The organism is Pseudomonas sp. MWU12-3103b (assembly GCF_023100615.1).
In the GTDB taxonomy this organism is placed as follows: Bacteria; Pseudomonadota; Gammaproteobacteria; order Pseudomonadales; family Pseudomonadaceae; genus Aquipseudomonas; species Aquipseudomonas putida_A.
Genome location: NZ_JALMEY010000002.1, coordinates 57191 through 112474 on the forward strand (window position 1 = coordinate 57191; position 55284 = coordinate 112474).

62 protein-coding genes are annotated in these 55284 nt (G+C 60.0%); 52 read left to right on the plus strand and 10 right to left on the minus strand.

Annotated features, from left to right (window positions below):
- Window positions 1-19 precede the first annotated feature (19 nt).
- Both M0808_RS03955 and rpoS read left to right on the plus strand, forming a co-directional pair.
- Window positions 20-901, plus strand: a complete 882-nt coding sequence (locus M0808_RS03955; RefSeq protein WP_027611047.1) for a peptidoglycan DD-metalloendopeptidase family protein — start codon at window positions 20-22, stop codon at window positions 899-901.
- Between the two features lie 105 nt (window positions 902-1006).
- A complete protein-coding gene (gene rpoS / locus M0808_RS03960) occupies window positions 1007-2017 on the plus strand; it encodes an RNA polymerase sigma factor RpoS (protein WP_007964304.1) in 1011 nt (336 codons plus the stop codon).
- A gap of 611 nt (window positions 2018-2628) precedes the next feature.
- On the opposite strand, the gene fdxA is transcribed toward rpoS, so the two are convergent.
- Together fdxA and mutS are read right to left on the minus strand one after the other, a co-directional pair.
- Window positions 2629-2952, minus strand: coding sequence for a ferredoxin FdxA (gene fdxA, locus M0808_RS03965; protein ID WP_003222178.1), 324 nt, complete (start codon window positions 2950-2952; stop codon window positions 2629-2631).
- A 163-nt stretch (window positions 2953-3115) separates the two neighbouring features.
- Complete coding sequence (gene mutS, locus M0808_RS03970) at window positions 3116-5698, minus strand: DNA mismatch repair protein MutS (RefSeq protein ID WP_027611048.1); 2583 nt, start codon at window positions 5696-5698, stop codon at window positions 3116-3118.
- A gap of 209 nt (window positions 5699-5907) precedes the next feature.
- On the opposite strand from mutS, the gene M0808_RS03975 reads away from it, so the two are divergent.
- The 44 genes from M0808_RS03975 to recX all read left to right on the plus strand — a co-directional run bounded on the left by M0808_RS03975 (window position 5908) and on the right by recX (window position 42082).
- The gene (locus M0808_RS03975) at window positions 5908-6642 is read left to right on the plus strand and encodes an XRE family transcriptional regulator (protein WP_027611049.1); all 735 of its coding nucleotides are present in this window, start codon (window positions 5908-5910) and stop codon (window positions 6640-6642) included.
- Window positions 6643-7168: 526 nt separating this feature from the next.
- Window positions 7169-7510: a phage holin family protein gene (locus M0808_RS03980; protein ID WP_003222183.1), complete on the plus strand. Its 342-nt coding sequence runs from the start codon at window positions 7169-7171 to the stop codon at window positions 7508-7510.
- A 74-nt stretch (window positions 7511-7584) separates the two neighbouring features.
- On the plus strand, window positions 7585-8106 hold the full coding sequence (locus M0808_RS03985; protein WP_247839988.1) for a hypothetical protein: 522 nt from the start codon (window positions 7585-7587) through the stop codon (window positions 8104-8106).
- Window positions 8107-8109: 3 nt separating this feature from the next.
- A complete protein-coding gene (locus M0808_RS03990; RefSeq protein WP_247839990.1) occupies window positions 8110-8718 on the plus strand; it encodes a phage baseplate assembly protein V in 609 nt (202 codons plus the stop codon).
- 14 nt (window positions 8719-8732) lie between these two features.
- Entirely contained in the window at window positions 8733-9065 is a 333-nt protein-coding gene (locus tag M0808_RS03995) for a phage baseplate protein (protein ID WP_003222189.1), read from the plus strand.
- Window positions 9062-10057 carry a baseplate J/gp47 family protein gene (locus M0808_RS04000; RefSeq protein WP_247839992.1) on the plus strand — a complete coding sequence of 332 codons (996 nt, stop codon included), beginning with the start codon at window positions 9062-9064 and terminating at the stop codon, window positions 10055-10057. The genes M0808_RS03995 and M0808_RS04000 overlap by 4 nt, the downstream gene beginning before the upstream one ends.
- A complete protein-coding gene (locus tag M0808_RS04005; RefSeq protein ID WP_247839994.1) occupies window positions 10054-10689 on the plus strand; it encodes a phage tail protein I in 636 nt (211 codons plus the stop codon). Before M0808_RS04000 ends, M0808_RS04005 begins: the two co-directional genes overlap by 4 nt.
- Window positions 10690-13533 carry a phage tail protein gene (locus M0808_RS04010; protein WP_247839996.1) on the plus strand — a complete coding sequence of 948 codons (2844 nt, stop codon included), beginning with the start codon at window positions 10690-10692 and terminating at the stop codon, window positions 13531-13533.
- 10 nt (window positions 13534-13543) lie between these two features.
- Entirely contained in the window at window positions 13544-14053 is a 510-nt protein-coding gene (locus tag M0808_RS04015; RefSeq protein ID WP_247839998.1) for a DUF4376 domain-containing protein, read from the plus strand.
- A 103-nt stretch (window positions 14054-14156) separates the two neighbouring features.
- Window positions 14157-14342, plus strand: coding sequence for a hypothetical protein (locus tag M0808_RS04020; protein ID WP_007964321.1), 186 nt, complete (start codon window positions 14157-14159; stop codon window positions 14340-14342).
- A gap of 2 nt (window positions 14343-14344) precedes the next feature.
- Window positions 14345-15511 (plus strand): tail protein, encoded by a 1167-nt coding sequence (locus M0808_RS04025; protein WP_047291938.1) that lies wholly within the window; start codon window positions 14345-14347, stop codon window positions 15509-15511.
- Window positions 15511-16017 (plus strand): phage major tail tube protein, encoded by a 507-nt coding sequence (locus tag M0808_RS04030; protein WP_007908799.1) that lies wholly within the window; start codon window positions 15511-15513, stop codon window positions 16015-16017. The genes M0808_RS04025 and M0808_RS04030 overlap by 1 nt, the downstream gene beginning before the upstream one ends.
- Before the next feature lie 182 nt (window positions 16018-16199).
- A complete protein-coding gene (locus M0808_RS04035; RefSeq protein WP_247840000.1) occupies window positions 16200-16781 on the plus strand; it encodes a phage tail assembly protein in 582 nt (193 codons plus the stop codon).
- A 128-nt stretch (window positions 16782-16909) separates the two neighbouring features.
- Window positions 16910-19165, plus strand: coding sequence for a phage tail tape measure protein (locus tag M0808_RS04040; protein WP_247840002.1), 2256 nt, complete (start codon window positions 16910-16912; stop codon window positions 19163-19165).
- On the plus strand, window positions 19165-19548 hold the full coding sequence (locus M0808_RS04045; protein ID WP_047601251.1) for a phage tail protein: 384 nt from the start codon (window positions 19165-19167) through the stop codon (window positions 19546-19548). The genes M0808_RS04040 and M0808_RS04045 overlap by 1 nt, the downstream gene beginning before the upstream one ends.
- Complete coding sequence (locus tag M0808_RS04050; RefSeq protein WP_096795852.1) at window positions 19541-19753, plus strand: tail protein X; 213 nt, start codon at window positions 19541-19543, stop codon at window positions 19751-19753. Before M0808_RS04045 ends, M0808_RS04050 begins: the two co-directional genes overlap by 8 nt.
- A gap of 9 nt (window positions 19754-19762) precedes the next feature.
- Window positions 19763-20791, plus strand: a complete 1029-nt coding sequence (locus M0808_RS04055) for a phage late control D family protein (RefSeq protein ID WP_247840004.1) — start codon at window positions 19763-19765, stop codon at window positions 20789-20791.
- Between the two features lie 172 nt (window positions 20792-20963).
- The gene (locus M0808_RS04060) at window positions 20964-21548 is read left to right on the plus strand and encodes a hypothetical protein (protein WP_247840005.1); all 585 of its coding nucleotides are present in this window, start codon (window positions 20964-20966) and stop codon (window positions 21546-21548) included.
- On the plus strand, window positions 21545-21724 hold the full coding sequence (locus M0808_RS04065; protein WP_027611066.1) for a DUF2635 domain-containing protein: 180 nt from the start codon (window positions 21545-21547) through the stop codon (window positions 21722-21724). The genes M0808_RS04060 and M0808_RS04065 overlap by 4 nt, the downstream gene beginning before the upstream one ends.
- Window positions 21724-23220 carry a phage tail sheath subtilisin-like domain-containing protein gene (locus M0808_RS04070; protein WP_041072261.1) on the plus strand — a complete coding sequence of 499 codons (1497 nt, stop codon included), beginning with the start codon at window positions 21724-21726 and terminating at the stop codon, window positions 23218-23220. The genes M0808_RS04065 and M0808_RS04070 overlap by 1 nt, the downstream gene beginning before the upstream one ends.
- Window positions 23221-23287: 67 nt before the next feature.
- Entirely contained in the window at window positions 23288-23635 is a 348-nt protein-coding gene (locus M0808_RS04075) for a phage tail tube protein (RefSeq protein WP_007964335.1), read from the plus strand.
- The gene (locus tag M0808_RS04080; protein WP_003222226.1) at window positions 23632-23928 is read left to right on the plus strand and encodes a phage tail assembly protein; all 297 of its coding nucleotides are present in this window, start codon (window positions 23632-23634) and stop codon (window positions 23926-23928) included. Before M0808_RS04075 ends, M0808_RS04080 begins: the two co-directional genes overlap by 4 nt.
- Before the next feature lie 130 nt (window positions 23929-24058).
- Complete coding sequence (locus M0808_RS04085; RefSeq protein WP_247840006.1) at window positions 24059-26179, plus strand: hypothetical protein; 2121 nt, start codon at window positions 24059-24061, stop codon at window positions 26177-26179.
- Window positions 26166-27401 carry a DNA circularization N-terminal domain-containing protein gene (locus tag M0808_RS04090; RefSeq protein ID WP_247840008.1) on the plus strand — a complete coding sequence of 412 codons (1236 nt, stop codon included), beginning with the start codon at window positions 26166-26168 and terminating at the stop codon, window positions 27399-27401. The genes M0808_RS04085 and M0808_RS04090 overlap by 14 nt, the downstream gene beginning before the upstream one ends.
- Before the next feature lie 3 nt (window positions 27402-27404).
- A complete protein-coding gene (locus M0808_RS04095; RefSeq protein WP_247840010.1) occupies window positions 27405-28448 on the plus strand; it encodes a phage baseplate assembly protein in 1044 nt (347 codons plus the stop codon).
- A 143-nt stretch (window positions 28449-28591) separates the two neighbouring features.
- The gene (locus M0808_RS04100) at window positions 28592-29101 is read left to right on the plus strand and encodes a phage baseplate assembly protein V (RefSeq protein WP_027611071.1); all 510 of its coding nucleotides are present in this window, start codon (window positions 28592-28594) and stop codon (window positions 29099-29101) included.
- On the plus strand, window positions 29101-29499 hold the full coding sequence (locus tag M0808_RS04105; protein WP_007964342.1) for a phage GP46 family protein: 399 nt from the start codon (window positions 29101-29103) through the stop codon (window positions 29497-29499). Before M0808_RS04100 ends, M0808_RS04105 begins: the two co-directional genes overlap by 1 nt.
- Window positions 29489-30535, plus strand: a complete 1047-nt coding sequence (locus tag M0808_RS04110; protein WP_135295076.1) for a baseplate J/gp47 family protein — start codon at window positions 29489-29491, stop codon at window positions 30533-30535. Before M0808_RS04105 ends, M0808_RS04110 begins: the two co-directional genes overlap by 11 nt.
- Entirely contained in the window at window positions 30523-31122 is a 600-nt protein-coding gene (locus tag M0808_RS04115) for a putative phage tail protein (RefSeq protein WP_007964344.1), read from the plus strand. Before M0808_RS04110 ends, M0808_RS04115 begins: the two co-directional genes overlap by 13 nt.
- Before the next feature lie 14 nt (window positions 31123-31136).
- Window positions 31137-32288 carry a phage tail protein gene (locus M0808_RS04120; protein ID WP_247840012.1) on the plus strand — a complete coding sequence of 384 codons (1152 nt, stop codon included), beginning with the start codon at window positions 31137-31139 and terminating at the stop codon, window positions 32286-32288.
- Entirely contained in the window at window positions 32285-32800 is a 516-nt protein-coding gene (locus M0808_RS04125) for a phage tail protein (RefSeq protein ID WP_247840014.1), read from the plus strand. Before M0808_RS04120 ends, M0808_RS04125 begins: the two co-directional genes overlap by 4 nt.
- A 137-nt stretch (window positions 32801-32937) precedes the next feature.
- Window positions 32938-34035 carry a phage tail protein gene (locus M0808_RS04130; protein ID WP_247840016.1) on the plus strand — a complete coding sequence of 366 codons (1098 nt, stop codon included), beginning with the start codon at window positions 32938-32940 and terminating at the stop codon, window positions 34033-34035.
- A 7-nt stretch (window positions 34036-34042) separates the two neighbouring features.
- The gene (locus M0808_RS04135; RefSeq protein ID WP_247840017.1) at window positions 34043-34609 is read left to right on the plus strand and encodes a tail fiber assembly protein; all 567 of its coding nucleotides are present in this window, start codon (window positions 34043-34045) and stop codon (window positions 34607-34609) included.
- Between the two features lie 22 nt (window positions 34610-34631).
- On the plus strand, window positions 34632-35558 hold the full coding sequence (locus M0808_RS04140; RefSeq protein ID WP_247840019.1) for a hypothetical protein: 927 nt from the start codon (window positions 34632-34634) through the stop codon (window positions 35556-35558).
- A complete protein-coding gene (locus M0808_RS04145) occupies window positions 35558-36031 on the plus strand; it encodes a phage tail assembly chaperone (RefSeq protein ID WP_247840021.1) in 474 nt (157 codons plus the stop codon). Before M0808_RS04140 ends, M0808_RS04145 begins: the two co-directional genes overlap by 1 nt.
- Window positions 36031-36918: a phage tail protein gene (locus M0808_RS04150; RefSeq protein WP_247840023.1), complete on the plus strand. Its 888-nt coding sequence runs from the start codon at window positions 36031-36033 to the stop codon at window positions 36916-36918. Before M0808_RS04145 ends, M0808_RS04150 begins: the two co-directional genes overlap by 1 nt.
- Entirely contained in the window at window positions 36919-37365 is a 447-nt protein-coding gene (locus M0808_RS04155) for a phage tail assembly chaperone (protein ID WP_202369531.1), read from the plus strand.
- Between the two features lie 18 nt (window positions 37366-37383).
- On the plus strand, window positions 37384-38541 hold the full coding sequence (locus tag M0808_RS04160; protein ID WP_247840025.1) for a hypothetical protein: 1158 nt from the start codon (window positions 37384-37386) through the stop codon (window positions 38539-38541).
- The gene (locus tag M0808_RS04165) at window positions 38541-38795 is read left to right on the plus strand and encodes a hypothetical protein (RefSeq protein WP_247840027.1); all 255 of its coding nucleotides are present in this window, start codon (window positions 38541-38543) and stop codon (window positions 38793-38795) included. The genes M0808_RS04160 and M0808_RS04165 overlap by 1 nt, the downstream gene beginning before the upstream one ends.
- 33 nt (window positions 38796-38828) lie before the next feature.
- A complete protein-coding gene (locus M0808_RS04170) occupies window positions 38829-39395 on the plus strand; it encodes a glycoside hydrolase family 19 protein (RefSeq protein ID WP_247840029.1) in 567 nt (188 codons plus the stop codon).
- Window positions 39374-39892, plus strand: a complete 519-nt coding sequence (locus M0808_RS04175) for a lysis system i-spanin subunit Rz (RefSeq protein WP_247840031.1) — start codon at window positions 39374-39376, stop codon at window positions 39890-39892. Before M0808_RS04170 ends, M0808_RS04175 begins: the two co-directional genes overlap by 22 nt.
- Window positions 39893-39960: 68 nt before the next feature.
- Window positions 39961-40461: a CinA family protein gene (locus tag M0808_RS04180; RefSeq protein WP_096795871.1), complete on the plus strand. Its 501-nt coding sequence runs from the start codon at window positions 39961-39963 to the stop codon at window positions 40459-40461.
- An 83-nt stretch (window positions 40462-40544) separates the two neighbouring features.
- Entirely contained in the window at window positions 40545-41603 is a 1059-nt protein-coding gene (gene recA / locus M0808_RS04185) for a recombinase RecA (RefSeq protein WP_003222269.1), read from the plus strand.
- Between the two features lie 8 nt (window positions 41604-41611).
- Window positions 41612-42082: a recombination regulator RecX gene (recX, locus tag M0808_RS04190; RefSeq protein WP_027611085.1), complete on the plus strand. Its 471-nt coding sequence runs from the start codon at window positions 41612-41614 to the stop codon at window positions 42080-42082.
- Window positions 42083-42138: 56 nt separating this feature from the next.
- On the opposite strand, the gene M0808_RS04195 is transcribed toward recX, so the two are convergent.
- Window positions 42139-43257 carry a TIGR00730 family Rossman fold protein gene (locus tag M0808_RS04195; protein WP_247840032.1) on the minus strand — a complete coding sequence of 373 codons (1119 nt, stop codon included), beginning with the start codon at window positions 43255-43257 and terminating at the stop codon, window positions 42139-42141.
- Window positions 43258-43615: 358 nt separating this feature from the next.
- Here M0808_RS04195 and M0808_RS04200 point away from each other — a divergent pair, with 358 nt between their 5' ends.
- Entirely contained in the window at window positions 43616-43810 is a 195-nt protein-coding gene (locus M0808_RS04200) for a hypothetical protein (protein ID WP_027611087.1), read from the plus strand.
- On the opposite strand, the gene M0808_RS04205 is transcribed toward M0808_RS04200, so the two are convergent.
- Window positions 43811-44236, minus strand: a complete 426-nt coding sequence (locus tag M0808_RS04205; RefSeq protein WP_027611088.1) for a PA3611 family quorum-sensing-regulated virulence factor — start codon at window positions 44234-44236, stop codon at window positions 43811-43813.
- A 189-nt stretch (window positions 44237-44425) separates the two neighbouring features.
- Here M0808_RS04205 and M0808_RS04210 point away from each other — a divergent pair, with 189 nt between their 5' ends.
- The 3 genes from M0808_RS04210 (at window position 44426) to M0808_RS04220 (ending at window position 46484) form a co-directional block, all read left to right on the plus strand.
- On the plus strand, window positions 44426-45172 hold the full coding sequence (locus tag M0808_RS04210; protein ID WP_177408950.1) for a tRNA-uridine aminocarboxypropyltransferase: 747 nt from the start codon (window positions 44426-44428) through the stop codon (window positions 45170-45172).
- 224 nt (window positions 45173-45396) lie between these two features.
- Window positions 45397-46047, plus strand: coding sequence for a response regulator transcription factor ErdR (erdR, locus tag M0808_RS04215; protein WP_027611090.1), 651 nt, complete (start codon window positions 45397-45399; stop codon window positions 46045-46047).
- Between the two features lie 74 nt (window positions 46048-46121).
- Window positions 46122-46484, plus strand: coding sequence for a diacylglycerol kinase (locus tag M0808_RS04220; RefSeq protein WP_003222276.1), 363 nt, complete (start codon window positions 46122-46124; stop codon window positions 46482-46484).
- Here the strand turns inward: M0808_RS04220 and M0808_RS04225 are convergent.
- Entirely contained in the window at window positions 46481-47407 is a 927-nt protein-coding gene (locus M0808_RS04225; RefSeq protein WP_007964377.1) for a LysR family transcriptional regulator, read from the minus strand. The two genes, M0808_RS04220 and M0808_RS04225, sit on opposite strands and share 4 nt — an antisense overlap.
- 133 nt (window positions 47408-47540) lie before the next feature.
- Between M0808_RS04225 and fpr the strand changes: the two genes are divergently transcribed.
- Window positions 47541-48320, plus strand: coding sequence for a ferredoxin-NADP reductase (fpr, locus tag M0808_RS04230; RefSeq protein ID WP_007908723.1), 780 nt, complete (start codon window positions 47541-47543; stop codon window positions 48318-48320).
- A gap of 169 nt (window positions 48321-48489) precedes the next feature.
- Here fpr and tsaA read toward each other — a convergent pair whose 3' ends face one another.
- The 5 genes from tsaA to rimO form a co-directional block, all read right to left on the minus strand.
- Window positions 48490-49188, minus strand: a complete 699-nt coding sequence (tsaA, locus tag M0808_RS04235; protein WP_247840034.1) for a tRNA (N6-threonylcarbamoyladenosine(37)-N6)-methyltransferase TrmO — start codon at window positions 49186-49188, stop codon at window positions 48490-48492.
- Window positions 49189-49373: 185 nt separating this feature from the next.
- Complete coding sequence (locus M0808_RS04240) at window positions 49374-49841, minus strand: DUF1456 family protein (RefSeq protein ID WP_027611093.1); 468 nt, start codon at window positions 49839-49841, stop codon at window positions 49374-49376.
- A 72-nt stretch (window positions 49842-49913) separates the two neighbouring features.
- Window positions 49914-50624 (minus strand): rRNA pseudouridine synthase, encoded by a 711-nt coding sequence (locus M0808_RS04245; RefSeq protein ID WP_123587001.1) that lies wholly within the window; start codon window positions 50622-50624, stop codon window positions 49914-49916.
- Window positions 50625-50813: 189 nt separating this feature from the next.
- Window positions 50814-51287 (minus strand): GNAT family N-acetyltransferase, encoded by a 474-nt coding sequence (locus M0808_RS04250; protein ID WP_247840036.1) that lies wholly within the window; start codon window positions 51285-51287, stop codon window positions 50814-50816.
- Between the two features lie 328 nt (window positions 51288-51615).
- Window positions 51616-52953: a 30S ribosomal protein S12 methylthiotransferase RimO gene (gene rimO, locus M0808_RS04255; protein WP_003222282.1), complete on the minus strand. Its 1338-nt coding sequence runs from the start codon at window positions 52951-52953 to the stop codon at window positions 51616-51618.
- A gap of 289 nt (window positions 52954-53242) precedes the next feature.
- Between rimO and M0808_RS04260 the strand changes: the two genes are divergently transcribed.
- Window positions 53243-55144 carry a potassium transporter Kup gene (locus M0808_RS04260; RefSeq protein ID WP_210558020.1) on the plus strand — a complete coding sequence of 634 codons (1902 nt, stop codon included), beginning with the start codon at window positions 53243-53245 and terminating at the stop codon, window positions 55142-55144.
- Window positions 55145-55284: the final 140 nt, after the last annotated feature.

Here is a 55284-nt window from a genome sequence, read left to right on the forward strand (position 1 = left end):
ACCACAAAGGGAGCGGCGGGTGAGTCTCACAGTCATTGCGCAGCGTATGGGTAACACGAGCTTTCAGCGCCTGGTGACTGGCCTTGTATTGAGCACCTTGCTGGTCGGTTGCTCCAGCACCAAATCGAGCAACGTGCGGGTGGTCGATCGCAACAGCGCGGCGGCCCAGCGTCCTGCCGTCACGACCGGGCAGTATGTAGTCCGTCCGGGCGATACGCTGTTTTCCATCGCTTTTCGCTATGGCTGGGACTACAAAGCCCTCGCGGCCCGGAACAATATTCCTACGCCGTATACGATCCACCCGGGTCAGACAATTCGCTTTGACGGCCGCACCGGTTCAACACCGACAGCGGTGGTGAGCAACGGCAGTTCCGCGCCATCATCGTCGAGCAAAACCACGGTAATCCGGCGCCAGGCGAATGGCACGACGACCACCACCGTGACCGGCTCCGGAGCCGCTGCCGCGGGGGCTGCACCGTCCGTCGCGAACAAATCGGCTCCGGCTCCGATGCCTCCACCGGGCCCGGCCCCGACCGGCTGGGGATGGCCATCTAATGGCATTCTGATTGGAAAATTCTCTTCAAACGGTAGTTTGAATAAAGGAATTGATATCGCCGGAGATTTGGGACAGCCTGTTTTAGCTGCGTCTGATGGGACGGTGGTTTACGCCGGGAGTGGCTTAAGGGGCTACGGCGAATTAGTCATCATCAAACACAGCGAAACCTACGTCAGTGCCTACGGACATAACCGCAGGCTGTTGGTACGGGAGGGGCAGCAGGTCAAGGTCGGACAGACAATTGCCGAAATGGGGTCCACGGGTACAGACCGGGTGAAACTGCATTTTGAGATTCGCCGCCAAGGTAAACCTGTAGATCCGCTGCAGTTCCTGCCCAAACGTTGATTTGAGGCCAGCCTGTTCCGTCGCGTAGAGGGGACAGGCTCCAGCGCTGCCAAGGATAAAGGCGTCGCTTGAGCTTGGGGTCGAACTCACCAAAGGACTATAACAATGGCTCTCAGTAAAGAAGTGCCGGAGTTTGACATCGACGATGAGGTTCTCCTTATGGAGGCCGGCATCGATTCGGAATCTTCGATGTCGAATGATGAAGGGGCTGCTCCACCTTCCGTTCGTTCCAAATCCAGACAATCCGCTTCACTTAAACAACACAAGTACATCGACTACACTCGGGCACTCGATGCCACGCAGCTGTATCTCAACGAAATCGGCTTTTCACCACTGCTCTCCCCGGAGGAAGAAGTTCATTTTGCGCGTCTGTCGCAAAGTGGCGACCCTGCCGGGCGCAAGCGCATGATTGAAAGTAACCTGCGGCTGGTCGTGAAGATCGCCCGGCGTTACGTCAATCGGGGGCTGTCGCTGCTGGATCTGATCGAAGAGGGTAACCTCGGCCTGATCCGCGCAGTGGAAAAGTTCGATCCCGAGCGCGGCTTCCGCTTCTCGACCTACGCGACCTGGTGGATTCGTCAGACCATCGAGCGCGCGATCATGAATCAGACCCGGACCATCCGGTTGCCGATCCATGTGGTCAAGGAGCTCAACGTGTACCTGCGGGCGGCACGGGAGCTGACGCAAAAGCTCGATCACGAACCTTCACCTGAAGAAATCGCCAACCTGCTGGAAAAACCGGTGGGCGAGGTCAAGCGCATGCTCGGCCTGAACGAGCGGGTTTCTTCAGTCGACGTCTCGTTGGGTCCGGATTCGGATAAAACCCTGCTGGACACCCTGACGGATGACCGTCCGACCGATCCATGTGAACTGCTGCAGGATGACGACCTGTCGCAGAGCATCGATCAATGGCTCTCGGAACTGACCGACAAGCAGCGCGAGGTGGTCGTACGCCGCTTCGGCCTGCGCGGCCATGAGAGCAGCACGCTGGAAGACGTAGGCCTGGAGATCGGCCTGACCCGGGAACGGGTGCGGCAGATCCAGGTGGAGGGCCTCAAGCGCCTTCGCGAAATCCTCGAGAAGAATGGCCTGTCGAGCGAGTCGCTGTTTCAGTAAGCGCCTCACACGCCTGCCGCAAGAAGCCCCGACTGGTTCGGGGCTTTTTTATTGCTCGGATATTGGCTGATGACTGTCTGTGGCGAGGGAGCTTGCTCCCGCCGAGTTGCACAGCAACCCCAAAATTCATCAGCGCTGCGCACTCAAGCGGGAGCAAGCTCCCTCGCCACAAAGTTCATTGCCGGACAAATGGTCAGCATTTCCATCGTTTGTAGTCTCGCGGTGTAAGCCTTGGCTTACTCTTTCGTAAGCGTTCCCCATTTTTGCAGGACGGTAGACGTCGACTTCTGCCGAGAGTCGTATTTAACCAATTGATTTATATGCTTATTTTTTAATATGAAGTGCTTATTACAGCGATTTTCATCCCGCCGGGCCGATTGCTCTCGGCAGGGAACTCTCTAGTATCAGCACTGTGTCGACGGACAGACACGCCCTTCAGGGAAGAGGGGAACGGACATCGCAGGACGCGATTCATCAGGACGATGAAAAGGAATACAGGGAATAGGGAAAAAATGTGGGCGGGTCAAACCGCCCCTTTTTTCGCCTGTAGAAAAGTAAAATCCGAAAAAGCAAAAAGGCCCGCAAGGGGCCTTTTGGTAACGCGCGACAGATCAGCGTTCGAGGTCTTTGATCTTGCCTTTGACGCCATCCCACTCTTCGGCATCCGGCAGCGATTCTTTCTTCTCGGTGATGTTCGGCCAGATTTCAGCCAATTCAACGTTCAGTTGAATGAACTCCTGCATATCCTCCGGAACTTCGTCCTCAGAGAAAATCGCGACGGCCGGGCATTCCGGTTCGCACAGGGCGCAGTCGATGCACTCGTCCGGGTGAATCACCAGGAAGTTCGGGCCTTCGTAAAAGCAGTCCACCGGACAGACTTCTACGCAGTCGGTGTACTTGCACTTGATGCAGTTGTCGGTGACGACGAAGGTCATTTCTAATTTTCTCCTCAGGCGGCGGCAGCGTAGCCCCTTCACGGTTGGGGTCGCCAGGTTCGGGAGCGATGTCTGCCAGCCAGGCTATTAGCCAGCAGCATCCCAAACCGCGCGAGATTCTAACAGCTTGAAGCCGTTTGCGTTATATCCGGTTCTTCGCTGCTTAGATCCGGTTCTTAAGTGCATATAACAATTCGAGCGCTCGACGCGGGGTCAGGTCATCGAGATCCACTTTGGCCAGCTCATCGAGCACTGGGTGCGGCAGGCTGGCAAACATGTCGCTCTGCTGCGGGACCGCCGGTTTGCCTTTGACGGCAGGCTTGGGCGCTTCATGCGGCAATGCGGTGTCTTCCAGTCGGCTCAGGTGCTCCCGGGCCCGCACGATCACTTCACTCGGCACGCCGGCCAGTTGCGCCACCGCCAGGCCGTAGCTCTGGCTGGCAGGCCCCGGCAACACATGGTGCAGGAACACGATGCGCTCGTTGTGCTCGGTGGCGTTGAGGTGCACGTTAGCCACCAAAGGTTCGGCTTCCGGCAGCACAGTCAGTTCGAAATAGTGCGTAGCGAATAGAGTATAGGCACGCAGATGCGCCAGACGCTCGGCGGCGGCCCATGCCAGGGACAGACCGTCGAAGGTGCTGGTGCCGCGACCGACTTCGTCCATCAGCACCAGGCTGCGCTCGGTGGCGTTGTGCAGAATGTTGGCGGTTTCGCTCATCTCGACCATGAAGGTCGAACGGCCGCCGGCCAGGTCGTCGCTGGAACCGATTCGGGTGAAGATCCGGTCCACCAGCGACAACTCGCAACTGGCCGCCGGCACGAAGCTGCCGATATGCGCCAGCAGCACGATCAATGCGGTTTGGCGCATGTAGGTGGATTTACCACCCATGTTCGGGCCGGTGATCACCAGCATCCGGGTGTTGTCATCCAGGCTCAGGTCATTGGCCACGAACGGCGTAGTCAGCACCTGCTCGACCACCGGGTGACGCCCTTGGGTGATGCGCATGCACGGCTCGCTGACGAAGCGCGGGCAGTTCAGGTCAAGGTTCAGCGCACGTTCGGCGAGGTTGCTCAGCACGTCCAGCTCGGCCAATGCGCCGGCAGTGTCCTGCAGCGGTGGCAACTGGCTGATCAGGTCTTCCAGCAGCGCCTCGTAGAGCATTTTCTCGCGAGCGAGGGCACGGCTCTTGGCCGAGAGCGCCTTGTCTTCGAATTCTTTCAGCTCGGGCGTGATGAAACGCTCGGCGCCCTTGAGGGTTTGACGACGGATGTAATCGGCTGGAGCCGATTCGGCTTGCTTGCTCGGCAGTTCGATGAAGTAGCCGTGAATGCGGTTGTAGCCGACTTTCAGGTTGGCCAGACCGGTGCGGGCCTTTTCCCGGGCTTCCAGATCGATAAGGAACTGGCCGGCGTTTTCGCTCAGCGATTGCAACTCGTCGAGTTCGCTGTCGTAACCGGTTTTCAGCACGCCGCCGTCGCGGATCACCGCTGGCGGGTTGTCGATAATGGCTTTTTCCAGCAGCGCTGCCAGTTCCGGGTAGGTGCTGGTGGTGGTTGCCAGGCGTTGCAGGTGCGGCGCTTCCAGGTCGGTCATCGCCACTTGCAGTTGTGGCAGGGCGCCGAGAGCATCACGCAATCGAGCAAGGTCGCGAGGGCGCGCATTGCGCAGGCCGATCCGCGCCAGAATCCGCTCGATGTCACCGATTTCCTTGAGCTGCGGCTGCAGCTTTTCGAAGCGATAGCCGTCGAGCAAACAAGTGATCGAGGTCTGGCGCGCCAGCAGCACGGTCAGATCGCGCAGCGGACGGTTCAGCCAACGGGTCAGCAAACGGCTGCCCATGGCGGTCTGGCAGCGATCAACCACCGATTGCAGGGTGTTGTCGCGACCACCAGCCAGGTTAGTGTCGAGTTCGAGGTTGCGGCGGCTCGCGCCGTCGAGCACCACGGTGTCGTCCAGACGCTCATGGCGCAGGCTGCGCAGATGGGGCAGGGCGGTGCGCTGGGTTTCCTTGGCGTAGGCCAGCAGGCAACCGGCGGCGCCGATGGCCAGGGTCAGGGTTTCACAACCGAAGCCTTTCAGGTCTTGTGTGGAAAACTGCTGGCAGAGACTTTTCAGCGCCGAATCACGCTCGAAATCCCACGGCGCACGACGACGCACACCACGGCGCTTTTCCGCCGGCAGGTCTTTCGGCCAATCGTCCGGGATCAGCAGTTCCACCGGGTTGACTCGCTCCAGCTCCGCCAGCAGGTTTTCCCAGCCCTTGATCTCGAGCACAGTGAAGTTGCCGCTGGTGATGTCCAGCACTGCCAGACCGAACAGGCGCTCGTCGCCTAGCACGGCGGCAATCAGGTTGTCGCGGCGTTCATCGAGCAGCGCTTCGTCGCTGACCGTGCCCGGGGTAATGATCCGTACCACCTGACGTTCTACCGGGCCCTTGCTGGTGGCCGGATCGCCGACCTGCTCGCAGATCACCACCGACTCACCGAGCTTGACCAGTTTCGCCAGGTAACCTTCCGCCGCGTGGTAAGGAATCCCGCACATCGGGATCGCTTGCCCCGCCGACTGACCGCGCGCAGTCAGGGTGATGTCGAGCAACTTGGCCGCCTTCTTCGCGTCTTCATAGAAGATCTCGTAGAAGTCGCCCATGCGATAGAACATCAGCTGATCCGGGTGCTGATTCTTCAGGCGCCAGTATTGCTGCATCATCGGGGTGTGGGAGGACAGGTCGGAGACGGCTTTATTCATCGGATTGTCAGGTAACTCGTTAAATGATGTAGGGCAAAAGCGAGGGCAACCGCCGGGCTTTTCCGCGATGGGCGCAAGGTTACCATGGGCGGTCGGCTCGACGCAGGCATGACGGCCGGCTGACACTTTTTGCGTTTAATTGTGATTTATGCACGATTTATGCAAATCAGCATTTGTCTTCGGAAAAAACTTCAAGCACTATGCGCGTTATGCAAAAACGCAACGTATCCTCCGTCTTAAGAGCACTGCTCGACCAGCACGGGATCTCCCCCACGGAGCTCCACCGTCGCACCGGCGTGCCTCAATCAACGCTCTCGCGGATTCTCAGCGGGAAGATCGTCGATCCTTCGGATAAACATATCTCGAAGATCGCCGAATACTTCAATGTGAGCACCGATCAATTGCGTGGCCGCGCCGATGTCGCGATCGCGACCGGTGGCGCGCGCGATGACGTGCATGCGGAACTCAAGGACATAAGCCTGTGGGACGACGATACCCCTGTCGATGACGACGAGGTGTCGGTGCCCTTTCTTCGTGAGGTTGAATTGGCTGCTGGATCAGGAAGATTCGTCATCGAAGAGAGCGAACGCTCTAGCCTGCGCTTCGGCAAGCGCAGCCTGCGCCACAACGGTGTGCAGTTCGACCAGGCCAAATGCGTGACGGTGCGCGGTAACAGCATGATGCCGGTGTTGCGTGACGGCGCCACGGTCGGGGTGAACGCCGGCAAGTGCGGGATCGGCGACATCATTGATGGCGACCTGTACGCGATCAATCACAACGGTCAGTTGCGCGTGAAGCAGCTCTATCGTCTGCCGACCGGCATCCGTCTGCGCAGCTTCAACCGCGATGAACATCCGGACGAGGACTACAGCTTCCAGGATATGCAGGACGAGCAGATCGTCATCCTTGGTCACGTCTTCTGGTGGGGCATGTACGCCCGATAGATTTCACCGGTCATAGAAAACCCGCCTCATGGCGGGTTTTTTTTCGCCTGAACAAAACCCTCGGCGCCTTGATTTATGCGGTCTGCATGCGTCCGTGCATTTCTCGCGCATAAATAAATGCATTTATGCATTGACTGTATATGCATCCATGCATATTCTTGCCACCAAGCCGCTCGACAAAGCGGCTGGCAACAACAGCTCTTTAGTTCCACAAGAACAGGCAGCGATGAACCGGCCTCAACGGTTCAGAGGGTTGGCAACTGACCCGGGTGTGCAGCGTAAAGCACCAAGAGCAGTTATCCGGCGGGCAGGGACCGCGGTCGGAAAAACAATTTGAATGGACTCGTACCGCGCCAGTAGCGCCGAAAAGTCAGCTTCCTTCACGAATACAGGATTTGAAGGAAGGCGAAGGAGCGCATTACTGAAAAGCCCGGCCTCAATGCCGGGCTTTTTGGAATGCCTACCTGAAGAGACATCGCTTGAACCCAACACACAACACTCATCAACTAGAACCAGGAGGCGTGACATGACAAACGAGCAACAAGCGTTGGCGGACATGCCGATCTGGCTGGTCATCCTCCTTGCCGTGGTGGGCGGGGTGTCCGGCGAAATGTGGCGCGCCGACAAGGAGGGCGCCCGCGGCTGGTCATTGCTGCGGCGTCTGGCCCTGCGCTCCGGCGCCTGCATGATCTGCGGCGTCTCGGCGATCATGCTGTTGTACGCCGCCGGGCTATCCATCTGGGCCGCCGGTGCCTTCGGTTGCCTGACCGCCATGGCCGGGGCCGACGTGGCCATCGGTCTGTACGAACGCTGGGCCGCCAAGCGCATCGGCGTCTGCGAAGTTCCCCCGCCGCGCGATCCACAGTAACTCAACACTTTCTTGCCTCGCTGCACAACTCATGCGGCGGGGCTGCGCGTGGACATTTGAAAAGGAGGTCATGCATGCCCGTACCGATCCAGCAGCCTTCGCAGCTGTTCACGGCGATGGCGACAACCCTGCGCAACAGCGCCGGCCTGAATCTGCAGGTTGGCAATCACGACGACTTCACAACACCCGGTGCCCAGGCCTGGGCATTGATCGACTTTGATCGCAATGCACAGGGAGTGCGCTCCGCTGATGGGCGCATTGCTCATGTCATGACGGTGTCGCTGCAAGTCATTCCGGCACTCTCCGCCAGTGCATTTGCCGCCTGCGATCTGATCGCCGTGCTGAAAAACCTGATCACCGACAACCGTTGGGGCCTGCCCGGCGCTCAATGTGATCTGCCGATGAACATTGATGGTTTGCCGTCAGTGCTCACACGCGCCGATCAGCAATACAAGGCGTGGACCCTGACTTTCACCCAGACCCTCTATCTCGGCCCGACCTTGCTCGATGACCCGCTCGGCACGCCGAAATTCGCCCGTACCTGGGAAGTCAGCAACATCGATGACCCCGACCAATACACCGCGCTGGAGGCTTGACCGATGTTCGACGCACTACTGCGCATGCAACTGGGGCCGATCATCGAGCGGCTGGCCGAGATGGAAGCGGAAATCGACGACCTGCACCGCCGCGCCGAGAGTTTCTGTCGCATCGGTGTCTGTCAGACCGTCGATGCCGCGAGCAACACCTGCCAGGTCAGCCACGGAGGATTGCTGACGCCAGCCATCAAATTCTTCAACCCCAGCGCCGGAGCGCAGAGCGAGTCACGAATCCCGAGCGTGGGCGAGCAGTGCCTGCTGCTCAACTACGGCAGCGGTGAAAGCGGCGCGCAAAGCGTGGCGTTGTTTGGTTTGAACAGTGACCGCTTTCCACCGACGGCAACGGTACCGACGCTGACGCGCCGGGTGCATGTCGACGGGAGCGAAAGCGGCTACGACGACGCCACGCACACCCTGCACTGGCAGAACGGCCCGGCCGCATTCAGCGGCTCTCGCGAGTCGCTTGCACTGAGCATCGGCCCGGCGCAACTGACGATGACTCCACAGCTGATCAGCCTGCAACTTGGCGCCGTCGGCCTGAGCATCGACGCCTCGGGCGTGCACTTCAGCGGCCCGTTGGTGGATCACCAGGGCCGCGTCATCAGCCCCTGAATCAAGAGCTTCCCATGATCGGAATCGATAGAGACTCCGGGGCCACGGTCGACGACTGGCTGCAGTTTGTGCAGCGCGCGACCCGGGCCCTGACCACGCCGCTGGGCACCCGGCAAAAAAGGCCCCTTTATGGCTCGCTGATCCCCACGCTGCTGGGGCAGAACCTCGGTGACGACGTTCTGCTTCTGGCCCAGAGCCACGCGGCTCAGGCGTTCTACAACGCGCAGAACGGGATCAGCGATTTTCAGCCGAGCGTGATCGTCGCCAGCCGCCAGGGCGCGGGCCTGCTGCTGCGCTTCGCCGGCACCTGGAAAAACCGTCAACAGACATTCGAGGTCGTGACATGAGCATGTTGATCCCCGGCCAGAATCAATTGGCCGAACCGGCGCTGATCACTGTCGACGCCTTCGAAGACTTGCTTGCCGAGTTCAAGACCTTCGTCGTCGAGTACGTCGGCGCCCGGGCGCCCGAAAGCGCAGCGAAACTCCAGACCAGCCTCGACAACGAGAGCGAACTGCTGACCCTGGCGCTTGAGGCTTTCTGCGTGCGCCTGCAAACCCATGAACGCAAATACAACGCTCGCATCAAGCAGATGCTGGCGTGGTGGGCCACTGGCAGCAACCTCGATGCACGGCTGGCGGACATGGGCCTGGAGCGACAGTTGCTCGACCCCGGCGACCCGGCGGCATTTCCGCCTGTACCGCCGATTTATGAAAGTGATGACGACGCCCGGCTGCGCTATTACCTGGCGCCGCATGCGCCGGCTGCGGGCTCGCGGATGCAGTATCGCCGCGAGGTATTCACCCTCGGTGAACGGCCAACGGTGAAGGTCGAATCCAGCGATGGCGGTGTGGTGAACGTCACCTACACCTTCAACCCGGACGGCCTCGCTGCACAGGTCAAGGACGGCAACGGTCGGCGTACTGCGCCGGGCGAGGTGCAGGTCACGGTGTTGTCGCGAGACGGCGATGGCACCCCGTCTGCAGCGTTGCTTGACGGTGTACGTCAGCACTTCGCCCGGCCCGATGTGCGACCGGAAACCGACCTGGTCACGGTCAAGGCTGCCGACATTCGACGCTACAAGATTCGTGTGGTGGCGAAGATCAATTCCGGCCCCGATTCGGGCCTGACCAAAGTCGCCGCGCAGCAACAATTGCAGGCCTACGCCGACAGTTGCCATCGCCTCGAAGGGCGGGTCGATCCGAGCTGGATCGACTACACGCTGCACAGCGCCGGCGCCGTGCAACTGCAGATTCTTGAACCGCTGGCGCCGATCGTCACCACGGCGTTTCAGGCGCCGTACTGCACGGCGGTCGAGGTCGAGGTGCTGACACTATGAGTGAGCCAACGCATAGCCCGACGTTGCTGCCGGCCAACAGCTCGGCGCTCGAGCGCGGGCTGGATCTGGGCTTCGGTGCGCTGCTTGATCGCATCGCGCCGCCGTTCCCCGAACTGATGAACCCGAGCGAAACACCGGTGGCGTTCCTGCCGTATCTGGCAGCGGATCGCGGCGTCGCTGAATGGAGCACCAGCGCACCGGAAGCGGAAAAGCGCCTGACCGTCGAACTCGCCTGGCCCACGGCGCGCCAAGCCGGTACTCGCAAGGCACTGGAAAGCGCGGCCAAAGGTTTGCAACTGCGCCCCGACATCCGCGCATGGTACGAACAGACGCCGCCCGGTATGCCTTACAGCTTCTCCGTGCGCGCGTTCAGCGACCAACCCTACAGCGAAGAAATCGACGCCCGTCTCGATCGCCGTTTGGCCGATGCCAAGAGCGAACGGGACATTCTCTCGGTAACAGTTGGCTTGAGCGCGTTCGGCAGTCACTCCATCGCCGCCGCGACCTTTTGCGGTGAGCTGACGACGATCTATCCGGTATTCATCGAAGGGCTTGAAACCTCTGGCGAGGCGTTCATGGCCGCAGCTTTGTACACCGTCGAAACATCCACTATTTATCCCCAGGGGGCCTGAATGGCTGACTATTACACCCTGCTCACCAACGCAGGGATTGCCTACGAAACGGCGTGCAAGGCCGCGGGCACGCCGATCAAGTTGACGCAGATTTCCGTCGGCGACGGCGGCGGCTCGGTCTACAACCCGGCCGCAACCGCCACTGCGCTGAAACGCGAAGTCTGGCGCGGGCCGCTCAATGCGCTGTTCCAGGACGAGAAGAATCCGAGCTGGCTGCTCGCCGAAGTGACCATTCCGCCCGATGTTGGCGGCTGGTATGTGCGAGAGGCCGGGCTGTGGACTGACACCGGCATTCTCTACGCCATCGTCAAATATCCGGAGTCATTCAAACCGGTTCTGGCGACTTCGGGCTCGGGCAAAGAGTTCTACATTCGCTCGATTTTCGAAACCAGCAATGCGTCGCTGGTGACCTTGCAGATCGACGACACGGTGGTCAAGGCCACTCGTGCGTGGGTCATGAGTTACCTCGCTGAAGAACTCGGCAAACTCGATGGCAAGCAATCGGTACGCGTCGCGGCCTCTACCAACATCGTGCTGAACGGTGCCCAGCAGATTGACGGCGTGGCCGTGATTGCCGGTGACCGCGTGCTGCTGGCGAACCAGACCCTGGCCAAGGACAACGGCCTGTGGATCGTGGCTAACGGTGACTGGGTGCGGGCGACTGATGCCAATACCAGCGCCAAGGTCACGCCGGGCCTGACGGTCATGGTGGAGGAGGGCACGGCGAACGGTGATTCGCTGTGGCACCTGACCACGAATGCGCCGATTACCCTTGGCACTACGGCGCTGACCTTCAAGATGCTCGCCGGGCGCACGGGGATTGCGGCCGGGACTTACAAGAGTCTCACGGTTGATGAATATGGCCGGGCGACGGCAGGTGCGAATCCTGAAACGCTGGCCGGGTTTGGCATCAAGGATTCCTACACCAAGGCTGAAGTTGAAGCGCTGATCGCCAAGGCATCGGCATTGCCCGTGGGTTCGATTGTGGCGTTTCCGGTTGATGCACCGCCGCCGGGCTTTCTGGAGCTGGATAACAGCGTCAAGAGCAGTGCGACTTACCCGGACTTGAGCGCTTATCTGGGCGGCAAGTTCAACAAGGGTGATGAGGGTGTTGGGAACTTCCGGTTGCCGGAAGCGCGTGGCGAGTTCCTGCGTGGCTGGGATCACGGACGGGGAGTTAACGCGGGACGTGTCATCGGAACGTCTGAGGGTGAAAGTGTAATCAACCACGTCCACGTGGATAATTATCTAGTCGATAACACTGCTGTTCCGGGGATCCCTGGTGTTTCAAACGCTTCGGTAAGTCAGAGCGTATGGGGCAAGGTTTACGGTACGGCCGGCGGCAGCCTGAAATCATATTTGTCGAACGACCAAGCGAATGGGTTCGCGGGTAACGGCATCGGTGGTCTGTACAGTGGCCCCATGAAAGGGGGGGGCACGGAGACTCGCCCACGCAACATCGCCGTCATGTGGTGCATCAAAGCCTGGAACACCCCGGTCAATCAGGGAACCATCGATGTAGCCGCACTGGCCAAGGAAGTCGAACGACTCAAGTCCGCTGTTCCGGTGGGTGCTGTTTTGGCTTTCCCGACGGGGATCGTTGCGCCGGGTTATCTGGAACTGGATGGCAGTGTGCAGAGCATTGCGACCTATCCGGATCTGGCGGCTTTTCTCGGTACCACTTACAACAAGGGTGACGAGGGCGCGGGTAACTTCCGGTTGCCAGAATCGCGTGGTGAGTTCCTGCGTGGTTGGGATCATGGCCGAGGAGTAGATGGAGGTCGCGCAGTTGGCAGCTATCAGAAAGGCTCACTGCTCCACGGTAACGATGACAATGGTGCTGAGGTTCATGGGCTCAATGGGATCAGTGCTAATCGAGCGGGGCTGGGCTGGGACATTCCGGTGATGGCGGACTATTCCGGATCCGGTGCTTACACGGCAAGCGGAGTGAATGTCCCAGGAACCTCCCTTTATACTCAGGCACACTATGGTGTGGCGCGTCCGCGAAACCTGGCAGTGATGTGGTGCATCAAAGCCTGGAACGCGCCGGTCAATCAGGGAAGCATCGATATCGCCTCTCTGGCTACTGAAGTCAAACTGGCTCGCCTAAATGGTGCGGAAGTAGGCGCCATGCGTAATCTGAGAGTATCGCTGCCTGTCGCGGCTTCCGTTGCAACGGTTACTGCTGATCAACTGATTGTCGAGCAACCGGGTGTCGCGCAGTACAAGTTGGCGAATCTCAATCTATCGCTCGATCTGACAACCGTCGGTGCAGGTGGCATGGACACCGGTATCGCTCCAGCAAACGGCAGTGTCGGGATTTACGTCATCTACAACCCCGAGTTGAAGGTTGCGAAGCTGCTGGGCGTCAATGCGACATTGAGTACCGCTCCTGAAATTTATGCGGGCACGAATATGCCCGCCGGTTATAGCGCCAGTGCGCTGGTCAGCGTGTGGCAAACCGGTGCCAGTCGATTGATGAACCCCGGCATTCAACATCAGCGTTCAATTTCCATTGCTCGGACGGTAGTGCTGGAAAACGGCATGTCGATGTCGCCGACACCGATCTCGCTGGCCTCTGTTGTTCCGAAGAATGCAAAAACCGTCGGTGGCTACATTCATTACATTGGTAGCGCTGATTTTCCGGGCGGTGGCTCTCTGGGGCTTTCTCCGGATGTTACCGAAGTAGGTATGAAAGCATGCGGCATTGGTGGAATCGTCGGACTGGGTGTTCTAAGTCCGTTCTCGGATCTGGTCATGGCTACTCCACAGACGATCTATTACCGCCTCTATGCGTCGGTCTCTCGTGCAAACGATGTCCACATCTCCCAATACACTTTTTAAGGAGTCATCTATGTTGAGAGCCTACTCAAATGTGGGGACGACCTTTCGATGTGTCGCCTCGGACTGGCCATTGGCTGACGGTGAAGTACTCTTCGACCATGAACCCACCCTTCAGGAACTGGAAAACTCATTTGGTTTCGCGAACGGCGAGCTGGTCTTGAAGCGCCAATTGGACCTGATTGCGCAGGAGCGATTTCGCCGAGAAGGTTCGGGTATCGTGGTCGCCGGTTTGATTATCGATTCATCCCGTGACAGTCAATCGCTGATTGCTGGAATGGCGGTTTCCGCGATGCTCGATCCTGAATATCGTTGCAGCTACAAGTCCGTTGCCGGGTTTGTCGATTTGACAGCCCAACAGATACTGCAAATTGCACAGGCTGTCAGGTCTCATGTTCAGGCCTGCTTTGATCGGGAAAAAGCGCTGTCCGAGTCTGCTCGAGCGGGAACGTTCAGCAGCGAAATGCTGACCGAGGGCTGGCCAGATTCCTTGCCTGAAACGCCAGTCGCAAACCTTCAGTAAAACGCCCCGCACCCCGGGGCGTTTTCTTGTCCGCTTAAAACAAATCAACACCCGCCAAAGCCCCTCCCCAAGAGGGGCCTTCCCGTTTATGGAGAAACGAAAAATGGCAACCCGCCAAACCTACACCGTGCTCGTCCCATTCCCCACCGGCGGTGGGCACTGGTCGAGCGTCGGTCAAGACCTTGATCTGCTCGACGTCGAAGCCAGTGCGCTGCACAGCGCCGGTCGACTTGAGCTGAAAACACCCTCCACCCAGGCCAAAAAGGCCGCTGCCAAGAAGGCTGACTAACCATGGCTGAGGTTTTGAACTTCGAGCACAACGGCATTACCGTCAATGCCACCGAATCCCCCGAGGCCATGGGTGGCCTGGGTGACAACGTCATCGGCTTGGTCGGCACTGCGCCGAAAGCCGATCCGCTGATTCCGCGCAACGCACCGTTCCGCATCAACAGCTTCACCACCCACGCGCTGCTCGATCCGACCGGCGCTGAAGAGGGCACGCTGTATCACGCGGTTTACCAGATCCTCAAAGTGGTCAAGGTGCCGGTGTACGTGGTGATCGTCGAAGCGGGCGCGACCCCGGCCGACACCGTCAACGCAGTGATCGGCGGTGTCGATCCAACCACCGGCCGCAAGCTCGGTCTGGCGGCACTGGGCAGTGTCCCGGAAGACCTGACCATCATCGGCGCGCCGGGCTTCACCGGCACCAAAGCGGTGGCTAGCGAGTTCGCCTCGTTCGGCAAGCGCATCAAGGCCCGTGTGGTACTGGACGGCAAGGACGCGTCGGTCGCTGATCAAGTGACTTACAGCCAGGAACTGGGCGGCGCCGATCTCGGTTTCGACCGTTGCCTGGTGGTGCACAACATGCCCGCCGTGTACTCGAAAGCCGCGAAGAAAAACGTCTTCCTCGCGCCGTCCAGCCTGGCGATTGCCGCGCTGGCCAAGGTCAAGCAGTGGGAGAGCCCGGGCAACCAGGTGACCTACGCCGAAGACGTGTCCCGCGTCGTTGAATACAACATCCTCGACACCTCCACCGAAGGCGATCTGCTCAACCGCTACGGCGTGAGCTACTACGCCCGCACCGTGCTCGGTGGCTTCTCGCTGCTGGGTAACCGCTCGATCACCGGCAAGTTCATCAGCTACGTCGGCCTCGAAGATGCGATCAGCCGCAAGCTGGTCAAGGCCGGTCAGAAAGCCATGGCGAAGAACCTGACCAAGTCGTTCATGGATCAGGAGGTCAAGCGCATCAACGACTGGCTGCAGACTCTGGTCGCCGACGAAACCATTCCTGGCGGCAGCGTGTACCTGCACCCGGAACTCAACAGCGTCGAGAAGTACAAGAACGGCACCTGGTACGTGGTCATCGACTATGGCCGCTACGCGCCGAACGAACACATGGTTTATCAACTCAACGCCCGCGATGAAATCATCGAGCAGTTCCTGGAGGACGTTCTCTAATGTTTACCAACCGCGTAAGACAGGCCATCGCGGCCACCCTGCAAGGCCTGCCGCTGTCGGCGACCGTTGAGGAATTCACTCCGCCGAAGATCGATTTCGACATGGAGAACATGACGGGCGGGCGCTTCATCGTTGAGGAAATGGCCAAGAGCGCCAAGCCGCTGAATGCTCAGATCAAGCTGCAAGGCACTGGTGCTGAAGTGTTGCTGGCGATGGGGGTGAAGCTGGGCGACGACATCCTGCTGAACGTGCGTGAAGCCGGTCAGGATCAGGACGGCAACACCTGGTTCACCTATCACACCATCGGCGGCAAGCTCAAAACCATGGGTGAAGACGCGATCAAAATGGGTGGCAAAGCCCTGACGACTCTGGACTTCTCGTGCCGCACCTACAACCGCCTGGAAAACGGCATCCCGGTGATCGACATCGACGTACGCACCCAGAAATTCGTGCTTAACGGCGTCGACATCCTCGGTGATGCGCGCCGTGCGGTGCTGATGCCGTAACCCCGTTTTACAGGCAATCATAAAACCCTGTGGGAGCGAGCTTGCTCGCGAAGGCGCCAGGTCAGTGGACATCAATGCTGAATGTCAGGCCGCTTTCGCGAGCAAGCCCGCTCCCACATTGGGCCAGTGTGACTGGCCGATGTTTAGCAACACCCCCTCAAGAATCACCAAGGAATTCATACATGTCGTGGATGCCACCCAAGCATGACCTGCTGTCGCCGATCACCGGCGACGACGGCGCGCAGATCGAGCAGATCCAGCTCAAGCCGCTGTTCTACGCCGCGCAGAAAGAAGCGCTGGAACGCGCCGGCGATGATGAAGACGATCAGTTCTTCGAACTGGCGCTGCTCGCCACCGGCCTGTCGGTCAAGGAACTCGACCAGCTGAAACGCCCGGACTACGTGAGCATCGCCCAGTACGTGCACGAGATGTCGACCCGTCCGGCGTCGTACTTTCTGGAGCAGGTCGAGGACGCGGAAGAGTCCGACGATCCTGACGAAGTGCAGCTGCTGCAACCGCTCGCCGTGACTGGCCGCACCGTGACCTCGTTGTCGCTGGAAATGCCCGCACTGCGCGCCACCAAAGTGATGAAGAAACTTAAAACGGCCAAGGAACGCGCCGAGTTCATCACCGCCCATTGCACCGGTCTGATGATCCCCGATCTGGCCCAACTGAGCGTCCCTGACTGGACCCAATTGCAGGTGCGCATCGACGATTTTTTAAACCAGCCGGCGGCCTACTTTCGGAACGCGACATCGAAGTAATCCTCGATATCGTCCCGCTCATTTACCCGGTAAGTGAAGCGGAGATTCTGGAATGGGACGCCGAAAAGGCGTTGCGCCGCTACGACATAGCGATCACTCGCCTTGGCGTGAAACAGGAGTAGAGCGGCATGGCAGATGATAACTATGCGTTGACGTTCGCTGAGGTCAATCAAGAAACCCGGGCATTGAGCACGGCCAGCAAGACTGCCGCCTTGATGGCTCCGGCGATGTCAGCAGGAGCCGCAACACCTGCTTCGAACTTTGACGGCAGTGTTGCCGGGCTAAGCCTGGCGCTGGCCGATGCCACCAGCGAATTGCGAAATCTGACCGCCGAGCAGGTTCAGCTCAGGGATGTGTTGGGGTCGATACACGCTGTGCTGATTTCACAGCGCTCGCTGCAACAGTCTCTCAATGACCGGCCAGCACTAGCGGGCAGCGCGGCCGTGGGAGCTGAGTCGAAACCGTCAGGCGTCAATGGCGCAACGCAACCTTTCAAATACCTGCAGCCAGCGATCAACCTTGATAGCGCGATGGCGCGACTGGGACGGGTTGCAGGCGTTGAGGGCGATCAAAGCGATGCGTTGCGGGTGTCGTTGGAGAAAATGGCCGCCGAGCGCAAAGTGGCAGCCGGCGGTACCACGGTGCTGGATCTGGCAGGCGTGATGTATGCCGGTGTCAAGGGTGGAGTTGGCAGCGAACAGAAGAATGAAGCCGCTCGGCAAAAAGACCTCAGTGATTTCACTCGAGACACTGGCATCACGGCCACAGCCTTTGAGATGAAGGCGCCGGATGTTGCGGATCTGCTGATCGGCTGGCGCACCTCAATGGGGCTCGACCGAGCAAAGACCCTCGACCTCGCCGATGCTACCAGTGTGCTGGGAAGCCGACTCAGTGCCTCGGTGGCTGATATTGGTTCGATCCTCAGCAACTATGGCGCTTCGGCAAAAGGTGCCGGGCTGAGTCCCGAACAGACTGCGGCTTTTGCTGCGGCAATGCTCAATGTCAACGTAAACAGGGCTGACGCCGGCGTGGCACTGGAGAGGATCACCACGACGCTGGCGTTGGGCGACAACGCATCAGTTAGTCAGAAAGCGGTGATCGCTCAACTCGACCTCGATCCAAAGTCCCTCGCTGCGCAAATGCAAGGGGATGCCCCCGGCGCGATTCTCAAGGTGCTTGAGGCGCTGAAGACAAAATCCCCCGAGCAGCAAGCCAGCCTGGCGATGACGCTTTTTTCGATCGACCAGCCGGTTGTGAAAATGCTCGAGCGCAGCGCTGATGTGCGGGGTGCATTTGATCTCGTCAAAGATAAACAGCAGTACGCATCTTCGGCGCGAGGCGAGGAGGGCGGGGCAGTCAATCAGGCTGCGCGGGCACTGTCTGATACGTCGCAAACGGGCTGGAACATTTTCACCGCTCAGAAAGATCGTCTAGTTAGCTCCGCTGGCGCTGCTGTGCTGGCTGATTTTGACAGGCTCACCGGGGTGATGGCTTGGGCGACTGATGGTTTGAGCAGCATGGCTGAAGAATCACCGGAGCTCGCGCGTACGTTGATTTTGAGTATTGCCGGTATTAAGGGCGTGCAGGTCGCTGGGTCGATGCTGGCCAAGGGCATTAGAGGAACGACATCCACTATCGACAACCTCAAGTTCGTCGGCACAACTGCCATATCCTGGGGTTCCGCAGCGCTTAACGGTGCGAAGGCTTGGGGGGGCGTTGCGCTGAATAATGCCAAGACTTGGGGTTCCGCTGGGCTTAACAATGCCAAGACTCTGGGATCCGTTGCGCTTGACCGAGCTAAATACCTGACATCCGGTCCAGGCCGAAGTCTGGTCAGTCAAGGTGCCCGTATCGGTCGTGTAGCTGGCCCTCTGAGTATGCCGTTGATGATGCTCGACTCCGGTATGGACGTGGTCAACGGCTTGCTCGATGCCGATGGCAAACAAACAGCCAGAGGAGCGGGCGGCCTGGTGGGTGGGGTTGCTGGAAATTACCTGGGGGCGCGCGTTGGTGCCTTCCTGGGGGCTTTCGCCGGTCCTGCCGGGGCACTTGTCGGTGGAGGGGTTGGCGGAGCAGCTGGCACCTACTATGGCAATCAGTGGGGAAGCGCATTGGGTGAAAAACTCGCGACGCCTGCACCGAACCAACTCGCCCCGCCGGTAGAGGTTGCCAAAGAACTGCCGAGCGCGCAGACGCAAAACCAGCAAGTCACCTTCTCCCCACTGATCCAGGTCACCTGTCCGGCGCCAGATACTGCCGAGCAGATTCGTACGATCATCGGCCAACAACTGAGCGGGCAATTCCACGGCCAGTTCCTGCCGTTGTTGACCAACAACCCGCTCGCCACCCGCCGTGACGCAGCCCTGACCGATGGAGTCGACTGATGAAACAACAAATGGCTCTAGGCAGTTTCATCTTCGGCCTGTCGCGCAACTTTGCTTACAGCACGTTGGCGCGAAAGTCCGACGGTGGCTGGAGCGACATCCAGATCCTGACCAGCAAACCCAAGTCCAGTCAGACCGGGCAGAAAGCGGAATCGCTGACCATCAGCGGCACCTCGATGTATGCCGTGGCCATGGATCGACTCGATGAGTTACGCGCACTTCAGGCACAGCGTGTGCCGCTGCCGTTGATTGATGGTATCGGGCGCAACTGGGGTCTGTGGCGGATCAACAGCATCGACGAGAACCAGAGCGAGGTCATCGATGACGGCACCGCGATGGTGATCAAGTGGGTGGTCGGATTAACGGAGTTCAACAATGCGTAAGGTACGAAGCGTGGCCGGTGATTCAGTGAATCTGCTGCTCTACCGCGAAACCGGGCGCAGTGATGACGCCGCCGAAGAAGCTCTGTGGACACTCAACCCGACCCTGGCCGAACACGGCCCGATCCTGCCTGCGGGCGTCTGGGTCACGTTGCCGGAACTCGACTCGAAACCGGCCACGATCAAACCGCTCACGGCCTGGGATTAAGGAGGTTGCATGACACTTGGTTTCACCCCGGCGGTAAGACTCTACGGGGCTCATTCGGCCCTGCTCAATCAACGCCTGATCAGTTGGGAACACATCGACGCTGCCGGTTTCGAGTCCGATCAACTGACGTTGACGATTGATCTTGAAGGCCTCGAAGGGCTGCCGGATCTGGGCGGGAAAATCGGCCTTGAGGTCGGTTATCTGGAGTCGGGAATGGTCGACAAGGGCCAGTTCAAAGTGACGCGCCTGACGCCGACGCTGTTCCCGTTCCGCCTGACGCTGGTGGCCACGGCGGCGCCGTTCAGCAAGGATGATGAGACGGGCTTCAAGCAACGTCGCACTGCCAGTCATGGCCCGACCACCTTGGGTGCGCTATTTGAAAAACTGGTGTCGAGCCATGACTTTTCACCGCGCGTCGCGCCCGAGGTGGCGATGATCAGGATCGAGCACGTCGACCAGTCCAACGAAACCGACATGAGCTTTCTGACGCGCCTGGCGAAAAAGTACAACGCGGTAACCAAACCCTACAACGACGTGTACGTGCTGGCCCGTCCCGGCCAGACCAAATCGTTGTCGGGCCAGGTGCTGGCGGACGTGACCTTGTCGGTGACCAGCAACAACCGTCCCGGCGATCACGCGTTCGTCAGCGCCACGCTGGAGGAGTCTGCCCGCGAGCAGACCAAGGGTTGCAAGACCTGTTTCTGGGATGGTGCTGCCGGCGTGTTGCGCTGGGTTGAAACGGGGCTTGCGCCGTTCAAGACCCTGCGCCAGAAACAACCCAGCGAAGCCGATGCGATCGCCGTCGGCGAAGGCGAAGTGCGCAAGATGCTCCGGCAGAAGTACAAGGTGAAGATCACTTGTCCCGGCAATCCACTGCTGGCCGCCGAAGGCCTTGTGCTGCTCGACGAGACCTGGCCGGACTTCATGCGTGGGCGCTGGTCGATCGAAAAAGTCACCGCCAGCGGCAATCGCGAGAACAGTTATCGCTGCGTGATCGATGCCGCCTGCCTTGACCCGAAAGCCGAAGCCAAGGACTGATTCCCCGCTTTGTCACTGCGATGAAGATCCCTGTGGGAGCGGGCTTGCCCGCGAAGAGGCCAACCCATTCAAAAGAGATGCCGGTTGATCCACCGCCATCGCTGGCAAGCCAGCTCCCACAGGTTTTGCAGTGTTCTGCAGACCGCTTTTCATTCAATTCTGGAACACCACCATGAAGATCACCCCGATCCTCACGCAGCTGCGTGGGCAATGCCCAAGCCTTGCCAACCACATTGCGGTGGGTGTCGATCTGGCGTTGCTGCAAGGCAACGCTGATCTGCCGACACCCTCGGCTCATGTTCTGCCCCTGGCGGATCTCGCGAGCACCAGCACCGCACAAAACCTCACCGCGCAACCGATCCGCGACCGCTTCGAAATCGTCCTGGCGCTCGACGCCAGCGACAGCACAAAAGCGCTGGATCTGTTGCACGACCTGCGCGCCGAACTGTGGCGCGCGCTGGTGGGATTCAAACCGGGCACCGACTACAGCGCCATCGTCTACGACGGCGGCGAGATGGTCTCGATCAACAGCAGCCGGGCCTTCTATCGGCTGCGCTTTTTTACCGAGTTCCAGCTCGGCCGCAATCTGCCGAGTCAGCCTGCGGAGAGTTGGCACGAACGTGAACTGGACGGTTTGTCGTCCTTTACCGGGGTCACCGTGCGGGTCGATGCGATCGACCCGGCCGACCCCAATCTGAAACACCCGGGCCCTGACGGGCGCGTGGAACTGACTTTCTCTGGAGACGTAACCCCATGAGCAATCGCATCACCGTACTGCCGGCCGCTGGCCGTGCCGTGCCTGACCCGGAAGCGGGCGATCTGCTGCCCAAAGAAGGCCGTGAAGTGCTGGACAGCGCCTGGTGGCGCCGACGTCTGGCCGACGGCGATATCACTCTCAAAACCGTAAAAGTCAAAGCACAGGGAGCCAAATAATGGCGATCGGATTCAGCAACATCCCCGCGGACATTCGTGTACCGCTGTTCTATGCCGAAATGGATAACTCGGCCGCCAATAGCGCGACTTCGGCCATGCGCCGTTTGATCGTCGCTCAGGTCAACGACAACATCGCCCCGACTGAAGTCGGCAAACTGGTGCTGGTCTCCAGCGTCGCGCTGGCAAAAAGCATCGGCGGTCAGGGCTCGATGCTCGCCTCGATGTACGAGACCTTCCGCAAGGCCGACCCGATCGGCGAGATCTGGTGCCTGCCGCTGCACAACACTGAAGGCGCCATCGCCAAAGGCGTGCTGACCCTGACTGGCACTGCGACTCAGGCTGGCGTGCTCAACCTGTACGTCGCTGGTGTGCGTGTGCAGGCCACCGTGGTCAACGGTGCCACCGCTGCTCAAGCGGCTACCGCACTGGCACAGAAAATCAACGCCACCGCCGATCTGCCGGTGAGCGCGGCGGCTGCTGAAGGTGTGGTCACCCTGACCGCCAAATGGACCGGCGACAGCGGTAACGACATCAGCCTGCAGTTCAATCGCCTGGGCAAGAGCAACGGCGAAGAAACCCCGGCCGGCCTGACCACTGCGATCACCGCCATGACTGGCGGCGCCGGTGTGCCGGATCAGGTCGCAGCCGTGGCTGCACTGGGTGACGAGCCGTTCGAGTTCATCGCTCTGCCGTGGTCGGATCTGTCGACCCTCAATACCTGGCAAGCAGTGATGGATGACAGCACCGGTCGCTGGTCCTGGGCCAAGCAACTGTTCGGTCACGTCTACAGCGCCAAGCGCGGCACCGTCGGCACCCTGGTTGCTGCTGGCCAGGCACGTAACGATCAGCACATGACCATCCAGGCGCTGGAGCCGGGCGTACCGCAACCGTTCTGGGTCCAGGCGGCAGCACTGGCTGCGCGCACCGCGGTGTTCATCTCCGCCGATGCCAGCCGTCCGACCCAAAGCGGCAGCCTGCCGGGTGTTGATCCGGCGCCGGCCAGCGAGCGTTTCACCTTGACCGAGCGGCAGTCGCTGCTCAACTACGGCATTGCCACCGCGTACTACGAAGGCGGTTACGTGCGCATTCAGCGTTCGATCACCACCTACCAGAAGAACGCTTACGGTCAGGCCGACAACTCCTACCTGGACAGCGAAACCATGCACCAGTCGGCGTTCATCGTGCGTCGTCTGCAAAGCGTGATCACCAGCAAGTACGGCCGGCACAAACTGGCTTCCGACGGCACCCGTTTCGGCGCCGGCCAGCCGATCGTCACTCCGGCGACCATTCGCGGCGAGCTGATCGCGCAGTACGCCAAGCTGGAACTGGAAGGCCACGTGGAGAACGCCGAGCTGTTCGCCGAGCACCTGATCGTCGAGCGCGACGTACAGGATCCGAGCCGCGTGAACGTGCTGTTCCCGCCGGATTACATCAACGGTCTGCGCGTGTTCGCACTGCTCAACCAGTTCCGTCTGCAATACGACGACGCGGCCTGATCGCCGCGTTTGGCCGTAAGCATTCAGCCCACTCCGGTGGGCTTTTTTATTTGAAGGGAGTAACACCATGGGTCAAGTGATTGCAGGCACCTGCTACGTCAAAGTCGACGGTGCACAACTGACTATCAACGGCGGCTGCGAAGCCCCGCTGATGGCCGTCAAACGCGAAACCGTCGTACCGGGTTTCTACAAGGAAACCGACGTCGCGCCGTCGTTCAAAGTGACCGCGCTGCACACCGCCGACTTCCCGCTGAAGAAGCTGATCGAAGGCACCGACATCACCGTTACCTGCGAATTCAGCAACGGCAAAGTCTACGTGCTGGCCGGTGCCTATCTGGTCGAAGAGCCGGTTTCCAAAGGCGATGACGCCACCATCGAGCTGAAATTCGAAGGCATCAAGGGGACCTGGCAATGAGCGGCGCCGTGAAGCTTCAGGTTGCGATCGAAGCTCACGGCGAGCCCCTGACCGAACTCGTCCTGCGCCGCCCGACGGTGCAGGAAGTGCGAGCGATCAAGGCGCTGCCGTACAAGATCGACAAAAGCGAAGAAGTCAGCCTCGACATGGACGTGGCGGCCAAATACATCGCCGTGTGCGCCGGTATTCCACCGTCGTCGGTCAACCAGCTCGATCTGGCTGACCTCAACGCGCTGAGCTGGGCCGTTGCGAGTTTTTTCATGAGTGCGGCGTCGGAGCCATCACCGACCTGATCGCAGTCGCCTATGACCTGGCCTGGTTCTGGAAGGTTGACCCCGAACAGATGATGGCCAGGCCACTGGATGTGCTCCGCGAATCGCTGGAGCACGCGCAACGGATCAATGCGATGCAGCAGGTGCAGTGATGGCGAATACAAATTTGAGCCTGATCCCGCAGAACTTTCCCGTCACGGTCAACATGCTCGTGGTGCTCAAGGGCGCCGAGAAAATGGAGACCGAGATGAAGGGGCTGCGCGGCAAGGTCGCAGCATTCAAGAAAAGCATGGAAGACAGCGGCCTCGAGCCGCTGGACGTGGCCGGCTTCATTGCTGAAGGTGGTTTGCTCAAGCCGTTTCAGGACGGCATCAAAAAAGCCATCGAAGCGCAGGATGCGTTGGCGAAGAAAGCCAGGGCACTCAAGGGCCTTAAAGTGCCGAAGGTGGTCCAGGGGGAAACCTCGGCCAACCTGGAAAAATTCAACAAGGCGCTGGATAACATCTCGCTGAAAATCGGTCAGGCGTTGTTGCCGGCGGTTAACGGCATCGTCACGGCGCTGACACCGGTGATGACTTCGATTGGCCAGTTTGTCGCCAACAATCCGTATCTGGTCGAAGGGCTGGCGGCCGCTGCCGTAGCGTTTACGGTGGTCACGGTCGGGGCGATGGGGCTGGTCGCGGTGCTGGGGATTCTGACCTCGCCCATCGGGCTGATTGCGGCGGCTATCGCGGCAGCGGTGGCCATCATCGTGATTGGCGCACGGTTGATTACCAATAACTGGGCGTCGATTTCCGGATTCTTCGGCAGGATGTGGGACTACGTTTCGACGAAATTCAACGCTGGAGTTGCGGCGACCACGCAGGCAATCGAATCGATGGGCGCATTGATCAGCAAAACGTGGGGAGAGATCAGCGCGGAATTTTTTGCCGGCGTCGACAGCGTCGTCAATATTTACAACGGCTTGGTATCGAAAGCGCAGGCAGGCACTGACAAGCTCGTGGCGGCTTTCGACTTCTCGCCGAGTGAGCTGTGGAACAAGGCGTTGGCGAAAGCCAGCAGCGTTGTCAGTGATTTCTTCGCCAGCACCATGGCGAATGCACAAGCAGGGATCGACAAGCTCAGGGTGAAGTTCGATTTCTCGCCGCGTGAGGTGTGGAATAAGGCATTGGCTAAGGCCAGCGGTGTCGTCAGTGATTTCTTCGCCAGCACGATGGCGGATGCACAAGCAGGGATCGACAAGCTCAGTGCGAAGTTCGCTTTCTCACCGCGTGAGGTGTGGAACAAGGCGTTGGCGAAGGCCAGTAGCGTTGTCAGTGATTTCTTCGCTGGCACCATGGCGGATGCGCAAGCGGGTATCGACAGGCTCAGGGCGAAATTCGATTTCTCGCCGAGTGAAGTGATGAGCAAGGCTTTTGCAACCGCGAGCAATGTCGTCAGTGATTTCTTCGCTGGCGCACAGGCCAAAGCTGCTGCCGGTGTAGACGCGCTCAAGGCGAAGTTCAGTTGGTCGCCAGTGCAGACGATTACTGACGCCTGGGGTTCGCTGAACAATGTGTTTGGCAATCTTGTTGGCGGTGTTGCAGGTAACGCTGCGGCGCAGTGGGAACAGGTCAAATCGATCTTCACGGAATCGCCGGTGGCGATGATTGAATCGGCTTGGCAACCCGTGGCGCCGGTTTTTTCCGCGCTGTGGGACGTACTCAGGGCTGGAGCCCAGCCGTTGAAAGACGAGTTTCAAAACCTGTTTGGCAGCGCGCCTGTGGAAGCGGTCATGGCGAAGTGGAATGGCGTGAGCGCGTACTTCTCCGGTCTGTGGGCATCGTTGACCACGGATGCACAAGTGGTGAAGAGCATCTTCGGCGATCTGTTCAGCCAGTCGCCGCTGGAGTCGATCCAGCAGAAATGGCAGCCGGTACTGACCTGGTTCAGCGACATGTGGACAAACCTGCAAGGGATTTTCGGGCAGCTTAAAGAACTGTTCGGTGGCAATTTCTCCGGTGTCTTTGCAACCCTCACCGGTACCGCCCCGGCAGCGCCTGCCGGTGCCCCGAAAGTAAGCAGTTCGCTGCCACAAACCTCCAGCGCCCTGATCCAGCAAAGCGCGGCCAACAACCGTACGCAACTCGAAGGCGGCCTGACCGTGCGCTTCGAAAATGCACCGGCGGGGCTGCGCACCGATCAACCACAAACCAATCAACCGGGCCTGGCGCTGTCTTCGCGCATCGGCTATCGCTCGCTGTCGGCAGGAGGTTCCAATGAACTGGCGTGACCGTTTGTTGCCGGCATCGTTTCGCGGTGTCGGGTTCTGGATCGATCAGGCGAAAACCCCGGTCGGTCGCAAAGGTCAGTTGCACGAATACCCGCAACGCGACCTGCCGTATTTCGAGGATCTCGGCCAGCAGGCCAAGACCCACGACCTGACGGCGTTCATCATCGGCGCCGATTGTCTGGAGCAGCGCGACAAGCTGCTCAAGGCCTTGGAGGCGGGCAGTGGTGAATTGGTGCATCCGTGGCTCGGACGCTTGCAAGTCAAAGTCGGCGAATGCGACATGACCCACACCCGCCAGGACGGCGGGCTGGTGACGTTCAGTCTGAAGTTTTACCCGGACCGGCCGTTGCCGTTTCCGACCGCTACCGTCAGTACGCAAAAAGTTCTGTTGGCCAAGGCGGACACGCTGTTGGGTTCTGCGGTGGCGCGCTTTGAGCAGGCGATGACGTTGATCAAGGCTGCGCGGATCGGCATTGCCAATCTGCGCAACAGCCTGACCGGGGTCTATGAGGTGATCAAAGAGCAGCTCAAGCCGCTGATCGAGCAGTACAAGCAAATCACTGAACTGGTCAAAGCCGTGAAGGAATTGCCCAAGGAAGTGGCGGCGGAGTTCAAGGGCCTGCTCGGCGATATCAAGGAGCTGAAGGCGTTCGCGAAGGAGGGCTACCGTGGCGTGATTGCCGACGTGTCCCAACAACTCGAGGCCATCCGCAAGTTGGATGCGCCGAAGATCACCACCGGCAAGGACACCAATGCTGCAGCGCAAGCCATGGCTGATCTGGTGCAGGACACCATGCTGGTGAAAGTGGCGCAGTGGGTCGCGTCGATGCCGGTAGCGACCCCTCCGGTCAAACTGACGTCGACCGCTTCGGTGGCGCATCAGGCGGATCAACCGGTGACCCGTCAGGAAGTGCCGGTGACCGACGAAATGAAAGCGCTGCAGAAGGCGGTCGGGGTGGCAATTGACCCGATGCTGGACAAGGCCGATCCCAAACATCACCAGGCAATCAACGATGTGAAGGAAGCGCTGATGGCGCATCTCAAGGCCGTGGCGTCATCCGGTGTGCGACAGGTCACCAAATCGTTCCAGGAAAGCCTGCCGGCGCTGGTTGTGGCCTACAAGCAATTTGCCGATGCCACACGGGTGACTCAAGTGACGCAGAGCAACGCGATGAACCATCCGGGCTTTTCACCCAACGACGTGAAAGTGTCCAGGGAGTGAGCCATGAGCGAGATGGATAACCATGTCACGCTGACCGTTAACAACATGGAACACGGCGGCTGGAAAAGCGTGGAAATCACCGCTGATCTGGAGCGCCAGTTCCGCACCTTCAAACTCGACATCACCTGGCAGTGGCCGGGGCAGACGGTGGATCAACGGATCAAACCGGGTGACCCTTGCGAAGTGAAAATCGGCCAGGATCTGGTGCTCACCGGCTACGTGTTCAAGGCACCGATCAGTTACGACGGACGCCAGATCAGCTTGAGTATCGAGGGTAGCTCCAAGACTCAGGATCTGGTCGATTGCGCAGCCACCAACCGCCCGAATCAATGGCAGGAGCAACCGCTGCTGAGCATCGTCCAGGCTCTGGCGGCGGAATACTCGCTGTACGTGGTCAACGAAATTCCCGAGACCGCGCGGCTCGCCAAACACACCATCGTGCCGGGCGAAACAGTGTTCCAGTCGATCGACCGATTGCTCTCGCTGTTTCGGGTGTTTTCCACCGATGACGAGCAGGGCCGGCTGGTGCTGGCCAAGCCCGGTAGTGGTGGTCGGGCCAGTGACGCGCTGGAGTTGGGCAAGAACATTCTGTCGGCGAACGCGCCGATGGATCAGAGCCAGGTGTTTTCTGAATACCGGGTGATCGGTCAGCAGAAAGGCTCGGACAATAAGAGCGGGGCGGCCGTCAGCGAGGTTCAATCCAGCGCGGCTGATCTGAGCTTCAAGCGCCGCCGCACCACGATCATCAACGAGGGCACCGCGCTGACGTTCGAGTTGGCCCAGCAACGCGCCCAATGGGAAAGCGCCACCCGCATGGGCCGGGCGCAGACCACCACCTATCAGGTGCAGGGCTGGCGTCAATCCAATGGCGATCTGTGGCGCCACAACACGCTGGTGAAGGTCACGGATCCGGTGCTCGGTTTTGACGGCGACATGCTGATCTCCAAAGTCACGTATTCGCTCTCGGCGCAGGGCTCGGTGACCACGCTGCAAGTGGCGCCACCGCATACCTTCGATCCCGACCCCACCCCCCCGAAAAAAACCTGAGCCTGACACCGAACCCCTGTGGGAGCGGGCTTGCTCGCGAAAGCGTCAGCAGCTCCAACATCCCATTGACTGACCCACCGCTTTCGCGAGCAAGCCCGCTCCCACATGTTGTCCGTGTCGGGTCTGCTCCCTGAGGACAATTCATGAGCCTACTGACACGCCTGCTGGCGCGCGGCACTGTCGTGCTCGCCCATTCGGCATCCAAGCTGCAATCGCTGCAAATGCGCCTCACCGCCGGCGAGGTGAACGACGACATGGAGCATTTCGAACCCTACGGTTTCACCAGCAACCCGCTGGCCGGCGCCGAAGGCATCGTCACGTTTCTCGGCGGTGACCGGTCTCACGCCATCGCCCTGGTGGTCGCCGACCGCCGCTATCGCTTGCAGTCGCTGGCCTCTGGCGAAGTGGCGATCTACACCGACGAGGGCGACAAAATTCACTTCAAGCGCGGGCGGATCATCGACATCGAAACCGCCACCCTGAACATCCGCGCCAGCAGCGCGGTGAACTTCGACACGCCGGTGATCAACCAGACCGGCAAGATCGTTTCCACCGGCGACCAACTCGCCGGCGGCATCAGCCAGATCAAACACGTGCACGTTGGCGTGCAGGCCGGTAGCGGCCAGACCGGTGCGCCGGCAGGAGGCAAATAATGCTTGTCAGCCAGAACCTCCACGCCGCACTGACCCGCGCCGTGCTCATCAGCCTGTTCACCTGGCGCCGCGCCGCCGATGACGACGCCCTCGACGACGAGGAGCGCTTCGGCTGGTGGGGCGACAGCTTTCCCACCGTCGCCGACGATCGCATCGGTTCGCGGCTGTGGCTGTTGCGTCGGGTCAAGCTGACCCGACAGACCCAGATGGACGCCGAGTTCTATGCCCGCGAAGCCCTGCAATGGCTGATCGACGACGGCCACTGCAGCGCCATCGACATCATCAGCGAACGCCTCGACGCCCAGCGCCTGAACCTGCGCACGGTCCTGACCCTGGCCGACGGCGAACGTCTGGACATCAACCCCGATAACAGTTGGCAGGTGATCTATGCCGTTTGAAACCCCTTCGCTGCCGGTGCTGATCAAGCGCACCCAAAGCGACCTGGCCGGCGATTCGCTGCGCCAGTCCGATGCGCAAGTGCTGGCCCGCACCCTCGGTGGCGCGGCTTATGGTCTGTACGGTTATCTCGACTGGATTGCCGAGCAGATCCTGCCGGACAAGGCCGACGAGTCGACCCTGGAACGCATCGCCGCGCTGCGCCTGAATCAGCCACGCAAACCGGCGCAAGTCGCCACCGGCAGCGTCAGTTTTACCGCGACCGCCGGTGCGGTGCTGGATGTCGACACGCTGCTGCAAGCGAGCGATGGCCGTACCTACAAAGTCACCACCGCGCGCACCACCGTCAATGGTAGCAACACCACCACGATTGCTGCGCTCGACGCTGGCAGCCTCGGTAATGCCGACGCCGGTCTGGCGCTGAACCCGGTGCAGCCGATCGCCGGTGTGGTCGGCAACAGTTTTGTGGTGCTCGCGCCCGGCCTCAGTGGTGGTGTGGCGCGGGAAAGTCTGGAGTCGTTGCGTTCGCGGGTGATCCGCTCTTATCGCGTGATCCCCCACGGTGGTTCGGCGAGCGACTACGAAACCTGGGCGCTGGAAGTGCCGGGTGTGACGCGGGCCTGGTGCCGTGGCGGCCTGCTCGGGCCAGGCACAGTGACGGTGTTCATCATGCGTGACGAAGACCCGCAACCGGTGCCCAACGATGAGCAATTGGCGGAGGTTCAGGAGTACATCGAACCGCTGCGTCCGGTGACGGCGGAAGTGCACGTGCAGCGGCCGATTCAGGTGCCGGTGGTGTATCGCTTCAAGAGCGTCAACCCGGACACCACTGCTGTGCGCGCCGCCGTTGAAGCGCAACTGCGCGACCTGCACAACCGCGAGGCCGATCTGGGTGTGCCGCTGCTGATCAGCCATATCCGCGAAGCCATCAGCAGCGCCGGCGGTGAGTACGATCACACGCTGACCGCGCCGGCCGCTGACGTGCCTGCCGGGCAAAGCGAACTGCTGACCTTCGGAGGCTGCGTATGGGGGGCATAAGAACCGCCGCGCAATATCAGGCGCAGCTGCGCGCGTTGCTACCCAGCGGTCCGGCGTGGGATCCGGAGCGCGTTCCGGAACTCGAGGAGGTACTGCAAGGCGTCGCCGTCGAACTGGCACGCCTCGACGCCCGCGCCGCCGACCTGCTCAACGAGATGGACCCGGCGGGCGTCAGCGAATTGGTGCCGGACTGGGAGCGGGTGATGGAACTGCCCGACCCATGCCTGGGCGCCACACCGCTGTTCGACGACCGCCGCCTCGCCGTGCGCCGACGCTTGCTCGCGGTCGGCAGTCAGGCTGTCGGTTACTACCTCGACATCGCCAAAAGCCAGGGCTACCCCAACGCCAGCATCACCGAACACGAAGCCCCCCGCATGGGTCGCTCGCGTTTTGGCGCAGCGCACTGGGGCACCTGGGAAGCGCAATTCATGTGGACCCTCAACACCGGCGGCCGCCTGCTGCTTGGTCGGCGCTATGGCGCGAGTTACTGGGGCGAGCGCTTCGGCGTCAACCCGGGCTCGGCGCTTGAGTGCCTGATCCACCGCAGTGCCCCGGCGCATACCAAGGTGCACATCAATTATGACTAGGGAGGAATGACGGGATGGATTATCCGAAAAGTGTGCCCAGCGCCGGTCTGGTGAATGGGAAATTTGTCGATGAAAACCCGCTGACCGGGACGCCGGGATCGCTGATTCCAGCTGACTGGGGCAACGGGGTTACCCAGGAAATTCTCAACGTGATCAAGGCCGGAGATCTGACTCCGGACGAGAAGAAATACGATCAGTTGTTGCAGGCGATTCAGAGCGTTTCGGCCAAGGGCTGGAATCTGGATTCGGCGTTGCCGATCGGGTCTTTGCCGACCGCGACGGTGGCGACGCCGGACGGTCGTCTGGCGATCACTCCGGCAGCGGTTGCCACCAGTGGCGGACGGATCTCGATTCCGGCGGGCGTGCTGATCAGTCTTGGTCAGGAAGTGGTGGCCGGGCAGTTGGGGCGTGCGCGTACATTCACCACCCAGGTGTGGAGCAGTCCCGATTTGCTGCCAAGTACCGGCTACTTCCTCCGGGCGCAGGTGATTGCGGGCGCGCTGACCTTCTATATGCAGCGCGGCACGATCTACGATGCTACGCCTGACGGTTTGAAAGGGACGGTCAATGGTGCGGCGGGCGGTGGTTTCCAGTCGACGCCGCTGGACATCTGTCTGGCCTGGGTCGTAACGGCGGGACCTGGGTCGATACCCATTGTCAGGGCGATCTACAACCGTAACCGGTTGTCGTGGACGCAGACCGTCAATGGCAATGGCGTGGTTTACCTGCCACTTGATCCGCATGCCCGAGCGGCGCGGTTGGTAGTGGGTAACCCGACACCGCATCCCACCGGGATTACCAGCGTGAACTTCGCGCCGACGGGTTGGCTGGGGGGCAACTACTGCTTCCTCAACCCGACAGTAGGCACCTCCAGCAACTGGGATGGCTGGACAACGGTAGGTGGCGCCGTGCTGATTTTTTCCAGCAACGTGGTCAGCGATACAACGGTTTCTACCTTGACCGCCAGCTTCGATCACAACGAATTGCGCTCGCTGTGGCAGTCGTACCAGGCGGAACATACGTTGGGTGCAGCTAATGCCGCCAGTGACGAATTATTGTTCAGTATGGGACTCAAGAGTGTTGGCCCAGCCGATTACGCCAATGGCATCGCGGTTAATTTTTCTGCAGCGGTAAACGTGAATTTTTCCTGGGAGCTGATCCGATGATCATCATTCAAGAGCTGCATCAGTTCGAGGAAGGCTTGCGTCCGGCCCAGCCTTCCAGTGCCCATGATTGGGATGGAGAAAAGTGGCAGTTGAATGCGTCCAGAGTTACCGAGCTGGAACTTCAGCAAGCCGAACAGCTGTGTTCCAAGGTCGACGCGGCGGCCGACAGTGCTCGCACCGTTTTGGCCGGCGACCCGCTCAAAGCCATGGAGTACGCCCAGGCTGCTGCCGACGCTCAGGCTTATCAAGACGCCGGTTATCCGAAAAAAGAGGTGCCGTTGTCGGTTGCTGCGTGGGTAGTCAAAGGTCGCACTGCCAAACAGGCTGCCGAGCAGATCCTGAGCAAGGCCGAGCAACTCACCGACCATTTGCTGACCCTGCGCACCTTGCGCTTGAAGGCCAAACAGCAGATCCGCGCGCACGTGGCCAAAGGCAATCTCGATCTGGCACGAAGTGCGAGCGATGACGCGTTGGCGGCGATTCGCGAACAGCTCAGCGGCCAGACTTTCTAGTCGCACCGTCTGCGTGCTGCATCACCCAAGCCCACTTCACCGTGGGCTTTTTATTTTCAGAAAACAGACCGCCGTTGGCTCGCATCAGCGATCGCCGTGATGCGGTTCATTTGTTATTTCAGAGGAACGAAAGACCTATGGATTATCCAAAAAGCGTCCCCAGCGTCGGCCTGGTCGATGGCCGCTTTGTCGATGAAAACCCGGTGGCGGGCACGCCGGGTTCGTTGATTCCGGCGGTGTGGGGCAACAGCGTGACTCAGGAGATCCTGAGTGTGATTAACGGCGGCGGGTTGGTGGCTTCTGAAGCCGATACCGGTCAGTTGTACAAGGCGATTCAGTCGATCATCGGCAGAGCGAGCCCGATGCGTTCGGTGGTCACTCGTCTGGCGACATCCAGATCGCTGACTGAAGCTGAGTTGGGACTCGTTTTGATCGACGGCAGCTCCGCGCCGATGACGGTGACATTGCCATCGGCCGACGCGGCCTTGGGTATTCGCGACGTCATTGTCCGGCGGATGGACAACAGCGGCAATCGACTCGTTGTGCAGACCTCCGACGCTGACAAGGTTCGTTTTCACACACACCTCTCGCCTGGCGGTTACCCCTTTCTGGTGCTGATGGGCAACGGGGACTGGTGGCATCTGCGCAGTGACGGGGCGGGGAGTTGGTGGCCGATCGGTCGCTTTGATAACAGCGCTTTGGGGCGGCCGTTTTTTGAAACCACTCTGTCGCTCAATCCAGGTGGCTATGGCTTTCCCAACGGTGATCTGTTCAAGCGCGCCGAATGGCCTTGGTTGTGGGATTTTGCTCAGGCGTCCGGCGCATTGACGACCGAAGCGGCCAGAACTGGCCGGGAAGGCGGATGGACCAGTGGCGATGGTGTCTCGAATTTCCGGATTCCCGAGATTCGCGGCGAGTTTCTGCGAGTGCTCAGTGAAACCAGAAACGTTGATCCCGGTCGCGTGTCCGGCAGCCTGCAAATGCATGCGTTGCAGAGTCACAACCATTATCTGCCGACGGGAACAGGGGCTTCTTTCAAACCGGCCCCGGCGATTCCAGACGGTGTCTGGGATGTCGGCACCAATGTCAACTTTTCACCGACGACAACGACCGTGGCAACAACGTACCCCAACCCTGCATTCGACTCGGACACTTACATCGGCAACATCGGCAATTTTTCGGCTGAAACCCGTCCGCGAAATATTGCCTATCCCGCGCGTATCAAACTGATCTGAGGTGCACATGTTCAATTATCTGATAGACGATAGCGGTGCATTAACCGGCCCTGTCGAGTTTCCACTAGTGCCGGGGATCGGTCTGCAACTGCCGAGTAACGCCGTGACGCTGAGCATTGAACTTTCCCCGGCCCCAAGCGGTTTTGCCTGGGCTTATGTCAATGGTTCTCTGCAACAGCAAGCGGACTATCGCGGCGATGTTTACCGCACTGACACCGGCATGAGGCAAACCTGGACGGCATTGGGCGAGTTGCCGGAAGGCTTCACCACGTTGCCATGGCCGGGCGGCTTCCATGCCTGGGTGGACAATGCGTGGCAAGTCGATGACGTCGCGCAGTTGGCGGATTGCAAACGCGTCGTTCTTGCTCAAAGAGATGTGTTGCTGCGCGACGCTGTCCTGCGCATCGCGCCGCTGCAATACGCCGAAGATATTGGCGATGCCAGCCACGACGAACAACTGCTGCTGATCGAATGGAAGCTCTACAGCGTCGAGCTGAACCGCATCGAAAAGCTGGCCGGTTTCCCCGACGAAATTACCTGGCCGGTCGCTCCCGGCGCAGTCGTAGCCAACTGATTTCAGCACAGGGAGCAGTGCAATGGATTATCCAAAAAGTATTCCCGGCGTTGGCCTGGTCAACGGCGGCTTTGTCGATGAAAACCCGATCGCCGGTTCCCCGGGATCGTTGATCCCAGCTGCGTGGGGCAACAGCGTCACGCAGGAAATTCTTAACGCGATCAAGGCTGCCGGGCTGACGCCTGATGAAGCCAGAACCGACCAGTTGGCAACGGCCATCGGTGCACTGGTCGACTTCACCAAACTGAAAAACACCCCGACCACGCTGGCCGGTTACGGCATCACCGATGCGGTGGGGCGGTTGTTGGCGGTGCGGCAGATCGAGACGGTCGGGATCACGGTTTACAAGCCCAACCCCAGGGCCAAACGGATTCGCGTGCGGTTGGTGGGGGCGGGTGGTTCGGGTGGTGGTTGTGCGCCTGTTGCCGCCAGTAATTTGCGTATTGGCGGTGGAGGTGGTTCGGGTGCCTATGCGGAAAGCTTGTATGACGTGACTCCACAAATCCTTGCCGGCGTGCCTGTTTCGTTGGGTGCGGGTGGTGCGATCGGCCCCACGATGGGGCTGGGCGGCGGCGGGGCCTCCTTCGGCTCATACATGAGCGTGGGAGGCGGGGGCGGTGCACAGATCCTGAACATTGATACGTCAACTTCTGCCTCAGGGTACGTCCAAGGTGGCCTCGGAGGCCAAGACGCGGTGGGCGGCAATCTTGCCAACGCACGTGGCAACACCGGCGGTTACGCAATGTTCAATAGCAATTGGGGAGTGCTCTCCGGTGGTGGAGCCGCAAGCCCGTTCGACGGCGGCGCCCCGTACAAGGGCGTAAACAACCCTGGTGTCGCGGGTATTCGAGGCTCAGGAGGCAGTGGCTCCTGTTCGTCGCATCCTACGAATTCTTTTGCTGGTGGTGCCGGTGGCAACGCCTTCTGTGAAATCTGGGAGTACGAGTAATGGCCCGTTATGCACGAGTGGAAAACGGTGTTGCGGTCGAACTGATCGATACCGGCGACTTCGCGATTACCCAACTGTTTGCCCCCGCTTTCGTCGAGTCGATGGTGCAAGTGCCAGAGGGCATGCAGATCGAAATCGGCGCGCCCGTCGGCGAACTGCGCCAGGAGATTGCGCCGTTGCCTGTAACGATCAGTCCGGTCGTTGCCCCCGAAATCGTCCCCGATGAACAAGAGCCTCTGGCGGCAGCGCGCCTTTGGCGCCAGTCCAGCCTGTCGGCCACTGAATGGTGGGTGACGCGGCATCGTGACGAGCAGGAGCTGGGTCGCGGGACGACGCTCAAGGCTGCGCAGTATCTGGAGTTGCTGGAGTACCGCCAGGCGCTACGCGACTGGCCTGATTCCAGGCAATTTCCTTCCGCAGTTTCCCGGCCTTCCGCCCCGACTTGGCTCGCTTGCAGAACAGGAGAGAATTAATGGATTACCCAAATAGTGTCCCCAGCGCCGGTCTGGTGAACGGCAAGTTTGTCGATGAAGACCCGATCAAAGGGTCGCCAGGATCGTTGATTCCGGCAAGTTGGGGCAACGGCGTTACCCAAGAGATTCTCGGTGTAGTGCGGGCCGGTGGTCTGACGCCGAGTGAGGCGTCGAATGCTCAATTGCTCGGCGCTCTGCGCAGCAACCAATTGTTTCAGACCGCTGCACCGTTCGATGTCAGCCGCTCGGCTGCAACGTCCGAATTTGTACAGCGCGCGCTGGGTAACTACGCCGGAGCGCGGGGCGTGTCTGCTGCAACACAGTTGACGGCGGCGGATGTGGGATGGGCGATCGGTCTTGGAGGCAATTCGGTGTACACCGTAACCCTGCCGGATATCACTACTGTTCCGAATGGTGCAACGATCGGCTTTCACTGCCGCAGCAATGCCGCGATCACCATCGCCTGCATGAGCGGTAGCCAAATTAGCCCGCAAGGCGCCTATCTGACTTCGATTGTGATCAACAGCGGTGAAAGTGCCAACGTTGTCAAAGAGAACGGTATCTGGACGGTTCACGGGACGGCCAGTCTGAAATATGCCGCGCTGTTTTCCGGACTTGTCAGTAATCCCGGATATCAGAAGCACGCGAGTGGGAATATCGATCAGTGGGGCTCGGGAATGTCGAATGCCGCCGGCAACGTCTACGTGACATTTCCGGTTCCTTTCCCGAGGGGCTACTTCTCGCTCGTGGCCACCCATGCGGGAGGCGATGCAGCAATGATCGCGTTGATTGCCGTCAGCCAAGTGGGTTGCACGCTGAGAATTCGCGATGCGGCCGGCTCTCTGGCCGGCAATTGCACCGTGAATTATTTTGTAAAGGGCTATTGAATGAATACCTTCAATGTTTTGTTCAGCGCCAGTACCCGGGGTGCCTATGTACCGGGTATCAATTCGACGGACATTCCCGACGACGTTATCGAAATTCCTCAGGGTTACTGGATCTCGTTGCTGCAGCAGATGGCAGTCACACCGAAAGTGATCGGCGTGCGAGCGGATAACGGCTATCCGATCCTGGTCGATCCACCGCCTCCTTCACCAGATGAAGCGGCTGATATCGAGCGCTCATGGCGCACCGCGCAACTCGCCGCCACCGACGGTCTGGTAGCACGTGACCGCGATGAACTCGAGGATGGCGGCGGCACTACATTGACCACCGAGCAATACGCTGAACTGCAAACCTATCGCCGTGAGTTGCGAGACTGGCCGCAAGGTTCATTTTTTCCGTTCAGCGAGCACCGGCCGGTAGCGCCGAGGTGGCTGGCTGCTGCGCTGTAATTCATCAGGGAAGTTGAAATGGATTATCCAAAAAGCGTTCCCAGCGTCGGGCTGGTGAACGGCAAGTTCGTCAATGAAGATGTCGTCGCGGGATTGCCCGGATCGTTGATCCCGGCGACCTGGGGCAACAGCGTCACCGATGAGTTGTTGAACGTCGTCAAATCCGCCGGCCTTGAGCCAAGCGAAGCCGATGCAACCCAATTGTTGCAAGCGGTGCAAAAACTCAGTCAGGCAGGTGAAGACAAACATGCCACTGACATCGGCGCCGCCAATCTATACATGGCCAATTATGTGCCTCCCGTCACCGCATTGAAGGACGGCTTGGCGCTGCGCTTTACCGCCGGTAATGCCAATACCGGAGCGAGTACCTTTGCACCGAACGGGTTGATGCCCAAGCCGCTGGTAAATCTTGCATCGAGTGCATTGCGGCCTGCCGAGATTGTCGCCGGCAGTGTGTGTTCGGTGGTGTACAGCGCGGTGCTGGATAGTTGGGTGCTGGTGTATGCCAGTGGTGGCGGTGCTGCGAGTGGACGGCTATTGGGAGTGAAGACATTTACCTCGTCTGGCACTTATGTGCCGACGGTGGGGATGAAGAATGTGCTGGTCAAGGTAGTGGGTGGTGGTGGCGGGAGTGCGGGAGTTGCCGCTACGAACGCAAACGAAACTACGCTTGCGGGAGGAGGGGGCTCGGGTAGTTATGCTGAGTCATGGATTTCATCGGTGCTTATTGGAAGCAGTCAAGTCATCACGGTAGGCGTTGGTGGCACAGCGGGAGCCATTGGCGTGAGTGGTGGGCCGGGTGGGACGAGTTCTGTCGGCTCTCTGGTGTCCGCTCCTGGGGGGAACGGATCATCCCGTTTTGAAACGATCGCGGTTGCCGGTTTCGGTCTATTCGTGGGAGGTACGCCAGGCATCAACGCAACCGGAGGCAACATCCTCAACAGCAGTGGAGCTGCGGGAAGCCCGGGAATCAATGTCAATGGTTCAATTCTTGCGGGTCATGGCGGGAGTTCACCGCTGGGCAGCGGTGGCGCTGGTAGAGGCGCTGGTTCGGGTGCAGCATCGGGCAGCGGCTATGGCTCCGGTGCGGGTGGTATCGCCAATGGCCCCAGCCAGCCAGGTCATCCGGGCGGAGCAGGAGCGTCGGGCATTGTGATCATTTACGAGTACGCCTGATGAAAACCTACGCACGTATCGTCAATAACACTGTGGTCGAGCTGTTCTCCACTGGCGGCAACATGGCCGATATGTTCCATCCGGATCTGCTGTGGGTCGACATCACCGACGTGACACCGACACCGCAAATCGACTGGAACGCGAACTTCGGCACTCTCGGCTGGGTGTTCACGGCCCCCGAAGTCGCGGCATCGAACAACACCCTGACAACTCTGGCAAAAAAATGGCTGGGGGGCGTTGTCCGTCAACCATGATTCAATCGGAGCATCCAGGGAGGATTACGCATCATGCAAATAACAGAAGACAACCTTAAAACCATCATGCCCAACGCCCGCAGCCAAGCGGGCGTTTTTGTTTCTGCACTTAATAACGCAATGACTCGGCGCCATATCGACTCGCCAAAACGCATCGCTGCTTTCCTCGCGCAAATCGGCCACGAGTCGGGGCAGTTGCAGTACGTGCGCGAACTGGGCAACAACAAGTATCTGAGCAAATACGACACTGGCACGCTGGCGTTACGTCTGGGCAACACGCCGGAGGCCGACGGCGACGGACAGAAGTACCGTGGTCGGGGGCTGATCCAGATCACCGGGCGTAACAACTATCGTGAGTGCAGTCTCGGCCTGTTCGGCGATGAGCGTCTGCTGTCTCTGCCGGAATTGCTGGAGCAACCGCAATGGGCGGCCGAATCCGCAGCATGGTTCTGGGAACAGAACGGCTTGAACGATCTGGCCGACCGCGATCAGTTCAACAGCATCACCCGCCGAATCAACGGCGGGTTGAATGGCCTGCAGGATCGGCTCGACATCTGGGCGCGGGCGAGGGCGGTGCTATGTCCGTCTCCTGGCGCCTGATCGGCGTTTTGTTGCTGGCTGCGTTGGCCGCCGCGCTGGCCTGGCAGTTTCAGGACTGGCGCTACGGGCGGCAACTGGCCGAGCAGGCCCGGATGCACGCCGACACTCTCAATCAGCTGAATGTGGCCGCAGCCAGCGCGCAGCAGGTCGAGCAGGATAAACGTCTGGCCCTTGAGCAACGCCTCGCGGCCAGTGAACAAACCCACTATCGAGCACTCAGTGATGCCCAACGTGATCAGGATCGCCTGCGCGATCGTCTTGCCACTGCTGATCTGCGCCTGTCAGTCCTCATCGACGCCGGCGACGCTGCCCAAGGCTGCGGGGTGCCAGCCGCCACCGGCCCCGGCGGCGTGGATCATGCAGCCGTACGCGCCCGACTTGACCCGGCGCATGCTCAACGAATTATCGCCATCACCGACACCGGCGATCGCGGACTGATTGCCTTGCAGGCCTGTCAGGCCTATGTCAGAGCGCTGGCGCCCGAACATTTTGAATGAGTCTGTGTATTGAAAGCGCAACCGGGTCGTGTACGGTGGTAATCATTCCATCCGATCCGGAGCGCACCGTGAAAGAGATCACTCAACTGGCTGCCGAGCTCGGCCGACGTTTGCAGTTGCTCAACGCCCACGTCACCACGGCCGAGTCGTGTACCGGTGGCGGGATTGCTGAAGCGATCACGCGGATTCCGGGGAGCTCGGCGTGGTTCGAGGCCGGTTACGTGACCTACTCCAACCGGCAGAAGACCCGGCAACTGAATGTCCCCACCGAATTGTTCGGCACGGTGGGTGCGGTCAGTCGCGAAGTCGTCGAGGCGATGGTGCGTGGTGCGCAGAAGCACAGTCTGGCGCGGTTTGCCGTGGCGGTCAGCGGCGTGGCGGGGCCCGATGGCGGTACACCGAACAAACCGGTGGGCACGGTGTGGCTGGCCTGGGGCGTGGGCGATGCGGTTTCCAGTGAGGTTCAGCACTTCCCCGGCAACCGCGATGAAGTCCGCCGACAAACGGTGAAGGCCGCGCTAGAGGGGCTGTTGCGACTAGCGGCACGAGAAATCGAAAATCAGGGGTAGGCGATCCGCGAACGCTGTGGAATAATACTGGCTACTTATACAGGTGTTGGCCGTCAGGCCTTATTGATTACGTGAGGACTTTAATGGACGACAACAAGAAGAAAGCCTTGGCTGCGGCCCTGGGTCAGATCGAACGTCAATTCGGCAAGGGTGCCGTAATGCGTATGGGCGATCAGGACCGTCAGGCGATCCCGGCTATCTCCACCGGCTCTCTGGGTCTGGACATCGCACTCGGCATCGGCGGTCTGCCAAAAGGCCGTATCGTTGAAATCTACGGTCCTGAATCTTCCGGTAAAACCACACTGACACTGTCCGTGATCGCCCAGGCTCAAAAAGCCGGCGCGACCTGCGCTTTCGTCGACGCCGAACACGCCCTCGACCCTGAGTACGCCGGCAAGCTGGGCGTCAACGTCGACGACCTGCTGGTGTCCCAGCCGGACACCGGCGAACAGGCACTGGAAATCACCGACATGCTGGTGCGCTCCAACGCAGTAGACGTGATCATCGTCGACTCCGTGGCGGCACTGGTACCGAAGGCTGAAATCGAAGGCGAAATGGGTGACATGCACGTGGGCCTGCAAGCCCGTCTGATGTCCCAGGCGCTGCGTAAAATCACCGGTAACATCAAGAACGCCAACTGCCTGGTGATCTTCATCAACCAGATCCGCATGAAGATCGGCGTGATGTTCGGCAGCCCGGAAACCACCACCGGTGGTAACGCGCTGAAGTTCTACGCCTCGGTCCGTCTCGACATCCGCCGTACCGGCGCGGTGAAGGAAGGCGACGAAGTGGTCGGCAGCGAAACCCGCGTCAAGGTTGTGAAGAACAAGGTGGCTTCGCCGTTCCGTCAGGCTGAGTTCCAGATTCTTTACGGCAAGGGCATCTACCTCAATGGCGAGATGATCGACCTGGGCGTGCTGCATGGTTTCGTCGAGAAATCCGGCGCCTGGTATGCCTATGAAGGCACCAAGATCGGTCAGGGCAAGGCCAACTCGGCCAAGTTCCTGGCAGACAACCCGGAAGTCGCTGCCAAGCTCGAGAAGCAGCTGCGTGACAAACTGCTGTCCCCAGCGGTGATCGCCGACTCCAAGGCTTCTGCGGTCAAAGAGACCGAAGACGACCTGGCTGACGCTGATATCTGATCGCAGCGATGACCACCGCTGTACTCGATACCCTCGTCGCGGTGCGGCGAACCGCCATGGACCTGCTCGCTCGACGCGAGCACGGTCGAGTCGAACTGACGCGTAAACTGCGTCAGCGCGGCGCTGAGGCGGAAATGATCGAAACAGCCCTCGACCGATTGACGGAAGAGGGGCTGCTTTCCGAAGCCCGTTACCTTGAAAGCTTTGTTTCCTACCGTGCCCGCTCCGGCTATGGCCCCTTGCGCATTCGCGAAGAGCTGGGTCAGCGTGGTTTGCAACGCGCCGATATCGAACTCGCCCTGCGTGAAAGCGGTATCGACTGGCAGGAGCAGCTTCGCGAGACGTGGCAACGCAAGTTCTCCGGACACTTGCCGATTGACGCTAAGGAGCGCGCCAAACAAGGCCGCTTCCTCGCCTATCGGGGTTTTTCGATGGAGATGATCAACCGTTTGTTCAGCGGCAGAAGCATGGACGATTAAGTCGGTTTAATAGAAACGGCCCGCTATGAAAATAGCGGGCCGTTTTTTTTTTGCCTTCAAATTACCTTTGATGGCTCACGTGCACGTTGGGCGGTCTGCGGTTGGGTGTGAGCCCAGTTTTCGGGCAGGTTGATGTAATCCACCAGTTCCCTGAGACGGCCATGATTTCGGGCATTGAACGCGAAAGCCAACCGCACCAGGTGGCTGTACTGCGCTTCGTCATGTTCCTCGCCGCTGTAAGCGTGTTGATGGAACTGGTCACTCAGGCACAGATCGGCGAAAGCCTCCTGCATATGCGCCATCGCCACGTCACTGAGCTTGTGATGCATACGAATCACGAACTGACGCTTGAGCCAGCGACTGGAGTGGAAGTTGCTGTAGAACTGGTTGATCTGCTCCACCGCCTCATCGACGTTATAGACCAGACGCATCAATTTCAGGTCGGTGGGCAGGATGTAGTGGTTTTCTTCGAGTTGCTGGCGAATGAAGTCCAGGGCGCCTTGCCAGAATGTTCCGCCCGGCGCATCCAGCAACACCACCGGCACCAACGGGCTTTTGCCGGTCTGGATCAGTGTCAGTACTTCCAGTGCCTCGTCCAGGGTGCCGAACCCGCCAGGGCACAGCACCAGCGCATCGGCTTCCTTGACGAAGAACAGTTTGCGGGTGAAGAAAAAATGGAACGGCAGCAGATTGCCGGTGCCGTCCACAGTCGGGTTGGCATGCTGCTCGAAGGGCAGGGTGATGTTGAACCCGAGGCTGTGGTCACGCCCGGCGCCTTCGTGCGCGGCGGCCATGATCCCGCCACCCGCACCGGTGATGACCATCATGTCTGATCGCGTCAGGGCCGCGCCGAGTTCACGCGCCATTGCATACAGGGGGTGCTCGACCGGCGTGCGCGCCGAGCCGAATACCGTGACTTTGCGTCGTCCCTTGAACTTCTCGAGAACCCGGAACGCCTGCTCCAGTTCACGCAGGGCCTGCAGGGTGATCTTGGCGTTCCAGCGGTTGTGATCCTCTTGGGCCATGCGCAGCACGGTCAGGATCATGTCGCGATAAATCGGCAGGTTCGGGCTGTCTGGGGAAATCTGCTTGAGCTGTTCTTCGACCTTGCTGATGAGGTCGGGGCCGCTTTCCTGAAAATGTCGGCTGAGCAGGTCATTCGGTTGGTAAGGCATTCAACGTCTCCTTCTGCACAGAGCGGGTGGCCCTGACGTGCGGCGTCAGTGCCGCGCTGCAAAAACACACACACTCGGCAGCTCCTTTTTCTGCCGTGAACAGGTGATCGGGAATACTTTGAATCTAGACCCTTGCGAGCCATTGCGCTGAGTTGATCTTTACGCCGCGCAGGCTTTCCTGGCAACCGTTGCGGGCTGGCTGGCAATGAATATTCACCACTCGTCCGAACGTACGCCGTAGAGCAATCACTGTGATTTACTAACCTACAGGCACTGTACGACAGCTTTGAGTCGGCAACCGTACGCAGGGTGCGCGCTTTTCAAGGATTCGCGGGTAGCAGGCATGGAGGCGGGAGAGATGGCCAGAGTGGTTCTGGAAATCGATACGCAGTTGTATCGGATGCTGAAAGCATCAGCCGAGACCAATCAAGTGAGTCTCGAAGAGGAGTGCTGCCGTCGGTTGGCAGGTGGAGAACGACGTTCTCGCTACTTGCAGGCCCTGGTGGCCGAATTGCGCGCCGAAGATGAACAACGGCGCGCCAATACCCGATGATTACTTCTTCTTCGCCGGGGCAGCTTTCGGGCAATCGGAATCCTGGTAGCTGGCCGAGCCGATGGCCTTGTTGGTTTTATATTCACTGAAGTCGTAACGCATGATCGCACCCTTGGCCATCAGCTTGCGGTACGACGGGTTATTGCACACCGAAGCACCCAGCTGGAAATACACGGCTTTTGGGTCAGCGCGCATCTTTTCGGCGTGGCTGGCCTGGACGCTCAGGTGATTGATCAGGGTAACGCCCTCAACGGTGTAGCCCTGATCGAGAATGTCTTCATTGATCGCCCGCGGCGTGCCGACGCTGCTTTGCTCGGCGATGTTGCGCAGTTCTTTGTTCAGATTCTGCTCTTTCAAGGACGCCGCTTGTGCGCTGAAGGACAACGCCAGTGCGATGGCCGCGGTAGGAACGATAAGGCGCAGCATGAAACTCTCCTGATTCAGTGACTGGTGGTTCGACCAGCCCCGTGGCTGTGCGTTCAGTGGCGCCGGATTATAGGGGAGCCGGTCGGGACGGTACAGGTTTGCGCTCGTCGCTCTGGTAAACTGCCGGCCTTTATTGCCTTGCCGAGTGCTGTGTGTGTCGAGTTTTCCTGCCATAAGGCGTTGCCCGTGATCCATCATGCCCCCAACGCCGTAGCCCGCTTGCGTGACCAGCGCGAGGACGAAGGTATCAAGCCGATTCAGGCCCGTGGTTTTCGCTCCGAGCGTTGCCGCGACTGCCGGGTGATCATCAGCCACTGCCTGTGCGCCTGGCGGCCGACCGTCGAAACCCGTTCCGGTGTGTGTCTGATCATGACCGGCAAGGAAGTGTTCAAGCCGAGCAACACCGGCTGGTTGATCGCCGATGTGGTGCGCGACAACCACGCGTTCATCTGGTCGCGCACCGAACCCGACCCGCGGATGCTGGCGCTGCTCAACGACCCGCAATGGCAGCCGTACCTTGTATTTCCCGGCGAATATGTAGAACCGTCGCGGGTGACCAACACCGTCGTGCCCGATAGCAGCAAGCGTCCGTTGTTCATCCTGCTGGATGCGACCTGGACCGAGGCGCGCAAGATTTTCCGCAAGAGTCCGTACTTCGACCGCTTGCCGATTCTCAGCCTGTTGCCCGACAGACTCTCGCGTTATCGCCTGCGCCGCTCGACCCGCAGCGAGCACCTGTGCACCGCCGAAGTCGCGGCTTTGTGCCTGGAACTGGCCGGGGACAGCGATGCAGCGTCGGCGCTGGACGCTTACTTCGATGTTTTCAGCCAGCACTATCTGGGCGCCAAACAACAGTTGCCGCTCAACGAGTCGACTCCGGCCCACGCCGAGCTCTTGCCTTATATACGAAAGCCGCAAGCGGTGTTGGCCCCATAGTGGCCCATACTTCACCCAGCGGCGGCCGTGCTGCTTGACCACCCCGGCTACGCTGGGCATGCTTGGCGCCGATTGGGGTGCGGCCAAGGTTTGAAACGCCGTGTTTGCTCGTGATTGGCGTTGAACGTGCCCCTGTGGATAGCGCTGTGCGGCGGTATCTCGAGTTGCTTTGGCGAGGCCCGAATGCGTCGGGTCTGCCATCAAAAAACAGGATCATTTGAAAAATGGCCACATACGACATCCTGATTGCCGATGATCACCCTCTGTTTCGTAGCGCGCTGCATCAAGCGGTGACACTGGGCCTTGGCCCGGATGTGCGACTGGTGGAGGTGGCGAGCATCGCCGAGCTGGAAGCGCGCCTGACCGAAAAATCCGACTGGGATCTGGTCCTGCTGGACTTGAACATGCCCGGCGCGTTCGGGTTTTCCGGTCTGGTCATGCTGCGCGGGCAGTACCCGCAGATTCCGGTGGTGATGGTCTCGGCCCAGGAAGAGGCTTCGGTCATGGTCAAGTCCCGGGAATTCGGCGCCAGTGGCTTCATTCCCAAGTCCAGCGACCTGAATGTGATTCAGCAAGCTGTGCGCAAAGTGCTCGATGGCGATGTGTTCTGGCCCCCGCAGGCATTCGAAGCCGTCAGTGTCTCCGATGAAGCCAAAGCCGCCAGCGACGGCCTGGCCAGTCTCACCCCGCAGCAGTTCCGCGTACTGACCATGGTCTGTGAAGGCCTGCTGAACAAGCAGATTGCCTACGAGTTGAGCGTGTCCGAAGCGACCATCAAGGCCCACGTCACGGCGATCTTTCGCAAGTTGAATGTGCGCACCCGGACTCAGGCGGCATTACTTCTGCAACAACTTGAGTCAATTCCGAGCCAATAAAGGCTGGCGTCTTCACGCTTTTTTGACTTTTGTTGCTCTAGCTTTCCCACTCCTTTCTGGTTGGTTTTTACGTTATGTCACCTTTCAAGGGCCAGACCGGCCTGAAACGCATCCTCAACGCATCCGGTTACTCGCTGGACGGTCTGCGCGCAGCCTTCACCGGCGAAGCCGCATTTCGCCAACTGGTCCTGCTCAATGTGGTGCTGATTCCGCTGACGTTCTTCCTGAATGTCAGTCGCGTCGAACAGGCACTGCTGATCGCCGTGTGCCTGCTGGCGCTGATCGTCGAGTTGCTGAACTCGGCGGTAGAAGCGGCGATTGACCGCATTTCCCTGGAACTGCACCCGCTGTCGAAGAACGCCAAGGACATGGGCAGTGCCGCGCAATTCGTGGCCCTGAGCATGATTGCCCTGGTGTGGGCGGTGATTCTGCTTTAAGCGATACTCGGCAAGACGATCTCGTCGCTGCGCTGTACCCCGGCGGTGAAGGCGCGGCACAGATCGAGAAACTCGCGCATGGCCGACGTCTGGTATTTCTGCTTGTGCCAGATGAAGTAGAACTGCCGGGCCAGATCCAGATCCGGGGTTTCCACCGCCACCAGGCTGCCGCGTCGAAACGCATCACGCAGCGCCAGCCGCGAAATACAGCCAATCCCCAACCCTGATTCCACCGCGCGTTTGATCGCTTCGGTGTGCTCCAGCTCCAGGCGGATATTCAGCGCACTGCGATGGTGCCGCATGGCCTGATCAAAGGTCAGGCGCGTGCCGGAACCCTGTTCACGCAGGATCCACGCCTCGTGCGTCAACTCTTCCATGGTCGCGCTGCCACGTTTGGCCAGTGGGTGCTGCGGCGCGCAAAACACCACCAGTTCATCTTCCACCCAGCTCTGCACTTCGATATCCGGATGGCTGCAGTCGCCTTCGATTAGACCCAGATCAATTTCGTAATGAGCGACTTGATGCACGATATTGGCAGTGTTCTGTACGTGCAGTTTTACCTGGCTTTCCGGGTGGCGCTGCATGAAGCCGCCGATCAACAGGGTCGCCAGATAATTGCCGATGGTCAGGGTGGCGCCCACCGAGAGTGAGCCGAAACCGGATTTGCCGTTGAGCAAGTCTTCGATTTCCTTGGATTGGTCGAGCAGTGCCACCGCTTGCGGCAACAGCTGTTTGCCGAGGGCGTTGAGGCTCAGCCGTTTGCCGGCGCGATCGAACAGCTGGCAGCTGGACTGGCGCTCCAGTTCGGTGATCGAGGTGCTCGCCGCCGACTGCGAGAGGTTGAGCAGACCCGCAGCACGGGATACGCTCTCCTGCTGGGCGACGGCGACGAAGACTTGCAGTTGACGAAGAGTAAATCGCATATCGATATAACCGATAACCCTTATCTTAATAATCCAGTTAACAGATATTGTCGTCGCTATTAGAATGCGATGCAATTGCGCACTGTTGGCCGCAAAGGCGAGCGCAGACCCAATATCCAGGAGTCCCACGTACATGAGCAACATGAACCACGAGCGTGTCCTCAGTGTTCATCACTGGAACGACACTCTGTTCAGCTTCAAGTGCACCCGTGATCCGGGCCTGCGCTTCGAGAACGGTCAGTTCGTGATGATCGGCCTGCAACAGCCCAACGGCCGCCCGCTTATGCGCGCTTACTCGATCGCCAGCCCGAACTGGGAAGAGCATCTCGAGTTCTTCAGCATCAAGGTGCAGGATGGTCCGCTGACCTCGCAGCTGCAGCACCTGAAGGAAGGCGACGAGATCATCATCTCGAAGAAGCCTACCGGCACCCTTGTGCTGGACGACCTGAACCCGGGCAAGCATCTGTATCTGCTGAGCACCGGCACCGGTCTGGCGCCGTTCATGAGCGTGATCCAGGACCCGGAAACCTACGAGCGCTTTGAAAAAGTGATCCTGGTGCACGGCGTGCGTTACGTCAACGAAGTCGCCTACCGCGAATTCATCACCGAGCACCTGCCGCAGAACGAGTTCTTCGGTGAAGCGCTGCGTGACAAGCTGATCTACTACCCGACCGTGACCCGCGAGCCGTTCGAGAACCAGGGCCGTCTGACCGACCTGATGCGCAGCGGCAAGCTGTTCAGCGACATCGGTCTGCCACCGATCAACCCGCAGGACGACCGCGCAATGATCTGCGGCAGCCCGAGCATGCTCGACGAGACCAGCGAAGTGCTCGACAGCTTCGGCCTGAAGATCTCGGCGCGGATGCGCGAGCCTGGTGACTACCTGATCGAGCGTGCGTTCGTCGAGAAGTAACCCGCAATACCTGTGGGAGCGGGCTTGCTCGCGAAGGCGTCGTGTCAGCCAACACACCTGTTAATGACAGACCGCTTTCGCGAGCAAGCTCGCTCCCACAATGATTTTTATTGAATGAAAAAGCCCGCGTTGCCTGAGAAGGCAGCGCGGGCTTTTTCGTTTCCGGGGTTTACGCCGAGGCCGGGATCACTTCCAACACGCAAATCTGCTCCGGCGTCGGATAATGCCAGCGCACGTCCAGATCCCAGAACTGTGCCCCGTACTCGCGCTCCGGCGCCGGTGTCTGATACGCCGGGCGCGGATCCTGGGCCAGACACTGCTCGATCAACTCGACCAAAGGCTCGCCGAGGCGCTGAGCATGGCCGTGCGCCTGTTGCAGCGCGGCGTCCGTCCACTGCACATCAATCAGCTGTGGCGCGGCGCTGGCGATGCTGTTGGAGGCGTCAGCGATGATATCGGCGTAAGGCACATAAGGTTTGATGTCGAGAATCGGTGTGCCGTCGAGCAAGTCGATCCCCGAGATGAACAGCCGATTGGCCTCGACCTTGTCCAGCTTCACCACTGACTGCCCGATGCCATTGGGCCGATGCGTCGCACGGGTGGCGAACACGCCCATGGACTTGTTGCCGCCCAGGCGCGGTGGCCGAACTTTCAGACGCGGCTTTTCTTCCAGCGCCTGATGAAACAGGAACAACAGCCAGACATGGCTGACCTGCTCCAGCCCTTGCACGGCGTCCCCCTGATCGAACGGCGCCACCAGCTCCAGCACGCCACGGGCAGCGGGGGCCAGTTGTGGCTGGCGCGGGATGGCGAACTTCTCCTTGAAACAGGAACGCACGAAGCCGATGGGGGAGACGTTGTAAGTCATGGTCTGGAGTCGAGGTGGGAGCGGGGTGGGGATGATAACCCGAGGTGGCCGGACCGACGCCTTCGCGAGCAAGCCCGCTCCCACAGGGATCTCGAGTGGAGTCCGGTGTTGTGTCAGCCACAAAACCTGTGGGAGCGGGCTTGCTCGCGAAGGTCGCGCCGCCGATTCAGAGCTTGTGGCGCAGATCAGCCGCGAACGCGCAGGGTCAAGCCCTTGAGGAAGTTGCGCAGCAACTGGTCGCCGCACGCGCGGTAATTGGTGTGGCCGACCTTGCGGAACAGTGCGCTCAGCTCAGGCTTGGACACCGGGAACTCGGCTGCCTTGAGGATCGCGTGCATGTCGTCTTCCTTGAGTTCGAAGGCCACGCGCAGCTTCTTCAGGATGATGTTGTTGGTCACTGGCACTTCGATCGGCTGCGGCGGACGGCTTTCGTCCTTGCCGCGCTTGAACACCACCAGACCGTCGAGGAAGTGCGCCATGACTTCGTCCGGGCAGCGCACGAAGCCTTCTTCGTCTTCTTCTTTCTTGTCGAGGTACGCGACGACGTCTTTCAGCTCCACGTCCAGGCCGCCGAGCTTGATGATCTCGATGACTTTCTTGTCGCTGATGTCGAGCATGTAGCGCACGCTGCGCAATACGTCGTTATGAATCATGTGGGTAATCCTGATAATCGTTGTGGGCAGCACGCAGGCGCGCTGCCGGAATGTGTGGCGGCAGTGGAAGCTTTAGAACTTCTCTTTGCCGGACAGGTAGCGCCATTGGCCCACCGGAACCTTGCCAATCGACACGCCGCCGATGCGGATGCGGCGGATGCCGACGACCTTCAGGCCAACCGCTTCACAGAACTGGGCGATGATCCCCGGCTGCGGGTTCTTCATGGCGAAGCGCAGGCGGTTTTCGTTCTGCCAGCTGGCCTTGACCGGCGGCAGCTCCTTGCCCTTGTGGGTGAGGCCGTGCTGCAGGCGGTTGAGGCCGTGGGCAACCATGTCGCCTTCGACCTCGACCACGTATTCCTGCTCGATCTTGGCCGCGTCGGCAGTCAGTTTGCGCAGCACTTTCCAGTCCTGAGTGAACACCAGCAGGCCGCTGGCCTTGGGCTGCAGATCGGCGCTGGCGGTCAAGCGCAGGAAGTGCCCGCGCAGCGGGCGTTTGCCGTAGCGGTGCTCGTCGCTGAGGGTGTCGGCGCTGAGCGACTGCATGGCGGTGTCGACATCCATGCCGGCCGGCACGTTGAGCAGAATCGTGACCGGCTCCGGCGCGGTGGCCTGAGCGTCCTTGTCGAGCTCGACCTTTTGGTCGCCGACCTTGAATTGCGGTTCGTCGATCACTTCGCCGTCCACGGTGACCCAGCCGCCCTCAATGAACAGCTCGGCCTCCCGGCGGGAGCAACCGACCAGTTCGATGAGGCGTTTGGAGAGGCGAATCGGGTCAGTCATGACAGGGCCGTAACAAAAAAGGGGTGGGCATTGTACCTGCCTGGCGCCGGTTAAGCCCGGTTCCATTTCGGTACGTGGTTTTTTGTAGGAGTGAGCCTGCTCGCGATTGCCGTCTGACATTCAGCATTGATGTCGGCTGGTCCGGCGCTATCGCGAGCAGGCTCACTCCTACAAGGGTGCTTTGGTGTGTCAGGCGTGGCTTGAGCGCTGCTGGGTCTGCCGCAGGCGCATATGCAGCAACGGGTACGGCTGGCCCATGCCATCCACCTCCGAGCGGCCGATCACTTCAAAACCCTGCTTGAAATAAAATCCCAGTGCCTGCGGGTTCTGTTCGTTGACGTCGAGTTCATCGGCATTCAGATGTTGCATGGCGTAGTTGAGCAGTTTCTTGCCCAAGCCTTGGCCACGATACTCGGGATCGATGAACAGCATTTCGATCTTGCCCGCCGCCACCCCGGCGAATCCGGTGATGCGTTGCTGATGATCCCTGGTGCAAATCAGCATCACCGCGTCCAGATAACGGGTGAGCACCAGATTGCGCAGCAACTCGATGTAGCTGTCCGGCAGAAAATCATGGGTCGCGCGGACCGAGGCCTCCCAGACCCGGGTCAGTTCCTGATAATCGCTGAGTTTCGGCGTGTGAATGACCGAATGCTGACGCATGCCCGGCTGCCTCTTTTCAAATGGATGAGCGGGATTCCTTCCCACTGCAAACGATAGACGCAAAAAAGCCCCGCATCTCGTAAAAAGAGCGGGGCTTTTTGTATTTATTTCGGTGTCTGGCTGGCTGTTAATGTTGCCTGCAAGAGCTTCCCCCTCACCCCAACCCTCTCCCCCCAAGGGGGGCGAGGGGGGAAGGGAGCTGATCTTCATGCTGTTCAAAATCTGAGGTCGACTCGATATTTCAAGTCGCCGTCATTCGAAAGAGCAACTCAATCAGTCCCCTCTCCCTCAGGGAGAGGGTTAGGGTGAGGGGCTTTTGATCTTCAGATCAGATCTGCTCAGCCCACAGGTCGTATTCGTCAGCGTCAGTCACCTTGCACCAGACCTTGTCGCCCGGCTTGAGGTTGCTGCCGTTGTCGATGAATACGTTACCGTCGATTTCCGGGGCATCGAAGAAGCAGCGGCCGACGGCGCCTTGCTCGTCGACTTCGTCCACCAGCACTTCGATCTCGCGGCCGATGCGCATTTGCAAACGGGCCGAGCTGATCGCCTGCTGGTGCGCCATGAAACGCTCCCAACGGTCTTGCTTGACGTCGTCCGGCACTACTTCCAGGTCCAGATCATTGGCGGGCGCACCATCGACCGGCGAGTACTGGAAGCAGCCGACGCGGTCGAGCTGGGCTTCGGTCAGCCAGTTCAGCAGGTACTGGAAATCTTCTTCGGTTTCGCCCGGGAAGCCGACGATGAAGGTCGAACGGATGATCAGGTCCGGGCAGATCTCGCGCCAGTTCTTGATCCGCGCCAGGGTCTTGTCTTCGAACGCCGGGCGTTTCATCGCCTTCAGCACTTTCGGGCTGGCGTGCTGGAACGGGATGTCCAGGTACGGCAGGATCTTGCCGGCGGCCATCAGCGGGATCAGCTCGTCAACGTGTGGGTACGGGTAAACGTAGTGCAGACGGACCCACACGCCGAGGGTGCTCAGCGCTTCGCAGAGTTCGGTCATGCGGGTTTTCACCGGCGCGCCGTTCCAGAAACCGGTGCGGTATTTCACGTCGACACCGTAGGCGCTGGTGTCTTGCGAAATCACCAGCAGCTCTTTGACGCCGGATTTGACCAGACGCTGGGCTTCGTCAAGTACATCACCCACCGGACGGCTGACCAGTTTGCCGCGCATCGACGGGATGATGCAGAAGCTGCAGCTATGGTTGCAGCCTTCGGAAATCTTCAGGTAGGCGTAGTGACGCGGAGTCAGCTTGATGCCTTGCGGCGGCACCAGGTCGATCAGCGGGTTGTGATCCTGACGCGGTGGCACTACTTCGTGCACGGCGTTGACTACTTGCTCGTACTGCTGCGGACCGGTCACGGCCAGCACGCTCGGGTGTACGTCGCGGATGTTGCCTTCTTCCACGCCCATGCAACCGGTGACGATCACCTTGCCGTTTTCCTTGATCGCTTCACCGATCACTTCCAGCGACTCAGCCTTGGCCGAGTCGATGAAACCGCAGGTATTGACCACCACCACATCGGCGTCCTGGTAGGTGGACACCACGTCATAGCCTTCCATACGCAGCTGGGTCAGGATGCGCTCGGAGTCGACCAGTGCTTTCGGGCAACCCAGAGATACGAAGCCAACCTTTGGATTGGCCGGCGCAGGAGTGGTGGACATGTCTAACCTCGGTGTTTTGTGACGTCGCTTGCCGTGTGGGAAAGCCGACGGATGGGCGCTTAGGGTGCGCCTCTGATCAAAAAGTGCGCAATTCTAGCGATGAGCAACGCACTTGACCAGCTTTATGCAGGGAAATACGACGAGTGCTGCGCTATGCTTCGCGCCGTTGAGCTTTACCAATTTTTTACAGTCAACAAAACGTCTGTAACAACAGGTAAAACAGCGCATGCTGCACCACAAAGCATAGTGCTTCATTCAAAGAAGCCGGTTCGAGAATCAGGAGTGTTGGATGGGTCAGGCAAGTAGTCAGGCGGCGGGCGCCGAGCATTCGGCTGCAAAACCGCTGAGCATGCTGGTCGCGGCAGTCGGGGTAGTTTACGGCGACATCGGCACGAGCCCGTTGTACACCCTCAAAGAAGTATTCGCCGGTCATTATGGGGTGCCGGTCAATCACGACGGCGTCTTCGGGATTCTGGCATTGATATTCTGGTCGCTGATCTGGGTCGTCACGATCAAGTACGTGTTGTTCGTCTTGCGGGCCGACAACCAGGGCGAAGGGGGGATCATGGCGCTGACCGCCCTGGCGCGACGCGCATCCAGCCGCTATCCCAAATTGCAGGCGGTGCTGGTGATCCTGGGATTGATCGGTGCCGCACTGTTTTACGGCGACAGCATGATCACCCCGGCGATTTCCGTATTGTCGGCGGTGGAAGGTCTGGAGCTGGCATTCGATGGCCTGGAGCGCTGGGTGGTGCCGATGGCGCTGGTGGTCCTGGTCGCACTGTTCCTGATCCAGAAGCATGGCACCGATCGCATTGGCAAGCTGTTTGGTCCGGTGATGGTGGCGTGGTTCCTGGTGCTGGGCGGTCTGGGTGTCAGCGGGATCGTCAGACACCCTGAAGTATTGAGCGCGCTGAACCCGATCTGGGGCGTGCGTTTCTTCATGGTTCACCCGGGCATGGGGGTGGCGATTCTCGGTGCGGTGGTGCTGGCGCTGACCGGCGCTGAGGCCCTGTATGCCGACATGGGCCACTTCGGGCGCAAGCCGATTGCCCGCGCCTGGTTGGCGCTGGTACTGCCGGCGTTGGTGCTGAACTACTTCGGTCAGGGCGCATTGCTGCTGGAAAACCCGGAAGCGGCGCGTAACCCGTTCTACCTGCTGGCGCCGAACTGGGCACTGGTACCGCTGGTGGTGCTGGCGACCCTGGCCACGGTGATTGCTTCGCAAGCGGTGATTTCCGGTGCGTTTTCGCTGACCCGTCAAGCAATTCAGCTTGGCTACATTCCGCGCATGCACATTCAGCACACATCCAGTGCCGAACAGGGGCAGATCTATATTGGTGCGGTGAACTGGGCGCTGATGGTCGGCGTGATTCTGCTGGTGATCGGTTTCGAGTCCTCCGGCGCATTGGCGTCTGCCTACGGCGTGGCAGTGACGGGCACCATGCTGATCACCAGTATTCTGGTGGCTGCAGTGATCCTGCTGCTATGGAAATGGCCACCGCTGCTGGCGGTGCCGATTCTGCTTGGTTTCCTGCTGGTCGATGGCATGTTCTTCGCGGCCAACGTGCCGAAGATCATTCAGGGCGGTGCCTTCCCGGTGCTGGCGGGGATCGTGCTGTTCATCCTGATGACCACCTGGAAACGCGGCAAGGAGCTGCTGGTCGATCGCCTCGACGAAGGCGCGTTGCCGCTGCCGATCTTCATCAGCAGCATCCGCGTGCAACCACCGCACCGCGTGCAGGGTACTGCGGTGTTCCTCACCGCGCGTTCCGACGCCGTGCCGCATGCGCTGTTGCACAACCTGCTGCACAACCAGGTGCTGCACGAGCAAGTGGTGCTGCTGACCGTGGTCTACGAAGACATCCCGCGTGTGCCGCCATCGCGTCGCTTCGAGGTCGAGGCCCACGGCGAAGGCTTCTTCCGGGTGATCCTGCACTTCGGCTTCACCGACGAGCCGGACGTGCCGCAGGCGCTGAAACTGTGTCATCTGGATGAACTGGATTTCAGCCCGATGCGCACCACCTACTTCCTCAGCCGCGAAACGGTAATCGCCTCGAAACTCGAAGGCATGGCCCGCTGGCGCGAGGCGTTGTTTGCGTTCATGTTGAAGAATGCCAACGGCAACCTGCGTTTCTTCAATCTGCCGCTGAACCGGGTGATTGAGTTGGGGACGCAGGTCGAGATGTAACCCCGCCTCAACTGAAAAGCCCCCGTCAGCTTCAAGGCTGGCGGGGGCTTTTTTGTGCCCGCACATAAACCTCTAACCCACTGCAAATCCCCTGTGGGAGCGAGCTTGCTCGCGAAGGCCGAGTGTCAGTCGAGACATGT

Excerpts from the sequence above, each read along its gene's own strand:
- M0808_RS03975 (WP_027611049.1), top strand. The coding sequence starts at position 5,908 with ATGCAAAAACGCAACGTATCCTCCGTCTTAAGAGCACTGCTCGACCAG.
- mutS (WP_027611048.1), bottom strand. The coding sequence starts at position 5,698 with ATGAATAAAGCCGTCTCCGACCTGTCCTCCCACACCCCGATGATGCAG.
- M0808_RS04080 (WP_003222226.1), top strand. The coding sequence starts at position 23,632 with ATGAGCGGCGCCGTGAAGCTTCAGGTTGCGATCGAAGCTCACGGCGAG.
- rimO (WP_003222282.1), bottom strand. The coding sequence starts at position 52,953 with ATGTCCACCACTCCTGCGCCGGCCAATCCAAAGGTTGGCTTCGTATCT.
- M0808_RS04260 (WP_210558020.1), top strand. The coding sequence starts at position 53,243 with ATGGGTCAGGCAAGTAGTCAGGCGGCGGGCGCCGAGCATTCGGCTGCA.
- M0808_RS04155 (WP_202369531.1), top strand. The coding sequence starts at position 36,919 with ATGAATACCTTCAATGTTTTGTTCAGCGCCAGTACCCGGGGTGCCTAT.
- M0808_RS04160 (WP_247840025.1), top strand. The coding sequence starts at position 37,384 with ATGGATTATCCAAAAAGCGTTCCCAGCGTCGGGCTGGTGAACGGCAAG.
- M0808_RS04150 (WP_247840023.1), top strand. The coding sequence starts at position 36,031 with ATGGATTACCCAAATAGTGTCCCCAGCGCCGGTCTGGTGAACGGCAAG.
- M0808_RS04145 (WP_247840021.1), top strand. The coding sequence starts at position 35,558 with ATGGCCCGTTATGCACGAGTGGAAAACGGTGTTGCGGTCGAACTGATC.
- M0808_RS04005 (WP_247839994.1), top strand. The coding sequence starts at position 10,054 with ATGAGTGAGCCAACGCATAGCCCGACGTTGCTGCCGGCCAACAGCTCG.
- M0808_RS04010 (WP_247839996.1), top strand. The coding sequence starts at position 10,690 with ATGGCTGACTATTACACCCTGCTCACCAACGCAGGGATTGCCTACGAA.
- M0808_RS04120 (WP_247840012.1), top strand. The coding sequence starts at position 31,137 with ATGGATTATCCGAAAAGTGTGCCCAGCGCCGGTCTGGTGAATGGGAAA.
- M0808_RS04240 (WP_027611093.1), bottom strand. The coding sequence starts at position 49,841 with ATGATTCATAACGACGTATTGCGCAGCGTGCGCTACATGCTCGACATC.
- M0808_RS04065 (WP_027611066.1), top strand. The coding sequence starts at position 21,545 with ATGAGCAATCGCATCACCGTACTGCCGGCCGCTGGCCGTGCCGTGCCT.
- M0808_RS04130 (WP_247840016.1), top strand. The coding sequence starts at position 32,938 with ATGGATTATCCAAAAAGCGTCCCCAGCGTCGGCCTGGTCGATGGCCGC.
- M0808_RS04030 (WP_007908799.1), top strand. The coding sequence starts at position 15,511 with ATGTTTACCAACCGCGTAAGACAGGCCATCGCGGCCACCCTGCAAGGC.
- M0808_RS04100 (WP_027611071.1), top strand. The coding sequence starts at position 28,592 with ATGAGCCTACTGACACGCCTGCTGGCGCGCGGCACTGTCGTGCTCGCC.
- M0808_RS04110 (WP_135295076.1), top strand. The coding sequence starts at position 29,489 with ATGCCGTTTGAAACCCCTTCGCTGCCGGTGCTGATCAAGCGCACCCAA.
- M0808_RS04200 (WP_027611087.1), top strand. The coding sequence starts at position 43,616 with ATGGCCAGAGTGGTTCTGGAAATCGATACGCAGTTGTATCGGATGCTG.
- M0808_RS04165 (WP_247840027.1), top strand. The coding sequence starts at position 38,541 with ATGAAAACCTACGCACGTATCGTCAATAACACTGTGGTCGAGCTGTTC.
- M0808_RS04205 (WP_027611088.1), bottom strand. The coding sequence starts at position 44,236 with ATGCTGCGCCTTATCGTTCCTACCGCGGCCATCGCACTGGCGTTGTCC.
- M0808_RS04250 (WP_247840036.1), bottom strand. The coding sequence starts at position 51,287 with ATGCGTCAGCATTCGGTCATTCACACGCCGAAACTCAGCGATTATCAG.
- M0808_RS04170 (WP_247840029.1), top strand. The coding sequence starts at position 38,829 with ATGCAAATAACAGAAGACAACCTTAAAACCATCATGCCCAACGCCCGC.
- M0808_RS04055 (WP_247840004.1), top strand. The coding sequence starts at position 19,763 with ATGACACTTGGTTTCACCCCGGCGGTAAGACTCTACGGGGCTCATTCG.
- M0808_RS04195 (WP_247840032.1), bottom strand. The coding sequence starts at position 43,257 with ATGCCTTACCAACCGAATGACCTGCTCAGCCGACATTTTCAGGAAAGC.
- M0808_RS04000 (WP_247839992.1), top strand. The coding sequence starts at position 9,062 with ATGAGCATGTTGATCCCCGGCCAGAATCAATTGGCCGAACCGGCGCTG.
- tsaA (WP_247840034.1), bottom strand. The coding sequence starts at position 49,188 with ATGACTTACAACGTCTCCCCCATCGGCTTCGTGCGTTCCTGTTTCAAG.
- M0808_RS03995 (WP_003222189.1), top strand. The coding sequence starts at position 8,733 with ATGATCGGAATCGATAGAGACTCCGGGGCCACGGTCGACGACTGGCTG.
- M0808_RS04125 (WP_247840014.1), top strand. The coding sequence starts at position 32,285 with ATGATCATCATTCAAGAGCTGCATCAGTTCGAGGAAGGCTTGCGTCCG.
- M0808_RS04025 (WP_047291938.1), top strand. The coding sequence starts at position 14,345 with ATGGCTGAGGTTTTGAACTTCGAGCACAACGGCATTACCGTCAATGCC.
- M0808_RS04020 (WP_007964321.1), top strand. The coding sequence starts at position 14,157 with ATGGCAACCCGCCAAACCTACACCGTGCTCGTCCCATTCCCCACCGGC.
- M0808_RS04035 (WP_247840000.1), top strand. The coding sequence starts at position 16,200 with ATGTCGTGGATGCCACCCAAGCATGACCTGCTGTCGCCGATCACCGGC.
- recX (WP_027611085.1), top strand. The coding sequence starts at position 41,612 with ATGACCACCGCTGTACTCGATACCCTCGTCGCGGTGCGGCGAACCGCC.
- rpoS (WP_007964304.1), top strand. The coding sequence starts at position 1,007 with ATGGCTCTCAGTAAAGAAGTGCCGGAGTTTGACATCGACGATGAGGTT.
- M0808_RS04115 (WP_007964344.1), top strand. The coding sequence starts at position 30,523 with ATGGGGGGCATAAGAACCGCCGCGCAATATCAGGCGCAGCTGCGCGCG.
- M0808_RS04040 (WP_247840002.1), top strand. The coding sequence starts at position 16,910 with ATGGCAGATGATAACTATGCGTTGACGTTCGCTGAGGTCAATCAAGAA.
- fdxA (WP_003222178.1), bottom strand. The coding sequence starts at position 2,952 with ATGACCTTCGTCGTCACCGACAACTGCATCAAGTGCAAGTACACCGAC.
- M0808_RS04135 (WP_247840017.1), top strand. The coding sequence starts at position 34,043 with ATGTTCAATTATCTGATAGACGATAGCGGTGCATTAACCGGCCCTGTC.
- M0808_RS04070 (WP_041072261.1), top strand. The coding sequence starts at position 21,724 with ATGGCGATCGGATTCAGCAACATCCCCGCGGACATTCGTGTACCGCTG.
- erdR (WP_027611090.1), top strand. The coding sequence starts at position 45,397 with ATGGCCACATACGACATCCTGATTGCCGATGATCACCCTCTGTTTCGT.
- M0808_RS04220 (WP_003222276.1), top strand. The coding sequence starts at position 46,122 with ATGTCACCTTTCAAGGGCCAGACCGGCCTGAAACGCATCCTCAACGCA.
- M0808_RS04090 (WP_247840008.1), top strand. The coding sequence starts at position 26,166 with ATGAACTGGCGTGACCGTTTGTTGCCGGCATCGTTTCGCGGTGTCGGG.
- M0808_RS04075 (WP_007964335.1), top strand. The coding sequence starts at position 23,288 with ATGGGTCAAGTGATTGCAGGCACCTGCTACGTCAAAGTCGACGGTGCA.
- M0808_RS04050 (WP_096795852.1), top strand. The coding sequence starts at position 19,541 with ATGCGTAAGGTACGAAGCGTGGCCGGTGATTCAGTGAATCTGCTGCTC.
- M0808_RS04060 (WP_247840005.1), top strand. The coding sequence starts at position 20,964 with ATGAAGATCACCCCGATCCTCACGCAGCTGCGTGGGCAATGCCCAAGC.
- M0808_RS04045 (WP_047601251.1), top strand. The coding sequence starts at position 19,165 with ATGAAACAACAAATGGCTCTAGGCAGTTTCATCTTCGGCCTGTCGCGC.
- M0808_RS04085 (WP_247840006.1), top strand. The coding sequence starts at position 24,059 with ATGGCGAATACAAATTTGAGCCTGATCCCGCAGAACTTTCCCGTCACG.
- M0808_RS03990 (WP_247839990.1), top strand. The coding sequence starts at position 8,110 with ATGTTCGACGCACTACTGCGCATGCAACTGGGGCCGATCATCGAGCGG.
- M0808_RS04105 (WP_007964342.1), top strand. The coding sequence starts at position 29,101 with ATGCTTGTCAGCCAGAACCTCCACGCCGCACTGACCCGCGCCGTGCTC.
- M0808_RS03980 (WP_003222183.1), top strand. The coding sequence starts at position 7,169 with ATGACAAACGAGCAACAAGCGTTGGCGGACATGCCGATCTGGCTGGTC.
- recA (WP_003222269.1), top strand. The coding sequence starts at position 40,545 with ATGGACGACAACAAGAAGAAAGCCTTGGCTGCGGCCCTGGGTCAGATC.
- M0808_RS04140 (WP_247840019.1), top strand. The coding sequence starts at position 34,632 with ATGGATTATCCAAAAAGTATTCCCGGCGTTGGCCTGGTCAACGGCGGC.
- M0808_RS04175 (WP_247840031.1), top strand. The coding sequence starts at position 39,374 with ATGTCCGTCTCCTGGCGCCTGATCGGCGTTTTGTTGCTGGCTGCGTTG.
- M0808_RS04225 (WP_007964377.1), bottom strand. The coding sequence starts at position 47,407 with ATGCGATTTACTCTTCGTCAACTGCAAGTCTTCGTCGCCGTCGCCCAG.
- M0808_RS03985 (WP_247839988.1), top strand. The coding sequence starts at position 7,585 with ATGCCCGTACCGATCCAGCAGCCTTCGCAGCTGTTCACGGCGATGGCG.
- M0808_RS04245 (WP_123587001.1), bottom strand. The coding sequence starts at position 50,624 with ATGACTGACCCGATTCGCCTCTCCAAACGCCTCATCGAACTGGTCGGT.
- M0808_RS04015 (WP_247839998.1), top strand. The coding sequence starts at position 13,544 with ATGTTGAGAGCCTACTCAAATGTGGGGACGACCTTTCGATGTGTCGCC.
- M0808_RS04095 (WP_247840010.1), top strand. The coding sequence starts at position 27,405 with ATGAGCGAGATGGATAACCATGTCACGCTGACCGTTAACAACATGGAA.
- fpr (WP_007908723.1), top strand. The coding sequence starts at position 47,541 with ATGAGCAACATGAACCACGAGCGTGTCCTCAGTGTTCATCACTGGAAC.